We start from the raw sequence: 55,759 nt of genomic DNA, 5'->3' as shown, positions 1-55,759 counted from the left end.
TGCAACTTGCCCGATTATTCCGACACTAACCATGAACACTCATAGAGGAAGGCAGGAAATGGATACAGCCAAAGAGCACCAGGGCCGCATTCTGCTGGTGGACGACGAGTCCGCCATCCTGCGTACATTTCGCTATTGCCTCGAAGACGAGGGTTACACCGTTGCCACCGCCAACAGTGCGGCACAAGCCGATGCGCTGCTGCAGCGACAAGTATTCGACCTGTGTTTTCTGGATTTGCGTCTGGGTGAAGACAATGGCCTGGATGTCCTGGCCCATATGCGCATTCAGGCGCCATGGATGCGGGTCGTGATAGTGACTGCCCACTCGGCTGTGGACACCGCCGTGGATGCCATTCAGGCAGGCGCCGCCGATTATCTGGTGAAACCCTGCAGCCCTGATCAGTTGCGTCTGGCCACCGCCAAACAATTGGAAGTACGCCAGCTTTCCGCCCGCCTCGAAGCCCTGGAAGGTGAAATTCGCAAGCCTAAAGACGGGCTCGACTCTCACAGCCCGGCCATGATGGCGGTGCTGGAAACCGCGCGCCAGGTAGCAGGCACCGATGCCAACATCTTGATTCTCGGTGAATCCGGCACCGGTAAAGGCGAACTGGCCCAAGCCATCCATGGCTGGAGCAAACGGGCCAAGAAATCCTGTGTAACCATCAACTGCCCGTCGCTGACAGCCGAGTTGATGGAGAGCGAACTGTTCGGCCACACCCGCGGCGCCTTCACCGGCGCCAGTGAAAGCACACTGGGCCGGGTCAACCAGGCGGACGGCGGTACATTGTTTCTCGATGAGATCGGCGACTTCCCCCTGACATTGCAGCCAAAACTGCTGCGCTTCATTCAGGACAAGGCCTACGAGCGGGTCGGCGACCCCGTGACCCGGCGCGCCGATGTGCGCATCCTGGCGGCCACCAACCTCAATCTTGAAGACATGGTTCGCGACGGGCGCTTTCGTGAAGACCTGCTCTACCGCCTGAACGTCATCACCCTGCACCTGCCGCCGCTACGCGAGCGCAGTGAAGACATTCTGACCCTGGCCGATCGCTTTCTGGCCCGCTTCGTTAAAGAGTACGCTCGCCCAGCCCGGGGCTTCAGCGAAGAAGCCCGACTGGCGCTGGCCAATTACCGCTGGCCCGGCAACATTCGCGAGCTGCGCAACGTGGTTGAACGTGCGAGCATCATTTGCCCGCAGGAAGTGGTTGAAGTCAGCCATCTGGGCATGGCCGAGCAAACCACGCCCAACACTCCGCGCATTGGTGCGGCACTGAGTCTCGACCAGCTGGAAAAAGCCCACATCGGTGCGGTACTGGCCACGAGTGAAACCCTGGACCAGGCAGCAAAAACCCTGGGCATCGACGCTTCGACACTCTATCGCAAGCGCAAGCAGTACAACTTGTGAGCCGCATACGATGAAACTTGCGATCAAGCTGCGAACCCGGCTGTTTCTAAGCATTTCTGCACTGATTACGGTGGCGCTGCTCGGGCTCCTGCTTGGCGTCGTCAGTGTGATGCAAATGGCCAAGACCCAGGAGGCGCTGATCCGCAATAACTTCATCACCCTCGATCTGGGCCTGAAGCTGCGTCAAAGCCTGGGTGACCAGCTGATTCTGCTGCTGCGTAATCAGCAAGACCCCAAAGCGCTGCAAGCATCAACCCAGGAATACCTGAAATTGCTCGACGAGGGCATCGAGCATGAGCGCAAAAACAATCTGCACAGCGGCTTTACCCAGGCCCGTACGGACTACGAAAGCTTCCTCAAAGCCCTCAACCCGGCTCAACCCAACACCCCTGACCTGAGTACTGACAACGAGCTGAGGAACCGCTTCAACCTGTTGCGCAACGGCCTGATTACCGAGCACCGCAAGGCCCTCGAAAACATCTATAGCGCCCAGGCCTCCGCCCGGGACCGGGCCCTGATCATTGCCTTGCTTCTGGGCCTGGTAGGGCTTGCGGTACTGACCATAGGTTTTATTACCGCCCACGGCATTGCCCGACGTTTTGGCGCGCCGATCGAAGCATTGGCCAAAGCCGCCGACAATATAGGCAAAGGCAACTTCGAGGTGGTGCTGCCACTCTCCTCGGCCACCGAGATGAACCTGCTGACCCGGCGTTTCGGGATCATGGCCGAAGCACTGCGCCAACATCAGGCAACCAATGTCGACGAACTGCTGGCGGGCCAGCAACGGCTTCAGGCGGTGCTCGACAGTATTGACGACGGGTTGCTGATGATTGATCAGCAAGGCCGCCTCGAGCATCTGAATCCGGTCGCGCAACGCCAGTTGGGCTGGGATCAGAGCCGCCTCAGTCAGCCGCTGGGCGAGGCGCTGATGCGCCCGGAGCTCGATCAGCAATTGCTCACGGTCTTGCGTGGCGGCAACCTGGAACGAGCCCCGGAAGACTTGAGCGTCGATATAGAGGGTGAAAAACGCCTGTTGACCTACAGCCTGACCCCGGTCAGCCAGCCCAAAGGACCGATTCTTGGTGCTGTAATGGTGTTGCATGATGTCACCGAGCAGCGGGCCTTTGAACGGGTACGCAGCGAGTTCGTACTGCGTGCCTCACACGAATTGCGCACCCCGGTCACCGGTATGCATATGGCCTTTGGCTTGTTTATGGAGCGGGCGCGTTTTGATCCGCAGTCCCGTGAAACCGACCTGCTCAACACCGTCAATGAAGAAATGCAGCGGCTGATGCAGTTGATCAATGACCTGCTGAATTTTTCCCGCTATCAAAATGGCATGCAAAAGCTGACGCTGGCCCCCTGCGACCTCCCGGGCATGCTCGAAGACGCCCGGACCCGCTTCGCGGCCCGCGCGGCAGCCAAGGGGATCGAGTTGCAGGTCGACCTGCAGCCACCGCTACCGGTGTTGAATGCCGACCAGCCACAGCTCGAACGGGTCATTGATAACCTGCTGGACAATGCCTTGCGCCACACGGCCAGCGGCGGGCAGATTCGCCTGCAGGCGCGGCGGCATGGCGAGCGGGTGATCATCAGTATTGAAGACAATGGCGAAGGCATTGCCTATGGCCAACAAGGGCGGATTTTCGAGCCCTTCGTGCAGGTAGGTCGCAAAAAAGGCGGCGCCGGCCTGGGGCTGGCGCTGTGCAAGGAAATCGTCCAGCTCCACGGCGGGCGGATCGGCGTCTACTCACGCCCTGGCCAGGGCACCCAGTTCTACATGGCCCTGCCGCTGTTATAGCGCTCGCGCGGTCATCGCTTTGCCTGGGTGTTCAGCACTTTCAAAATGGCCGCGCTTTCGGCATCGGGCGTGCCATCAAACAGCGCTGGCCGGAAATGCATCTGGAAGGCCGCCAGGACGTGGCGAGTGGCAACGTCCAGCTCACCGGTCTGGGGGGTCTCGTAGCCCAGCAGGGCCAACTGCTGCTGAAACCAGCCAATACTTGGCAGTGCGTTGGCAAACAGGGCCTGCTCCCGGGCTACGGCCTGGGCCTGCGGCCAGACTCCAAAGCCGGCTTCGGCCAGGCGCTTCCAGGGAAACAACGGCCCCGGATCAAGCTTGCGCAACGGCGCTATGTCACTGTGACCAATGATGTTGTGCGGATCGATTTTGTAGCGCGTCGTGATGTCTTTAAGCAGGGCGATCACCGACTGGATCTGACCTTCAGTGTAGGGATACCAGACCCGCCCGTTGGGCGTATCGCGGAAACCCTTGTTGACGATTTCAATGCCGATGGAACTGGAGTTGAGCCAGGTGCGGCCGTTCCACTGACTTTCACCGGCGTGCCAGGCCCGCTGGTTTTCGTCCACCAGCTTGTAAATGGTTGGCGGGGTATCACCAATCAGATAGTGGCTGCTCACCGGCCCGCTGGTCAGCAATTGCAGTGAACGCTCAAGGGAGGTCGAGGTGTAGTGAAGGACCACAAACTGCACGCGGCTGTCGTGGTTGGCCGAAGGATGGCTGGTATCCATGCGGGGACCGCTGGCACAACCCGCCAGCAGGGCAATAAAGACTAGAAGCGCGGAAAATTTCATGGGCAGACACAACACAGTAAAATGTTAATACACCAGCATACCTTACTGGCTGCGGATGCATCTGAACCTGAGCCCTCAGACCTTCAGAGCAGCTCCTGAAGGTCGGACTCAATGCGATTTCGCCCGTTATGCTTGGCCCGATACAGGGCTTCGTCTGCACGCTTGAGTACAGACTCGCTGCGGTCACCCGCCTTGAACGCCGAGACCCCGATGGAGGCGGTGATGGTTACCGGCTCGCCCCTGAAGTGGAACGGACAGTCGGCAATGGCCAGTCGCAGTTTTTCGAGCAGCGCCAGGCCCATGGCCGGCGTAGCGTCAGGGATCAACAGGACAAACTCTTCACCGCCGAACCGGGCGATAAAATCACCCGGGCGCAGTTGCCTGCGGAGTTGATTGGCAATGATCTTGAGCACTTTGTCGCCTGCCAGATGCCCATAACCATCATTGATCCGCTTGAAATGGTCGAGATCGAGCATGGCGATCAGCAACGGATTGCCCTGTGTTTGCCAGCGTGCGACTGCAAATGCCAGCCGCTCGCCCCAGGCCGCCCGATTGGGCAAACCGGTCAGGGGATCGAGCAGGGCTTTTTGCCGCTGCTCTTCCAGGTGCTCGCGAAAGTCCTGGGCCTGCTGCTCCATTTGCACCACCCGCTCGGCCAATGCTTGCAGGTGTGCTGCGACGTCTTGCTCGCGCGCATCACGCTGCTGCTGGTGTTGATCCAGCGTGCCCAGCAGGCCTTCCAGGCGATTTTCCAGAATGTGTTTGAGACTGCTCAGGTCAACCGCGCCCTGAACGCTGTTTTGCAGCCCGTCGACCTGTTCGCGCAATTGATTGTTCAAGTCAGCCGCGGCAGATCGACCTTCAGTGTGCCCTTCACTGGCCGCCTGAAGGCTGTTCTGGAATGACTCGAGCCGCTCGTTGAGCTGTTTTAGATACGCCTCGAACTCATGCTGGTCACTGTCAGTGACGGCCAGCATCAAGACTGCAAGATCGTCGAGGATCGGTAGTAACTCGTACCAGTTGAGCCCTTTTTCAAGACGAGCTTTCATGGCTTCGGCTTGCGGGCGGTGATGCTCCGGCAACGACAGGTCACTTAGCAGACCCAGCAGGGTTGACTCGATATGCGCCGCCACCGAGCTGTATGAGGGCTCCGGGCTTTCAGGCAGTGCATAGACGGTATCAGGCTCCGGCGGCGCAGCCGCAACCGGGTCTACCGATTCAGGCAGTTCAGCACTGTCGTCAGGTTCAAGGGTGAGCGACTCGACCGGCGCCTCAGGCAGACTGTTCTCTGCATCGACCAGAGCCACCACCGACTCCAGGGCACCGCAGAGAGCTTGTTCTTCCGGCTCATCGGGTGCGGGCACTTCGAGTACAGCAAGGGGCTGTTCAGGCGCCTTTTGAGCGTACTCAGGCAAGGACTGCGCGTACTCCATTGGCGCCGGTTGCGGCTGCTCAGACACCGGCGGCTGGCTCTCAGCCTGTGGCAACACCGGCGCTGCAGGCAACTTGGCAACCATCGGCTGCAGCATGACTGGCGGTGCCGTGGCTTGTGCGGCCGGTACTGCAACGACTTCGGGCTGGATTTTATCTGGGTCTTGAGCACCGAACAGACGCTGTAACAAGCCCGGTTTGGACGATTCCGGTGCCTGGCGTTGCGGCGCCAGGGCAAGTCCCTGCAAGTTACTCAACTCGTCCAGCAACAGCGGTATCTCACGGGCCTGGCCAGCCCGGCTGTCGAGCTGCCTGGCAAATGCCTTGAGCGGCTTGCTGACTTCACGGGGCAACGGCAACGCCTGCAGTTGAGTGACCAGGGTATTAAGCGCAGTACTGATTTGCGCAACCCGGGTTTCGCGGCGTTGTTCGGAGTCGAGTACGGCTTTTTCGAGACGGGGCAGCAAGGTCGCCAATGCCGCGTCCATCTCATCAGTGCGTACCGCTTCGCGCATTTCCTTCATGCATTGATCAACGGTGCGGTCTGTCCCTTCCGCCGCCAGGGTACTGCGCACCAGGCCCCTGCGCAGCAGGTCGAGCCGCGCATTCCAGCGCCGCTCAAGTTTGTCTTGGCGCTCGATGCTTAAAAGGTACTTCTCTTTCCAGCGATTGGCGTCGTCGGAGCTCATGAAGGCGAGCCGCTCAACATCGGCAGTGAATCGCTGCCCACCATTCCCGGCAAACGGATTTCAACTGCCACCGGTAAATGGTCAGAGATAGGCTGGTCCAGCACCTGCACACGCTCAAGGGTCAGGCTGGGGCTGAGCAAAATATGATCAAGACAGCGCTGCGGGCGCCAACTTGGGAAAGTGGCTTGCATTTGTGGCGCCAGCAAACCGAGGTCACGCAGGGGCGAGGTCTGGAGCAGATCGGTGGCATTGGTGTTCATGTCGCCCATCAGCACCTGGTGCTGATAACCGCTAACCAGCTCGCGAATGTAGGCCAGTTGCAGGTTTCGTACTTTAGTCCCCAGCGCCAGGTGCATGACCACTACGGCCAGCGCATCAGGGCCGGTACCAAAGCGCACTAAAATCGCGCCACGACCCGCAGGGCCGGGCAAGGGATGATCTTCAATCGCCGTAGGACGCAAGCGGCTGAGCACGCCATTGCTATGCTGCGCCAGTCGCCCCAGATTGCGATTGAGCTGTTGATACCAGTAAGGGAATTCGCCCTGTTGGGCCAGGTACTTGACCTGATTGATGTAGCCGGATCGGTGGCTACCACCATCGGCTTCCTGCAACGCGACCAGATCAAAGTCGCTCAACAAGTCGCCAATCTTGTCCAGGTTACCGGCCCGCCCTTTGTGTGGCAGTACATGCTGCCAACTGCGGGTCAGGTAATGACGATAACTTTGGGTGCTGTTACCGACCTGGATATTGAAACTTAGCAGCCGCAAACGCCGATCATCCGGCAGCCCGCAGGCAGCCAGATGATCCTCGTTGACCTGCGGTTCATGCAGGCCAACGATGCGTTTGCTTTTCCAGCCGCGCACGGCAAGGCCCCCTGTTACTTGGCGGCCCGCTCTTTGGCGATCAGTTGATCAGCCACGTTGAGTGCCTGTTCCGGGCCACCGGCAGTACCCAGATCGAATCGGTACTTGCCATCCACGACCATGGTCGGAACGCCGGAGATTTGATAGGCCTTGGCTTTATCTTTGGCCTTCTGGACCGCACCGGCAACGGCGAAGGAGTTGTAGGTGCTCAGGAACTTGGCTTTATCCACGCCTTGAGCCGCCAGGAATTCAGCCATTTCTTCCGGAGTTTTCAGCAGGTTCCCGGACTTGTCGTTCAGGGAAGCCTTGTGGATGGTTTCAAAGACCGCTTTATGAACCTTGTCTTCTACCCCCATGGCTTCGAGGGTGAGGAACAGTTGACCGTGAACGTCCCAGATGCCGCCGAACATGGCCGGGATGCGGACAAAGTTAACGTCTGCCGGCAGCTTCTCAACCCATGGATTGATGGTCGGTTCGAACGCGAAGCAATGCGGGCAGCCGTACCAGAACAACTCAACCACTTCGATCTTGCCGGGCACTGCAACCGGAACAGCGTTGGACAATTCGACGTAGGTCTTACCGGCTTCAAGCGGTACATCGGCAGCTTGAGCGGTCATGCCAAACAGACTGGCACTGACGAGAGCGGCGCTGAGAATCAGATTACGCATGCTTTACTCCTGGGCAAATAAGGTCGCTTCAACGTGACCTGTCTTCAGACAGGTCCGTTCTGGCTTGAGTTCGGTAGTGTAGCGGCAGATGCTACGAAAAAGGGCAGCCGAAGCTGCCCTTTCAGGTTCACAGTCAAGGATTAAACGATCGTTAACACGGCCGAAGGCTTGCATCCCGGCCTGATCGACCCTTAGTGCAGACCCTGTATGTAGCTGGCCAGTGCCTTGATGTCCTTGTTGCTCAACTTCGCAGCAATACCGCGCATGATCATCGAGTCACCGTCGTTGGTGCGCTCGCCTTCGCGGAAGTCGGTAAGTTGTTTCTCGATGTAGCTGGCGTGCTGGCCACCCAGGTGCGGGAAGCCGGCGGCAGCATTGCCCTGGCCGTCCGGGGAGTGGCAACCGGTGCACGCAGGCATGCCTTTTTGCAGGTCGCCGCCACGGAACAGGGCTTCGCCACGGGCAACCAGCGCCGGGTCAGCAGCACCCACCGAGTTTTTCTGACTGGAGTAATAGGCCGCGATATCCGCGAGATCCTGATCGTTCAGGTTGGTCAGCAAACCGGTCATTTCGAGAACCTGGCGCTTGCCGTCCTTGATTTCGTGCAGCTGCTTGAGCAGGTAACGATCACCTTGCCCGGCCAGCTTGGGGAAGTTTGGCGCCATGCTATTGCCGTCCGGACCGTGACACGCGCCACATACAGCGGTTTTTGCCTGACCTGCAGCAGCATCGCCGACAACGGCGGTGGCTGCAGCCTGGGCAATACCGGCGACGCCCAAGGTCAACAGCAGACTCACGAGTAATTTGTTCATCAGCTAATCCAACTACGGCTAAGGGTTAAAGAGTTATGGGCCGGGCTTACTCGTTCACCCAAAGGATGGTTGACCGGTAATCCTCGACACTGCAGTCCATGCACAAACCACGCGGCGGCATCGCCTTGAAACCCTGGGTCACGTGTTGCACCAGCGCTTCCATATCATCCTGTCCTTGGCCTTGAGGCTTCCCGATCACCGGATTTCGGTGCTACGGGCAGTTGACCAGCTGGCAGACAATACAAACGCGGTTGTACACGGCTTCCGGATCCTGTGTAGCCTGAGTGCTGTTAAAGTGGCATCAAGATACCGGCAGCTAGCAGCCATTTCGTCATAAAACGACCTTTTCAGGGTTGGGAGCTTGCTGCGTTCTAATGCGCAACCTAGGTTTATCGCTCCCGTGTTCTTCATCCTACGCTGGGACAAAGCGCACACAAAATCTGCGGCATTATATACTGGCGCCACTGAAACGGAAACGACACGCTCGCCGCGTCCATTCCTGACGCCGCTCACATCGGAAATCCCATGCAACTCAAGAACCCCATTCTCGGTCTGTGCCAACAGGCTACCTTCATGCTCAGCGCCGCCAAAGTTGATCAATGCCCCGACGACGAAGGCTTTGAAGTCGCGTTTGCCGGGCGCTCCAACGCCGGCAAGTCCAGCGCACTCAACACTTTGACCCATGCCAGCCTGGCGCGCACCTCGAAAACTCCGGGGCGCACCCAGCTGCTGAACTTCTTCCAGCTGGACGAAGAACGTCGCCTGGTCGACCTGCCGGGTTATGGTTATGCCAAGGTGCCAATCCCGCTGAAGCTGCATTGGCAGCGTCACCTGGAAGCCTATTTCGGCAGCCGTGAAAGCCTCAAAGGCGTGATTTTGATGATGGATATCCGTCATCCAATGACCGATTTCGACCTGTTGATGCTCGACTGGACCGTTTCGAGCGGCATGCCGATGCACATTTTGCTGACCAAAGCCGACAAACTGACGTACGGCGCAGCAAAAAATACCCTGCTCAAAATCCAGGCTGATATTCGCAAGCAGTGGGGCGATGCAGTGACCATCCAGTTGTTCTCCACCCCGAAACGCATGGGCCTGGAAGAGGCGTACACCGTGCTGGCACGCTGGATGGAATTGCCGAACAAAGGCGAAGAAGTGGTCGAGGCCAGCGAGTAAGAAATTCCAGGCAAAAAAAACCCCGGACTTCGTATTGGGGGAAGAAGTTCGGGGTTCAAGTACTGGAACGCTAGGGCGCGCTCCAGATATCTGCCAACACTTAACACAACATCAGGAGCTTTGAAGGGCTTCACCACCCATTCAGTAAATCTGAGTGGCGAAGGGCTGGTTAGTTCCAGAGGGCTAATAACCATTTGCAATAAACCCGGTTTTTCCCTGACTGACAGGCCCGCAATTTCACCTGCAGCCCCTTAGTGCGCCTCATCCCAATTGTTGCCCACACCCACTTCAACCAGCAGCGGCACATCGAGCTTCGCGGCTTCGCTCATGTGGATACGCACTTCATCGCGCACCTGATCCACCAGGTCTTCACGCACTTCAAGCACCAATTCATCGTGTACTTGCAGAATGACCCGGGCATCCAGGCCTGAAGCCGTCAGCCAGTTATCCACAGCCACCATGGCTTTCTTGATGATGTCCGCAGCAGTGCCCTGCATCGGGGCGTTAATTGCAGTCCGCTCTGCGCCTTTGCGCAGCGCCGGGTTTTTTGCATTGATGTCCGGCAAGTACAGGCGACGACCAAAGATGGTCTCGACATAGCCTTGCTCGGCCGCTTGGGTACGGGTGCGCTCCATGTAATCCAGAACACCCGGATAGCGGGCGAAATAGCGGTCGATGTAGGCCTGGGACTGTTTGCGGTCGACACCGATCTGCTTGGCCAGGCCGAACGCGCTCATGCCATAGATCAGGCCGAAGTTGATTGCCTTGGCGCTACGGCGCTGATCGACAGTGACATCACCCAGCTCGACGCCGAATACTTCGGCGGCAGTGGCGCTGTGCACGTCCAGGTTATTGCGGAAGGCGTGCAACAAGCCTTCATCCTTGGCCAGGTGGGCCATGATCCGCAGCTCGATTTGCGAGTAGTCCGCTGCCAGCAGTTTGTAGCCTTTAGGCGCCACAAACGCCTGACGAATCCGACGGCCTTCGGCAGTACGGATAGGAATGTTCTGCAAGTTTGGATCGCTGGAGGACAAACGTCCGGTCGCGGTAACAGCCTGGTGGTAGGACGTATGAATCCGGCCTGTACGAGGATTGATCTGCTCAGGCAGGCGATCGGTATAGGTGCTTTTCAGTTTGCTCATAGAGCGGTACTGCATCAGCACCTTGGGCAACGGGAAGTCCTGCTCGGCCAATTCAGCCAGCACCGCTTCAGCGGTCGAAGGCTGGCCCTTGGCGGTTTTGCTGATAATCGGCAAACCGAGCTTTTCGTACAGAATCACGCCTAATTGCTTGGGGGAGCTGAGGTTGAATTCTTCGCCGGCGATGGCGAACGCCTCACGTTCCAGCGCAACCAGTTTGTCACCCAGCTCAACGCTCTGAATACCCAGCAGGTTGGCGTCCACCAGCGCGCCCTGGCGCTCAATGCGCGCCAGTACAGGCACCAGCGGCATCTCAATGTCTGTCAGCACCTTGTTCAGGCTCGGGATCGCCAGCAGTTTTTCGTGCAGTGCCTGATGCAAACGCAGGGTCACGTCGGCATCTTCAGCGGCGTAAGGTCCGGCCTGCTCCAGCGAGATCTGGTCAAAGGTCAGCTGTTTCACGCCCTTGCCGGCAATGTCCTGGAAGCTGGTGGTGCTATGGCCCAGGTATTTCAGCGCCAGGCTGTCCATATCGTGACGCGTGGCAGTGGAGTCGAGCACATAGGATTCGAGCATGGTGTCAAAAGCGACGCCCTGCACCATGATCCCGCAGGCCTGATCACCACCGATGGCGCAGTTGGCCAGGATGTTCATGTCGAACTTGGCGTGCTGGCCCACTTTGGCTTTGGCCGGGTCTTCGAGCAGCGGTTTGAGGGCTCGTAATACCGAATCGCGATCCAGTTGCTCCGGCACGCCCATATAGGAGTGGGTCAGCGGAATGTAGGCCGCTTCGCCCGGCTTGACTGCAAACGACAGCCCCACCAACTGCGCCTGCTGCGCATCCAGGCCGGTGGTTTCAGTATCGAAAGCAATCAACTTGGCGTCGTTAAGCTTTTTCAGCCATACGTCAAAGCGCGCCTGATCCAGGATAGTTTCGTACTGCTGCTCTTCGGCAGGCGGCGCAGGCTCTTCATGAACAATGACCTGGCCGGCGCGCTTGGCATCGCGCTCCACCTCGGCAATCCAGCTTTTGAATTCCAGCTCGGTGTACAACTCGATCAGTTTTTCGCAATCTGGCTGCTTGAGGTGCAGGTCTTCAAGGCCGATATCCAATGGCACATCAATTTTGATCGTGGCGAGCCGGTACGACAAAAACGCCATTTCCCGGTGTTCTTCGAGCTTGGCCGGGAGGTTTTTGGCGCCCCGGATCGGCAAGGTCGGCACGATATCGAGCTTCTCGTAGAGGTCGACCAGACCGCCGCCCACACCCACCAGCAAGCCGGATGCGGTCTTCGGACCAATGCCCGGAACCCCGGGAATGTTATCGGACGAGTCGCCCATCAGGGCCAGGTAATCGATGATCTGCTCGGGCGAAACGCCAAACTTCTCTTTCACACCCTCGATGTCCATCACGCTGCCGGTCATGGTATTGACCAGGGTGATGTGGCCATCGACCAGTTGCGCCATGTCCTTGTCGCCCGTCGAGATCACTACCGGGCGGTCTGCCGCCGCGCTGCTACGGGCCAGCGTGCCGATGACATCGTCGGCCTCGACACCTTCGACGCACAGCAAAGGGAAACCCAGCGCGATAACGCTGGCGTGCAGGGGCTCGATCTGGACCCGCATGTCATCGGGCATGCTTGGGCGATTAGCCTTGTATTCGGCGAACATTTCATCGCGAAATGTTCCGCCCTTGGCATCGAAAACCACCGCAAACGGACTGTCCGGGTACTGTTTGCGCAGGCTTTTAAGCATGTTCAGCACGCCCTTCACGGCACCTGTCGGCAGCCCCTTGGACGTAGTCAGCGGCGGCAGCGCATGGAAGGCGCGGTACAGATATGAAGAACCGTCCACCAGGACGAGGGGAGCTTGGCTCATGAGCAGGATCAACCTTTTCGGCGAGTCCGGCGCTAGAATGTCCGGACCAATGACGACAAAGGGACAAGGTTATCATGCGCACACTAAATCGCCTGTTGCTGACCGGCTTGTTTGCATTCACTCCGCTGCTAACCTTCGCAGCCGATGAAGCAGTCACAGCTGACCCAGACGTAACCATTCGCACGGAAGGCGATAAAACGATCCAGGAATACCGTCAAAACGGTTTTCTCTATGCCATCAAGGTCACCCCAAAAGGAGCACCGCCGTACTTTTTAGTGCGCGCTGATGGTACTGATGCCAATTTCATCCGTTCCGACCAGCCGGATATGCTGATTCCATCGTGGAAAATCTTCGAATGGAAATAGCGTCTTAACTTTAATCGGCGCCGACTCAAAGCGGCGCCCGTACTGGCAGTTTTAAACCATGTCTGTATTCACGCCCCTGACTCGCACCGAGTTGGAAACTTTTCTTGCGCCTTACGGGCTTGGCCGCCTGCTCGATTTCCAGGGGATTGCCGCTGGCAGCGAAAACACCAATTACTTCATCAGTCTGGAGCAGGGCGAATATGTCCTGACCCTGGTTGAGCGTGGCCCGATCAAAGAGATGCCGTTCTTCATCGAACTGCTCGATGTGCTGCACAGCGCAGAACTGCCGGTGCCTTTCGCCCTGCGTACCGTCGACGGCCAGGCCCTGCGTGAACTCAAGGGCAAACCGGCGCTGCTGCAACCGCGCCTGGCAGGCAAACATATTCGTGAAGCCAATGCCCAGCATTGCGCGCAGGTCGGCGAGCTGCTTGGTCACTTGCATGTGGCCACCCGCGACAAGGTGCTGGAGCGCAAGACTGACCGCGGGCTGGACTGGATGCTGGCAGAAGGGCCTGCACTAATGGCCGATCTGTCACCTGAGGCGGCACAATTGCTGCAAAACGCGTTGATTGAAATCAGCGCGCATAAAGAGCAGATCCTCGCGTTGCCCCGGGCCAACCTGCATGGCGACCTGTTCCGCGATAACGCCATGTTTGAAGGCACGCATCTGACCGGCCTGATCGACTTTTACAACGCGTGCTCAGGCCCGATGCTGTATGACGTTGCGATCGCCCTGAATGACTGGTGCGCTGACGAAGACGGCAAGATTGACGCCCCGCGCGCCCGCGCGCTACTCGGTGCCTATGCCGCACTGCGCCCGTTTACTGCAAGCGAAGCCCAATTGTGGCCGACGATGCTGCGGGTCGCGTGCGTGCGCTTTTGGCTGTCACGCCTGATCGCGGCCCATACCTTTGCCGGGCAAGACGTGCTGATTCACGATCCGGGCGAATTCGAACGCCGTCTGGCCGTGCACCAGACAGTGACAGTTCATCTGCCTTTTGCCCTGTAAGGCCGGAGCGAGCCTGCTGGCGAGCTGTGTGTAATTGAAATGCTCGCGAGCAGTCGCGCTCCTGCAGGCTCTATTGGTGCGGGGTTACAAGCTTTCTAGGCAGCCCGCCAGGTCATTGCCCAGCTTCTCCAGCAGTTGCTCATAGCCCTGCGCCGTCGCCGGGGTATAGCCGCCCAGGGCATCCAGCTCAGCCAACTTGACCGGCAAGCCGGCGGTCAGGGTGTCTGCCAGACGCGGACGCAAAGGCGGGTCACTGAATACGCAGGTCTTGCCCGCTTCCTGCAGACGCTTACGCATGGCGGCGACGTGCTGGGCCCCTGGCTGTACTTCTGCAGCCACGCTGAAAACACCCGCATGCTTTAGGCCGTAAGCGCTTTCGAAATAGTCGTAGCCCTCATGGAATACAAAGAACGGCTTGTCGGAAATCCCCGCCAGACGTGTTTTCAGGCGCGCATCCAGGGCGTCCAGACGCTGATTGAAAGCCGCCAGATTCGCTTGATACCGGGCAGCGTTGGCCGGGTCTTTCTGACTCAGGTCAGCCGCCATTTTGGCCGCGATCACACGGGCGTTGGCCGGGGCCAGCCACAGGTGCGCATCCAGCGTTCCCGGACGGTGATCGTGGTCGTGTTCGGCCGCATCTTCGGCATGGGAGTGGCTATCTTCGGAGAAATGACGAAGCTTAAGCTCAGGCAGCGTGTAGACCGCCACCGATGGCAAAGTGCGGGTTTTGATCACCCGCGGCATGAAACCTTCCATGTCCGGGCCAATCCAGTACAAAAGATCAGCCGACTGCACGCGCCGTACGTCGGAAGGACGCAGGGCATAGTTATGCGGCGAAGCATTGGGCGGCAAAAGCACCTCGGGATGGCCCACGCCGTCCTGCACAGCAGCCGCAATCAGCTGCAAGGGTTTGATGCTGGTCAACACGCTGACCTCGGCCCGGGCCGGGCCAATTACGGCCAAACTGGCGGTTAGAGCAAGAAAAATAGAAAAAAGACGGGGCACGATGAGCACTCATGGTGGTTGAAACAGGTAACATAATAACGTCTCTCTCAAAAATCGTCGCCGCCCATGCCTATTACACCGCTTGCCAGTCGTCCCCATGACCACTCCCATTGTGTCCACAGCGCCCTTAGCGAAGCGGATGTGCTGTGCGCGCAAAAGGGTTTGCGCCTGACTGCACTGCGCCGCCGGGTGCTGGAACTGGTGTGGCAAAGTCACAAGCCGCTGGGCGCCTACGACATTCTGGCAGTACTCAGCGAGCAGGACGGCCGCCGGGCAGCGCCACCGACCGTCTATCGGGCGCTGGATTTTCTGCTGGAGAACGGCCTGGTGCATCGCATCGCCTCACTGAACGCCTTTATTGGTTGCAGCCACCCCGAGCACGCGCATCAGGGTCAGTTTTTGATCTGCCGCAACTGCCATGCCGCCATCGAACTCGAGCAAAAAACCATCAGCGACGCAATCATCAACAGTGCGCTGGATGTCGGCTTTACTGTCGAAGGCCAGACCGTCGAAGTGGTCGGTTTGTGTTCGGGTTGCCGGGAGGCCTGATGAGCGCTGCACTGATACGTTTGGACCGGGTCACCGTGACCTTCGCCGGGCAAGACGTGCTCGACAATATCGAGCTGAGTGTCGAGCCGGGCCAGATCGTCACCCTCATCGGCCCCAACGGCGCCGGCAAAACCACACTGGTCAAAGCCGTGCTCGGCCTGCTCAAGCCCACCAGTGGCAGCGTCTGGCGCAAACCCAGGTTGCGGGTCGGCTACATGCCGCAAAAACTGCACGTCGATCCGACATTGCCGCTCTCGGTTTTACGCTTTTTGCGTCTGGTGCCGGGCGTGGACAGGGCGCAAGCCCTTGCCGCGCTGAAAGAAGTCGGCGCCGAAAAGGTCATCGACAGCCCCGTGCAAAGTGTGTCCGGTGGCGAAATGCAGCGCGTACTGCTGGCCCGCGCCCTGCTGCGCAAACCGGAGTTGCTGGTGCTTGACGAGCCGGTACAGGGCGTCGATGTCGCTGGCCAGGCCGAGCTGTACAGCCTGATTACCCGCCTGCGCGACCGCCATGGCTGTGGCGTGCTGATGGTGTCCCACGATTTGCATCTGGTCATGAGCACCACCGACCAGGTGGTCTGCCTCAATCGCCATGTCTGCTGTTCGGGCCACCCGGAACAAGTCAGCAATGACCCGGCTTTCGTCGAACTGTTCGGCAAAAACGCACAGAGCCTGGCGATTTATCATCACCATCATGACCACGCCCATGACTTGCATGGTTCGGTGGTCAGCGAAGACGCCACAACGGCACCCGCCCACGTTCATGGAGAAGGCTGCAAGCATGGCTGATTTTCTGTTTTACGCCCTGCTGGCAGGTCTGGCCCTGGCGATCGTCGCCGGCCCCCTGGGCTCATTTGTGGTGTGGCGACGAATGGCCTATTTCGGCGACACGCTATCCCATGCGGCTTTGCTGGGGGTGGCGATGGGGTTCCTGCTGGATGTCAGCCCTACCATTGCCGTGACTGTCGGCTGTCTGCTGCTGGCAGTCCTGTTGGTCACCTTGCAACAGCGCCAGCCGTTGGCATCTGACACATTGCTCGGAATACTTGCACCCAGCACCTTGTCCCTCGGGCTGGTCGTACTAAGCTTCATGCATGAAGTACGAATCGACCTGATGGCTTATCTGTTTGGTGATCTGCTGGCCATCAGCCCCAACGATTTGATGTGGATCATGGGCGGTAGCGCTGTGGTTCTGGCATTGCTGGTGGCGCTGTGGCGGCCGCTGCTGGCGATCACCGTGCATGAAGAGCTGGCCACTGTTGAAGGCTTGCCGGTAGCGGCGTTGCGCATGACGCTGATGCTGTTGATCGCAATTGTTATTGCCGTAGCAATGAAGATTGTCGGCGTGTTATTGATCACGTCCTTGCTGATCATCCCGGCAGCAGCTGCCCAGCGCCACGCCCGCTCTCCGGAGCAGATGGCCCTGGGTGCCAGTTTGCTGGGAATGCTGGCGGTGTGTGGTGGCCTGGCACTTTCATGGTTCAAAGACACGCCGGCGGGACCATCAATTGTGGTGTGTGCCGCGGCACTGTTTCTGCTGAGTTTTGTTCTGCCCCGTCGAGGGGTGTAGACTTGCTCGTTTTTTGCGCACTTAGAGAGCCGCAGGAATGAAGCTGTTCAACTCCCGTTACTTGCTCCTGGCCGCATTTTCCTTGCTGCTGGGCGCCTGCCAAAGCACACCCTCCGGCGACACACCTGTCCCGGATGCGCGCGCTACGGCCATCGCACAGCTGGAGCAAAACCTGGCCAGCAGCGAACTCGCGACCGCTGAAGATCAACTGGCTACCTTGCAGAAGCAAACGCCGGATGATCCACAATTGGTGCAATACCAGCGTCAACTAGCAGAAGCCTACTTGCAACGCAGTCAGATCGTGCTGCAAAAAGGTGATGTCAACGCTGCTGCCACGGCACTGAGCCGCGCCCGCGCCTTGATGCCCACGGCTCCAGCGCTGACCGGCGGTGTCAACAGTGCCATTGCCCATGCGCGCAAGGCCGAACTGGATAAAGCCGAAGCCGCACTCAAGGCTGCCGAGGCCAGACCACCGGCCAGGGTTATCGACCCTGCCGCAGAGAGCACCACAGTTACGCTTAACATCGAGGATATTGCGAAACTTCGCCATCAACTGAATTTGATCGCGCAAGATATCGTCAATTACCAGTGTGCTGTCAGCCTGCAGGTTCCGCGCACAGCGGACTTCCCATGGCTGTCCACGCTGATCAGCAAGCGGGTGAAAAAACTCGATCCGGCGTTCGATCTGAAAGTTGAACGTCAGATCATTCGCCATGTGCCTGCGCAAATAGTGCTGATCCCAAGTAAACCCTAGGTCCAGGCAAACCTGCAGCAAGCAGCTGGTTCGCAACAGGGTCATCTCTGACCCCATCGCGAACCAGCCAGCTGCTGCAGAGCCCTTCGTTTACGCCGGAACGGCTTTGGCCTTCGGCTCCCGGGCCCACACACGGTGCTGCCCGATCGCGGCAAAGAACGCCTTCAGATCCTTGCCATCCTTGATTGCCAGCAACCCCTCATCGGCCTGCAAATGCAGAACGTCCAGCAGCTGTCTGGCTTCGCCATGCAAGGCAATCGCCTTCAGGTGCTTATAGGCTTCGAGCAGGTAGTGCAACGCCACGCCATCGGTACTCAAGGTTTTGATCGAAGCCGCGCCACCCGGCACGTACACCGCATCAAAGGCAACCGACGGCATGCCTTCCATGGATGCATCAACCGGCAGCAATTTGCCGTCTGCGGTTTTCACCGGCGCAGACGTAGGACCTAACAATTTGGCATGGGCGCCTTCACTCGCCAGCGCCTTTTTCAGAGCATCAATCGCTGCGCCATCAACCCCGTTGGCGGCAAGAATTGCCACTTTACGGGTTTTGATATTGCCCGGTAGCAGATTGGCCTGACTCAAGGCCGGGGAGCGGCTGACGCTGGTTTTGCGCTCCGCTTGCGTACCCGCCTTCGGTGCAGGCAAGCCCAGGTTCTCAGCCACCCGCCTGGCCAGCTCAAGGTCGATATTGGCCAGAATTTCATTCACCTGGCGCTCCCGGATGGGCACACGCTCGACCTTGCCCAATTCAAAACTGTAGGCCGCAATAATGTGTTCTTGCTCATGCTTGCTCATGCTGCGGAAAAACAGCCGGGCCTGGGAGAAGTGATCGCTGAACGACTCGCTGCGCTGACGAATCTTGTTGGCGTCGATGCGCTCGGGATAAGACTCAAACCCCCCGTCATGGGCTGCAGGCGGGGTTTCTTTGGGCCAGCCAGCGTCGATGGAGTTCGGTTCATAGGACGCCCGGCCTTTGTTGATGGTGCTACGGTGCTGCGCGTCACGCTGATTATTGTGAAACGGCGCGACGGGGCGATTGATCGGAATCTCGTGAAAGTTCGGCCCGCCCAGACGGCTGATTTGCGTATCGGTGTAGGAAAACAGCCGGCCCTGTAGCAACGGGTCATTGGAAAAGTCGATACCAGGCACGATATGGCCCGGGCAAAAAGCCACTTGCTCGGTTTCCGCAAAAAAGTTGTCGGGGTTACGGTTGAGTACCATCTTGCCCAAAGGCGTAATCGGCACCAGTTCTTCGGGGATCAGCTTGGTCGGATCAAGAATATCGAATTCGAATTTATGCTCGTCTTCCTCCGAAATGATCTGCACGCCGAATTCCCACTCAGGGTAATCGCCGGTTTCAATCGACTCCCACAGATCACGACGGTGGTAATCGGTGTCTTTACCTGCCAGTTTTTGCGCTTCGTCCCACACCAGCGAGCAAGTACCCACACTCGGACGCCAGTGGAATTTGACGAAGCTGGATTTGCCTTCAGCGTTGATCAGACGGAACGTATGCACGCCGAACCCCTGCATGCTGCGCAGGCTTTTAGGAATGGCACGGTCAGACATCGCCCAAATAACCATGTGCGCAGATTCCGGCACCAGTGAGACGAAGTCCCAGAACGTGTCATGAGCTGAACCGCCCGTAGGCATTTCGTTATGGGGCTCAGGTTTTACCGCGTGTACGAAATCCGGAAACTTGATCGCGTCCTGAATAAAAAACACCGGCATATTGTTGCCGACCAGATCGAAGTTGCCTTCATCGGTGAAAAATTTCACGGCAAAACCGCGCACATCACGCACGGTATCCCCGGAGCCGCGCGGGCCCTGGACGGTGGAGAAACGCACAAATACCGGAGTTTTCTTACCCGGGTCCTGCAGGAAACCCGCCTTGGTCAGTGCGCTGTGGGATTTATAAGTCTGGAAGTAGCCGTGGGCGCCGGTACCTCGAGCATGAACAATGCGCTCTGGAATTCGCTCATGGTCAAAATGGGTGATCTTCTCGCGCATAATGAAGTCTTCGAGCAGCGAGGGGCCTCTGGCGCCGGCTTTCAGGGTGTTTTGATTGTCTGCAACCTTCACCCCCTGATTGGTCCGCAGAGCCTGATCGGTTGCGTCATCACGAAAAGTTTCGAGGCTATCGAGTTTGACGTTGGTGTTGCCACGATCCAAGGTGTCGGTGCCGGCCATCTGGCTCTTGTTGGAAGACGGTTTTTTGCTACTCATCAGACTAAACTCCTTGTTGGCGAAAGCCCTGTTGGCCGGGCTTCCTGGACTAATCTCCCGAGGCGGGTCCTAGTACTGACTTTTAGCGTTTACCGTCGTTCCTTAATTCAGACCATCAGTCGTCTTATTGCCAAATCAAAGGTCCCAGCGCAAATAAATGCTAAGAACCTCTATACGGACAGGCTAAAATGCGCGCCCGGCTAACCGCTGATCTTCTATTTTCGCGCCCCACAAGGTTCGCTACGTGATTGAGTTCCATAACGTTCATAAAACCTACCGGGTTTCCGGTAAGGACATTCCCGCGTTGCACTCCACCAGTCTGCGTGTTGAGAGCGGCCAGGTTTTCGGCCTGATTGGCCACTCCGGCGCGGGCAAAAGTACCCTGCTGCGCCTGATCAACCGCCTCGAAACCCCGAGTGGCGGGCAGATCATCGTCGACAACGAAGACGTGACGGCGATGGATGCCAACGGCCTGCGACGGTTTCGCCAGCAAGTCGGCATGATCTTCCAGCACTTCAACCTGCTGGCCTCCAAGACTGTGGCCGATAACGTGGCCATGCCCCTGACGCTGGCCGGTGAATTGTCCCGCAAGGACATCGATCTGCGGGTCGCCGAGTTGCTCGCGCGGGTAGGTCTGTCCGACCACGCCAAGAAATATCCGGCGCAACTGTCAGGCGGCCAAAAACAACGCGTAGGCATTGCCCGTGCACTGGCCACCAAACCCAAAGTGCTGCTGTGTGACGAAGCCACCAGTGCCCTGGACCCGCAAACCACGGCCTCGGTCTTGCAGTTGCTGGCTGAGATCAACCGCGAACTGAAGCTGACCATCGTCCTGATCACCCACGAGATGGATGTGATCCGTCGCGTGTGCGACCACGTAGCGGTTATGGATGCAGGCGTAATCGTCGAGCAAGGCCCGGTCGCCCAAGTGTTCCTGCACCCCAAGCACCCGACCACCAAGCGTTTTGTCCAGGAAGACGAGCAGATCGACGAAAGCGAGCAGCGCGACGACTTCGCCCATGTTCCTGGCCGTATCGTGCGCCTGACCTTCCAGGGCGAATCCACCTACGCACCTTTGCTGGGCACTGTCGCCCGTGAAACGGGGGTGGATTACAGCATCCTGGCCGGTCGTATCGATCGCATCAAAGACACCCCCTACGGGCAACTGACCCTCGCCATTACCGGTGGCGACATGGAAGCGGCTTTCGCCCGCTTCACTGCGGCTGACGTTCATATGGAGGTGCTGCGCTGATGGAATCCCTGTTGAGTTTCTTTTCCAACATTGACTGGTTCGAAATCTGGCTGGCAACCGGCGACACCATGATGATGCTCGGCGGCTCGCTGCTGTTCACCATCCTGCTTGGCCTGCCGCTGGGCGTACTGCTGTTTTTGTGCAGCCCGCGCCAACTGTTCGAGCAAAAGGCGGTATACGCCATATTGTCACTGGCGGTGAACATTCTGCGTTCGCTGCCATTCATCATTTTGTTGATTGTGATGATCCCGCTCACCGTTCTGATTACCGGAACCTCCCTGGGCGTAGCGGGCGCGATCCCGCCTCTGGTGGTCGGCGCTACGCCGTTCTTCGCCCGTCTGGTCGAGACCGCGCTGCGTGAAGTGGATCGCGGCATCATCGAAGCTACTCAGGCCATGGGCGCCAGCACGCGTCAGATCATTACCAGCGCCTTGTTGCCTGAAGCGCGCCCCGGCATCTTTGCAGCGATTACCGTGACCGCCATTACGCTGGTGTCCTACACCGCCATGGCAGGTGTGGTCGGCGCCGGCGGCCTGGGTGATTTGGCGATCCGTTTCGGCTATCAGCGCTTCCAGACCGACGTGATGATTGTCACGGTGGTGCTGTTGCTGATTCTGGTGCAAATTCTGCAAACCGTTGGTGATCGGCTAGTGGTGCACTTTTCGCGCAAGTAAGCGCGACCTCTCGTTAATAAACGTAACCGCCAGCCCAGGGCTGGCAGGCACCTGAAGTCGGGTGTTCACAAGGAGTTGCTGAATGAAGAAGTTATTTGCTGCCGTGGCCGCTGTAGCCGCATTTTCCGCCCATGCGGGCGATCTGTCGGTCGCAGCCACACCGGTACCCCACGCCGAGATTCTGGAGTTCGTGAAACCTGCACTGGCCAAAGAGGGCGTGAACCTCAAGGTCAAGGTTTTCACCGACTACATCCAGCCAAACGTGCAGGTGGCCGAAAAACGTCTGGATGCCAACTTCTTCCAGCACCAGCCGTACCTGGACGAGTTCAACAAGGCCAAGGGGACTAACCTGGTCAGCGTTGCAGCCGTACACCTGGAGCCACTGGGTGCTTACTCCAGCAAGTACAAGAAGCTGGATGATCTGCCGAACGGGGCCACCGTGGTCATTCCGAACGACGCCACCAACGGCGGCCGTGCCCTGTTGTTGCTGGACAAGGCGGGCCTGATCAAGCTCAAGGACTCGAGCAACATCCTGTCGACGCCAAAAGACATCGAACAGAACGCCAAGAACCTGAAATTCCGCGAGCTGGAAGCAGCGACCATCCCCCGTGTTCTGACTCAAGTCGATCTGGCGTTGATCAACACCAACTACGCGCTGGAAGCCAAGCTGAACCCGGAAAAAGACGCCCTGGTCATTGAAGGCAGCGATTCGCCTTACGTGAACATTCTGGTCGCTCGCCCGGACGACAAAGACTCGGCAGATATGCAGAAGTTGGTTGCTGCCTTGCACAGCCCTGAAGTGAAAGCGTTCATCAACGAGAAGTACAAAGGCGCCATCATCCCGGCGTTCTGATCCTCTGATCTTTCTGTAGGAGCGAGCTCCTACAGATTCCCCCTCGCGTCCTTTATTTGCGCTCTACCAACCCCGGCAATTGGGCAACCATTTTGGCGGTGTTGAACGGTGCGCGAATGAAACCCCGCTGGGTGCCGTCCGGCCCGATCAGCGCCAGGTTGCCACTGTGGTCGACGGTGTAGTTGGGCTTGCTGGTATCCGCCGGGATGAACGGGATGCTCACGGCATTCGCCAGTGTTTGCAGATCTTCTATGGAAGCAGGGGTCAGCCCCACGAACTGCGGGTCGAAATAGCCCAGGTATTGCTTGAGCTGCTGCGGCGTATCGCGGTTCGGGTCGACACTGACCAGCACGATCTGCAGTTTGTCCTGTACGTCCTTGGGCAGTTCACTTTTGATCTGACGCAGCTGGGCGAGGGTGGTCGGGCAGATGTCAGGGCAGAAGGTGTAGCCGAAAAACAGCATGCTCCACTTGTCTTTCAGTTCATTCATGAGCACCGGCTGACCGTTCTGGTCGGTCATCTTCACATCCGGCAAATGACGGCTCTGCGGCAGCAGAATGATCCCGGCATCGATCAGGGACGTGTTGTCGCCCTGGCTTTTGCTCGACATCATTTTGTTAAACGTCAGGCCCATGACCAATGCCACCAGCGCGACGAGGATATAAACGGTTTTTTGAGTTCTAGTCATAGGTTCAACACTAAGTAATGATCGACAAGCAGCGCGATGAATAGCAGCAGCAAGTAGTAAATAGAGTACTTGAAGGTGTTGATCGCAGCGTGCGGCGCAGTGCCACGGTACAGCACCCAAGCCCAATGCAGAAAGCGTGCGCCCAACACTAGTGCACATACCAGATAGAGCAGGCCGCTCATGTGAATCACAAACGGCAGCAAGCTGACCGCCAGCAGCACGAGGGTGTACAGCAGAATATGTACCTTGGTGTAGTGCTCGCCGTGGGTCACGGGCAACATGGGGATATCCGCTTTGGCGTACTCCGCCTTGCGGTGGATCGCCAGCGCCCAAAAGTGCGGTGGGGTCCAGGCAAAGATGATCAACACCAGCAGCAACGGCTCGGCGGTGACATGCCCCGTGACTGCCACCCAGCCCAGCAGCGGCGGCGCCGCACCGGCCAGCCCGCCGATCACGATATTTTGCGGCGTGGCCCGCTTCAGAAAGCCTGTGTAAATAAGCGCGTAGCCCAATAGAGAAGCCAGCGTTAGCCAGGCCGCCAGGGCATTGGTGTACACCAATAGCAGCACCAGCCCCGACAGCGACAGCAATAGCGCGAACGACAATCCCGCCAGCGGTGAAACCCGCCCTTCGGCCAGCGGTCGCTTATGGGTGCGGGCCATCATGGCATCAATACGCCGATCCACCACATGATTGACCGCCGCCGCGCCACCGGCGCACAGGCCAATCCCCAGGTTTCCGAACACCAGTACCGTCCACGGCACGCCCGCGCGGGTAGCCAGAAACATGCCCACCAGCGAAGTAACCAGCATCATCAGGACCACCCTCGGCTTGGTCAGCTCCAGATAGTCACGCCAGAGCCCCTGGCGCTGATGTTCGCCAGTCACGGTCGCCATGGCAATTCTCCTTTGAGGGTGACGAGACCGGGCGTATGGCGCCGGGGGCTGAAAATCCAGCGGGAGAAGCGCGGGGCCTTGACCCTGACCAATGCCGTGCGGGCGTGGTAATTGACCAGCACCAGCGTCAGCAACAACGCCGCGCCCCCCGCGTTGTGAGCCACCGCGACCACCAGTGGCAGACCAAACAGCACATTGCTCATTCCCAGGCTGATCTGCACTCCCAGCGCCAGCAGCAGCAAGCCCGCCAACCGGGTCATGCCGACTTTGCGCAGTTGCCAGGCCAGGCCCAATAACACCAGGGTCAGCAGCACAGCGCCGAGCCTGTGGGTAAGGTGAATGGCAGTGCGCGCCTCGCTGTCCAGTTGCCCGCCCAAATAGTTGGGGCCGATATGCTGGGTCAGATGAAAGCCATTGGCGAAGTCGGCCTGGGGCCACCATTCACCATGACAGGTCGGCAGATCGACGCAGGCCACGGCTGCGTAGTTGGAACTGACCCAGCCCCCCAGCGCGATTTGCATGATCGCCAGCACCAGCCCGGCCGTTGCCCAGCGCTGCAGGCGGCGGGGGATAGCCAGGGCGGGCAGCACCCCGGACAGACGCAAGGTCAGTAAAAACAACAAACTCAGGGTCGCAAACCCGCCGAGCAAATGCCCCGTCACCACCTGGGGCCACAACTTGAGCGTTACCGTCCACATGCCAAAGGCCGCTTGTGCGATCACCACCAACAAAATAAACAACGGCAGTTTTAACGGCTGATCCTGCAACCGACGCTGGCTCCAGGCCCGTGCCGCCAGCAGCAGAATCAACAGCCCGAGGGTGCCGGCAAAATAGCGGTGCACCATCTCGCTCCAGCCTTTGTCGGCCTGCACCGGGGCATCGGGAAAGTGCAGCTCGGCGTGGGCCAGTTGCGCCTCACTTTGCGGCACGCTGATAAAACCGTAGCAACCGGGCCAGTCCGGGCAGCCTAGGCCTGCATGGGTGAGGCGGGTGTAGGCGCCGAGCAATACCACCACCAGCGCCAGCAAGGTGGCCAACAATGCGAGACGAAATCCAGCTTTAGCCATGACCTGGCCCCTATCCGATGTTGGACAGCTTCAGCAGATGGCGGAGGTCGTTGAGCACGTCCTTGCCGTTGACCTGCGGGTCGTAGCGCAGCACCAGATTGCCGTGGGGGTCGATTATCCACAGTTGCGCCGCGCCATTGCCTTCAGCGCCCTGTGTATAAGTCGGCAGGTCCAGTGTGTAGCGCTGTAATTGCGGATACTCGCGTTGCAATTTGGCGGCGTATTGCGCGTCCACCGGCTGCGCCACCGCCAAGCCGTGGCTCGCCCGCGACGCATCGCGGCCCAGTCCGACCTGAAGCTGGCGTGCCAGATACACCAACTGCTGGCAATCGGCAGCACAGCCTTGGGGGGCCGTTACCAGCAGTTGCCAGCGCTGCTCATCGGTCACGACGCCAAGGGCCGCGCGGTTCTGCCCGTTCCCCAGCAGTTCTCCGTGGTAGCTGCGGCTTTCAGGCACCCAGAACTTGAGTTTGTACATGCCCGTGGCCAGCACCATGGGGCCGATGGTCAGCAGCAGAATAAGGATCAGCTGCAATCGCCCGCGGCGCCGGGTGGCAGGGGATGGGGCGCGAGCTGTATCAGGCGGATTGATGGCCGTTGCCATGACGTTTCTCCCGAGCGTTGTGCCAACCGAGGTACAGATAAAGACCGAACAGGGCCAGCGCCATGGCGAACCACTGCACGGCATAGGCGGTGTGTTTTTCCGGGCCCATGCCCGTGGAAATAAGTGGCCAGTCAGCCTGATACGCGGCCGGGCCGGGGGCGATACGGATTTCATCGGCAAAACCTTCGCGGCCCAGCTCGGCCCAAAGTTTGGCGGGCTCCACCGTCGTCACCAGCCGCGGCCAGGGCGCGTCAAGCGGGTCGGCGTGTAATTGAAAGGGGGCGCCTGGCGACTCATAAACCCAGGCCTGCACATCCAGGGTCTGTTGCGCAGTGCTGAATACCGGCGGTGTGTGACGGCTCGGCCACGGCAGCCAGCCACGATTGAGCAGCAGCCACTGGCCGCTGGCTTGATCCTGAAAGGGTTGCAGCAGTTCGACACCGACCTGGCCATCCCGCATACGGTTGTCCAGCAGCAGGCTGTGTTGCCCGTCTAAATGCCCCCGCAATTGCACACGGCGAAAGGCCGGTTGCTCCACATTCAGCAGCTGGCCTGCGGTCAGCGGCGCGGCGGCCTGACGTTCTGCGTAGCTATCGAGCAGCGCGCGTTTCTGCTCCCCGCGGCTCAGTTGCCAAAAACCCAGGAACACCAGCAGCGGCAGTAACGCCAGCACCACCAGTGTCGGCGCGATGCCGGGTCGAAAGCGCGTCATGGGCGCTGACTCACAACACGTATACGAACAGGAACAACCCGAGCCACACCACATCCACAAAGTGCCAGTACCAGGTCGCAGCCTGGAAACCAAACTGGTGCTCGGTATTGAAATGCCCGCGTATCACCCGAATCAGCATCACCAGCAAAATCAGGGCGCCGATGGTCACGTGGGCACCGTGGAAACCGGTGAGCATAAAGAACGTCGCGCCATACACCCCGGAGCCCAGAGTCAGGCCCAGCTCTTTGTACGCGTGGATGTACTCCTCGGCCTGAAACCCCAAAAATCCGACCCCGAGCAAAACCGTCAGGCCCAACCAGAACTTCAGCGCCCCGCGATGGCCCTTGTTCAAGGCATGGTGAGCGATGGTCAGGGTGATGCTGGAACTGACCAGCAACACCGTGTTGAGCAGCGGCAAGCCCCACGGGCTGATGGTGCCTTTAGGCGGTGGATATAGCGCAGGGTCGGGGGTGTGCAGCAACGGCCAGGCAAACTGAAAGTCAGGCCACAGCATGTGCGCCACCGCCTTGCTGCCCTCGCCACCCAACCACGGACCGGAAAAGTGCCGCACGTAAAACAGCGCACCAAAAAACGCGATAAAGAACATCACTTCAGAAAAAATAAACCAGGTCATGCCCCAGCGAAACGAACGATCCAGTTGCGCGCTGTATAGCCCGGCCCGGCTCTCCCTGATCACTGCGCCGAACCAGCCAAACAGCATGTACGCAACGATCAGGCCGCCAATAAAGAAAATCAGCGGGCCATGGGACTCGGGTCGCGCCGCCTTGAGGTCGTTGAACCAGGTGCCCAGGCCATACACCGTGACCAACAGCCCCACCGTGGCAATGATCGGCCACTTGCTTTGAGGCGGGACATAGTAGTGATCGTGAGTTGCCATGGAGCGTTCTCCTTATCGGGCAAGCCGGGTTTCGTCCTTGCCGGCGTTAGCGGCGACAGGCGGGTGGCGAGCAGTGATATCGAACAGCGTGTAGGCCAGCGTCAGGTGTTTCACATCCTTGGGCATGTCGCGGTCGACGATAAAACGCATCGGCATCTCCAGGCTTTGGCCCGGTTGCAACACCTGTTGGGTAAAGCAAAAACACTCGGTCTTGTGGAAGTACTGGGCGGCTTCGGCCGGTGAAATACTCGGCACGGCTTGCGCCGTCATCGGGTGGTCAGTGGGGTTGGAGACTACAAACACCATCTCGTTAACCGCCCCGGGGTTGACCACCAACTGATCGCCCTTGGGATAGAACTCCCACACCATGTCGATGGCATTGGTCGACAAGAACTGCACGCGCACCTGCCGGGTCGGGTCGACCACTTGCTCACCTTCGTACTGTCCGGCGGTCTTGCCGTTGATGCCGAAGGCTTTGCACATCACGTCGTAAATCGGCACCAGGGCGAAACCAAAGGCGAACATCACCACCACCATCAACAACAGGCGCAGGACCAGGCGTTTGACCGCAGTTGAGTTAGCCATAAGCGGCTTCCTGTGGGGGCGAGCTTGCTCGCAATGACAGCAGCGAATTTATCAAGGCAAACCGGGCTGTCTGCATCGCGAGCCGGCTCGCTCCTGCAGGGACTCGGCATGCACCGGTCACTTGATTTCCGGCGGCGTGGTGAAGGTGTGATATGGCGCGGGCGAGGGCACGCTCCATTCCAGACCTTCGGCGCCGTCCCAGGGTTTGGCGGGGGCCTTGGGGCCACCACGAATGCATTTGATGACAATGAACAGGAATAGAAGCTGCGTAGTGCCGAACATGAACCCGCCAATCGAGGACACCATGTTGAAGTCGGCGAACTGCAGGTTGTAGTCCGGAACCCGGCGCGGCATGCCGGCCAGACCGACAAAGTGCATCGGGAAGAACGTCAGGTTCATGCCCACAAACGACAGCCAGAAATGCAACTTCCCGAGGGTTTCGTCGTACATGTGGCCAGTCCATTTCGGCAGCCAGTAATAGGTCGAAGCGAAGATCCCGAAAATCGCCCCCGGCACCAGTACGTAATGGAAATGTGCGACCACGAAATAGGTGTCGTGGTACTGGAAGTCTGCCGGCGCGATGGCCAGCATCAACCCGGAGAACCCGCCGATGGTGAACAGAATCACGAAGGCCACGGCGAACAGCATTGGCGTCTCGAAGGTCAGCGAGCCTTGCCACATGGTGCTGACCCAGTTGAAGACCTTGACCCCGGTCGGCACCGCAATCAGCAGCGTGGCATACATAAAGAACAGTTCACCGACCAGGGGAATCCCCACCACAAACATATGGTGGGCCCAGACGATGAATGACAGGAAGGCGATGCTGGCCGTGGCGTAGACCATTGAGGTGTAGCCGAATAACGGCTTGCGCGAGAAGGTCGGAATGATCGCGCTGATGGCACCGAAGGCCGGCAGGATCATGATGTAGACCTCGGGGTGGCCGAAGAACCAGAACACATGCTGGAACAACACCGGGTCACCGCCGCCCGCGGCACTGAAGAAGCTGGTGCCGAAGTGGATGTCCATCAACATCATGGTGACCACCCCTGCCAGCACGGGCATCACCGCTATCAGCAGGAAGGCCGTGATCAGCCAGGTCCAGACGAACAGCGGCATTTTCATCAGCGTCATGCCGGGAGCACGCAAATTGAGGATGGTGGCGATCACGTTGATCGCGCCCATGATCGAACTGATGCCCATTAAATGGATGGCAAAAATAAAATAAGTCACGCTTTCAGGGGCATAGGTCGTGGACAGTGGCGCGTAGAAGGTCCAGCCAAAATTAGGCCCGCCACCGGCCATGAACAGGGTCGAGATCAGCAGTGCGAAAGCGGCAGGCAGCAGCCAGAAACTGAAGTTGTTCATCCTCGGCAAGGCCATGTCGGGGGCGCCGATCATCAGCGGAATCATCCAGTTGGCCAACCCGACAAACGCCGGCATCACTGCGCCGAATACCATGATCAGCCCGTGCATGGTGGTCATCTGGTTGAAAAAGGCCGGCGCCACAATCTGTAATCCCGGCTGGAACAGTTCGGCGCGAATCACCATGGCGAAGGATCCACCGAGCAAAAACATGCAGAAGCTGAACCACAGATACAAGGTGCCAATGTCTTTATGGTTGGTGGTCAACACCCAGCGCATAAGGCCTTTGGCCGGGCCGTGGGCGTGGTCTTGCGCAGGCCCGTGGTCATCAATAACCGCACTCATGTCCTGACTCCTGCAAACGGATGGACCAAAAAACCGGCGGCCCACGGCCCCCTGCCATTACCCACACACAGCCCCCGGCGGCTCATTTTCCTTGCGCCTGTTTAAGCTCCAGCACGTCTTTGGGGGTGACCATGTCGCCCTTGTTGTTGCCCCAGGCGTTACGTTCGTAGGTCACCACCGCGGCAATATCAACTTCCGAGAGCTGCTTGCCGAAGGCTGCCATGGCCGTCCCCGGTTTGCCGAAGAACACCCGGTGCAGGTGATCGGCAGCCGGTCCGGTAGCGATCGGCGAGCCTTTGAGTGCCGGGAACATCGGCGGCAAGCCCTGACCTTCTGCCTGGTGACAGGCCACGCAAGTGGTGTGGTAAACCTTGTCGCCACGGGCCACCAGTTCGTCGAGGGTCCAGTCCTTGCTGGTCAGTTCCTTGAGCTGAGCAGCCTGGGCCTTGCGGTCTGCGAGCCAGGCGTCATAGTCCGCACGGGTTTTGACGTCCACCACGATCGGCATAAAGCCGTGGTCCTTGCCGCACAATTCGGCACACTGGCCACGGTAAATGCCGGGCTTCTCGATACGGGTCCAGGCTTCGTTGATAAACCCCGGAATAGCGTCGCGCTTGACCGCGAAGGCAGGCACCCACCAGGAGTGGATAACGTCCGCCGAGGTCACCAGAAAGCGCACTTTGGCACCGATCGGCAGCACCAGCGGCTCGTCCACCTCAAGCAGGTAATGTTCGCCCTTGGGGGCCTGGTTATGAATCTGCTCGGCGGGGGTGGCCAGGTTGCTGAAGAACTCGACATCCTGACCCAGGTATTTGTAATGCCACTTCCACTGGTAGCCCGTGATCTGGATGTCGACATCCGACTCACTGGAGTCATAGATATTGATCAGGGTTTTGGTTGCGGGGATGGCCATCAAAATGAGGATAACCAGAGGCACGACCGTCCAGAGGATTTCGACCGTGGTGCTTTCGTGGAATTTTGCTGCTTGCTGCCCGGTGGAGCGCCGATGAACGATCATCGACCAGAACATGGCACCAAACACGATGATGCCGATCACGACACAGATCCAGAAGATGGTCATGTGCAGGTCGAATACCGCGTTGCTGACTTCGGTCGCGCCCGGCGTCATGTTCACGGTCCAGGCAGCTTGCGCCTGACCGAAAACCGACCACAACAGCAGGCCCATCCATAGATTTGGATGTCGCTTCATTGCGGGTTCCCCTTTGTTTTTCTTGTTATTGCGCCGGTATCAACCTGCGTTACAAGGGGGCGGTTTTCAAACCCTGTGAACCTGGACCGCCGAGCCTCGTCTGCTCAGGCAGTCGGGCGACATCAAATAACGGTTACAAAAGCGAGTATAGACACCGACACCAGCCCCGCAATGTAAGGGGTCAAAACAGTGAAATAAGGCCACATCGACAAATGGCACTCACTGCCCGGTCACAAAATGAATAACAATACTTCCCCTGAAAAAAATCCCTTTGCGTTTAAAGGGCTACTTTTATAGCTCTTTTTTGTCTTGCAACCCCCCTGGAGTTCCCATGAACACCGCCGCCATCCGCGCGCAGATCTCGCGTGCCCAAGAACATGAGGCCGAAACGAAGCAGCTGGCCCAGCATCTGGCCAAGCAACTGCCGCACCTTCATGCCGCAATCGAGCTGCCTGATACGGATAAAAACGTCGTGATGACCCGCTTTGTCAGCGCCTACATCGAGCAAGTGCCCGACTTGCTGGATGCTGCCAACGCAGTCGCCCATGAGGCGGGTATCGAGTCGCAAATCAAGCCGGTACTGAAAATCGCCGAGCAATATTTTGCCCAGCCGCTCCCGCTGCTCGATGGCCATCCGGGGCTTGAAGGTTTACTGGACGAAGCCTATCTGGCGCACCGCCTGGTCGAAGAGGTCAACGATCTCTACATCAAGCACCTGGGTCAGCCGTTGATTCCTCTGGACATGACAGTGGCCAACCTCATCGCCCACCAGTTAATCGGCGAGGCCTTTGCCAACCAGCTGGACGAAGCCGTGCACCATGCGCTCGACGAGATGCTTAACGACGAAAGCTTTGCCGTGGAATCGGTCGATGCTTACCGCGAACGGCTGACCAGCCCCGAGACGGGCGCTGCCTGGAGCCGCTGGCCTTGTCTGTCCAAGCAACTGGGCGTCGGCCTGAACCTGTAGCAGCCGGCGTGCTCGCGAGCGCCTTCAGAGCAGTGTCCTAGAAAGCGCAGAGCACGCGAGCAAGGGTAAGCGCCTAAAACCTGGCTTTGGGCGTAGCGCTTGGAATCGGGCTGGTGCCATCCAGCGGCAGGAAGGCGCCTTTATCGGCGTCGTAGGCTTTGATCTCGCTGGTTTCGATGTCGTATACCCAGCCGTGAATAAACAGATGCCCGTTGGCCATGCGCGACGCCACCGACGGGTGTGTGCGCAGGTGCTGCAGCTGGGCAATCACGTTTTCTTCAGTCAGCACGTGCATGCTTTCAGCTTCATTGGCGCAGTTGCAGTTGTCCTGCACCATGGTTTTGGCCACTTCAACGTGGTGCAACCAGGCTCTGACCGTGGGCATCTTTTTCAAGCTTGCCGGGTTGAGTACGGCGCGCATCGCCCCGCAATCCGAATGTCCGCAAATAATGATGTGCTGCACGCCCAGTGCCAGCACCGCGTACTCAATGGCAGTTGAAACACCGCCATTCATCTGGCCATAGGGTGGCACCACGTTGCCGACGTTACGCGTTACAAACAAATCGCCCGGTGCACTCTGGGTGATCAGCTCAGGCACGATGCGCGAATCGGCACAGGCAATAAACATCGCACGCGGGTTCTGTGCCGTGGCAAGTTTTTTGAAGAAGGCTTCTTGTTCAGGAAAGATTTCGTGATGGAAGTGCAAAAAACCATCAACGATATGGTGCAGTGCAGAATCAGCACTTTCGGTCGCTGCCGAGGGCTGTGGTTTCGGCTTGTCAGTCATGATGGATCCCCTGGGCAAAATGGCACCGGATATTACCTGAACTCATTTATACGCTCTACACGCCCTTGCAGGAGCGGGTTTGCTCGCGCCGGTATTTCCCGGCCGGCCCGCAAATCCTCAGGCCTCAAGCTGCGCTAGAGCCCGCGCGGCGTCTTCCAGCTGCAGCTCGTTAAATACCTGTACCCCGGCCCCCGCCAGCAATGCCGCCGTGACGCCCTGGCCTGCAACCTTGATCCCGCCAAAGCTGCCGTCATAGGTCTGCACATTGCCGCAAGACGGACTATTAGCCTTGAGGATAGCAATACCAATACCGTGCCGAACCACCAACGCCAGCGCCTGTTGTGCCCCGTCCATAAAGGCCGCGGTCACATCTTCACCCTCGCTGGTCATCACCGGCGCCAGGCCGTTGAGCACATCGCTCCCCTGGCCGCCGGGTATTTCTGCCGGAGCACGCGGCGTCGGCAAGCCGCCCGCAACTTCCGGGCACAAGGCAATGATCCGGCCTTCTTCCTGCCATCGGGCCAATTGCCCGTACGGACCACTGGCGCCGCCGTCATAGCGCACGCGATGGCCCAACAGGCAACGACTGACCAGCAACTTCTGGCTCATACAAATACCTCGGTGGCGCGCCGGCGAAACCAACCGGTCAACGACAGGCGGTCGCGGGTCGCGGGCATGACTTCGTGGGGAATCTCGCCCGAGAGAAATACCACCAGACAACCGCCAACCGGAAGTACGTCATAGTCGAGGTCGCCATCCAGATACATGCGCAAATGCCCGCCATGCTCAGGCAACCATGCCTGATTGAGGTAAACCACGGCCGAGACCATGCGCCGGTCATCATCGCGGAAACGGTCCAGATGCTTGAGGTAGAAAGCTCCGGGCGGGTAGAGGGCGAAATGACTTTCAAAGTCCTCCAGGCCCAAAAAAAGCCTGCGATTCATGGCGATTCGCAGGCTTTCCATTAACCCCAGATAATTGTCGCAGGCTAAAACCTCTCCCGGCTCCAGCCATTGAATATGGTCGCCGCGTATACCCTCGCGGACTTCCTGGGTAATGCCCCTTCCGACTGCGGCCGGGGTCAGTTCACCTTCGGCCGAACGTTTTTGGCACTCGGCCGCCAGTTCGAGGGTCAAAGCCTCGGGCAGAAAGATGTTTTGCTGTGACCATCCCTGTGCGTACAGGTCGTCGACGATGCGTAGCAACAGCGGATGATCAGTAGGTATTTGCATGCCGCGCATAATATCGACACGCCTGAAAATCCGACAGCTCCGTCGAGCTGGCGGAGCAGAAATAATCAACCGGAGTATTTAAAGCCTCTTGGAACGAGCGAATTCTCGACAAGTCCTACGCCGCACCCGGACAATAGCGCCCTGCAGACAGGAGTCCCTCATGCGCCGCTTGTTTTTACTATTGATGATGTTTTGCACGTTACCCGCATGGGCAGATAACCTCGATGATCTGTTTACGACTGCCGGGTGGCCAGAACAGCGCGCGCATTTTGTTGATGCCCTTACTGCCGCCCAGGAGCGCTATCGCAATAACTTGCCGCCGGCGGTTTATCAGGCCCTGGTCAATAACAGCAGCCTGCGCTTTGCCCCCGAAGCAATGGACCGGCGCGCCAAAGAGCAGATGCGTAACCACCTGCCAGACCCTGTTCCCGCACTGACCTTTTTCCAGTCGCCGCTGGGCCGCCAGATTGTGGCTGCTGAACTGCTGGCCACCCGCCGCGATCAGTTGGCCAAACACGCCCAAGGCTTGCCGCGCATCGAGGCCAGCGCCACCCGTCAACTGCTGATCAACCACTTGTCGCGGGCGCTGCCAGCCCGTGAAGCCGGCGCGGAAGTCACTCTGGCGATTGCCGGGATTGCAGCAGACAGTTTGAGTTCGATGATCCCGGGGTTGCTCGGAGGCGGTCAGGCCCAAGGCATGTTGAATGGCCAGCGCCAGCGCTTGATGGAACAACTTGCCGGTGAACTGGATAACACGCTGCTCTACGTGTATCGCGACCTGTCTGATCCGGAACTGGAAGAGTTCGTCACCTTTGCAGAGTCGCCTGCCGGGAAAGCCTATTATCAGGCGGCACTGGCAGCTATTCGCGCCGGGCTGGCCGTGGGCCAAAGCACGTCAAGCCTGTCGCAATAACCAACGTCCCGTAGGAGCAAGCTCGCGCCTACAGATGTTGATCCAGAAACGCGAAATAACGCTCGCGGATCTCGGCAGTTTCATTCGCCAGATGGTGCCGTGCCTCTGGCAGCAACAGCACCTGAGGCTGATCGAATTTCGTTTTCAGCACCTCAAGGTTATGCCGCCAATCAACGGTTTTGTCCGCTTCGCCCTGAATCACCAAGGGCCGCCGGGAGCAGGCTGGCGCACTTTCAATACGCGGAATCCAGCGCGCCAGCGCACCGACCCAGGCCGTCGGCAGACGCACCGGCTGCAACGGATCGGCCTGCAGGAACGGCAAGAAGTCGGGATCGTTGGAGTTCTCGCTGAAACGCCGGGCAATGCCTTTGACGAAGGCTCTGAGCAGGTAATAGCTGAACTTCGACCAATTCCAGTCCTTGGGCCTGATCAACGGTGACAGCAGAATCACCTGCCCTTGTGCCGGGCTTTGATCACCCTGACGCAGCACATGATCAAGCACAATCGCGCCACCGGTACTTTGCCCGCACAGGTGCCAGGGTTGCGGCAAGGCCAGTGACTGGGCCTCGATAAACAAACCTTGCAGCACCGCCTGGTACTGCGCGAAATCATCAATGCTGGCCCGCTCGCCACTGGAAAGCCCATGCCCCGGCAAGTCGCAGGCCATGACCACGAATCCGTGATCCAGGCCCCACTCAATCACGTGCCGATACAGCCCCATATGATCGTAAAAACCATGGATGACGAATAGCGTCGCCACCGGGGTGGACGCTGGCCACCAGACCTGACTGACCAGCTCGTAGCCGCCGGCACTGAAGCGCCCCAATTGCCGGCGCACCGGCACCTTGCGCTGCGCAAAATCCAGCCCGTAGAACTGCTGATACGCCAGCCCCTCGCGCGATAATGGCTGGCCATCGTGCAAAGGCTGCAAGCTGGCGCGCAAGGAATCGGGGGCAAACGGGGCAGGCATAAGAATTTCCAGACGGGGCGCACGTGCGCAAAACAGGCTTTATAGACCGACGATATTCATCTGTCCGTTCAAGCATGGCAAGCTACGCGGCCTTCGAGGACCTTTTTGCATGCCTTTGCCCACCTTAAAAACCCTGCTTGCCTGCCTGCTGGTGCTGATATGTGCAGCGGGGTTGTGGACGGCCTACGACTGGTTCCAGGGCCGCTATATCCGCGCCTTCAGCGACCAGACCGCACTGTTCGCCGGAGATGTCCTGAGCCTGCCCGCCGAGCTGTCAGGCCCGGGGCCCATCCGCGTGGTGCATTTCTGGGACCCGGCCTGCCCGTGCAATGTCGGTAACCAACAACACCTCAGCGAATTGCTCGCGCATTACGTGCCGCTGGGCGTCGCGTTCTACTCCGTGCAAAAGCCCGGCACCCATGGCCAGTTACCCGCCACCCTGGGCGCGATAAAGCCCTTGGCCAGCCTGCCCGGCGCCGAGCATCTGAGCGCCAGCCCGGCCGTGGCTATCTGGGACCGCAGCGGCCATCTGGCCTACTTTGGCCCCTACAGCGAAGGTGCCACCTGCAACGCCAGCAACAGCTTTATCGAACCCGTCCTGCAGGCCCTGAACGAAGGCCGCCCGGTAAATGCCACCCACACCATGGCCGTGGGCTGCTATTGCCCGTGGCAGAATGACCGCGCTTCCCCCTAAGGCGCTTCGGTGCGAACCAATTACAAGGAGTTGCACCATGAAACGCAGCCTGACCCTGGCCGCCCTCGTTATTGCCGCCATCGCGGGCGGTGGCGTCTGGTATGTGCAAAGCAAGCTGCCCACCCGCCAGGGCCAGGTAGCGCTGGACGGGCTGCAGGGGCCGGTCGCGGTACGGTATGACGAGCGCGGGGTGCCGCATATCCGCGCAGCTAACCAGACGGATATGTACCGCGCCCTTGGCTATGTACAGGCGCAGGACCGCCTGTTTCAAATGGAGATAATGCGTCGCCTGGCGCGGGGGGAACTGGCCGAGGTACTCGGCCCCAAGCTGATCGATACCGACAAACTGTTCCGCAGCCTGCGCATTCGCGAACGTGCCGCCAGCTATGTCGCCGAACTGGACTATCAGTCACCTTCGTGGCTGGCCCTGCAAGCCTATCTGGACGGGATCAACCAGTACCAGGCAAGCCACGCCAGACCGGTGGAATTTGACCTGCTGGGCATCACTCCGCGGCCATTCACCGCCGAAGACACGATCAGCGTCGCCGGCTATATGGCTTACAGCTTTGCAGTCGCCTTTCGTACGGAGCCATTGCTGACTTACGTACGTGACCAGTTAGGCAGCAACTACCTGAAAGTCTTCGACCTGGACTGGCAGCCCCGGGGCGTGCTGAGCCCGGCACTGTCGAGCAACGACTGGAAAAACCTCGGTTCCCTCGCCCGGCTGAGCGATCAGGCCTTGAATCAGGCCGGCCTGCCACAGTTCGAAGGCAGCAATGCCTGGGTCGTGTCGGGCAAACGTACCCAAAGTGGCAAACCGCTACTGGCAGGCGATCCGCATATCCGCTTCTCGGCGCCGGCGGTATGGTACGAAGCGCAGCTCTCGGCGCCCGATTTTGAGCTCTATGGCTACCATCAGGCCCTGGTGCCGTTCGCCTTTCTGGGCAACAACCGCGATTTTGGCTGGAGCCTGACCATGTTCCAGAACGATGATCTGGACCTGATCGCAGAGAAGACCAATCCCGACCACCCGAATCAGGTGTGGTACCACGGCCAGTGGGTCGACATGAGCAGCAGCGAGCAACAGATTGCGGTCAAAGGCCAGGCACCGGTGACCCTCACCCTGCGCCGGTCCCCCCACGGTCCGATCATCAACGATGTACTCGGTTCTGCCGCCGGCAGCACGCCGATTGCAATGTGGTGGGGCTTTCTGGAAACCCGGGACCCGATTCTCGAAGGCTTTTACCAGCTCAACCGCGCCGACACCTTGGGCAAGGCCCGCACGGCCGCCACCTATATTCACGCACCGGGCCTGAACCTGGTGTGGGCAAATGCCAAGGGCGACATCGGCTGGTGGGCGGCGGCGCAATTGCCCAAACGCCCGGCAGGGGTCAATCCCGCGTTCATTCTGGACGGCAGTACCAGCCAGGCAGACAAAGTCGGTTTTTATCCGTTCAGCGCCAACCCCCAGGAAGAGAATCCCGCGCGGGGCTATATCGTATCGGCCAACTTTCAGCCGGTATCGCCTGCCGGCATAGAGATCCCCGGTTACTACAACCTGGCGGACCGCGGCCAGCAACTCAATCGCCAGCTCAGCGAACCCGGCGTGAAATGGAACCTGAAGAACAGCCAGGCGCTGCAACTGGGCACCCGCACCGACTACGGGCAGCGTGTGCTCAAACCGCTGTTGCCAGTGCTGCGTGAAGTAGTCAGCGATCCGGCCGAACGCCAGCTGGTAGAACAACTGGCGCAATGGCAGGGCGATTATCCGCTGGACTCAACGGCCGCCACGCTGTTCAACCAGCTTCTGTTCAGCCTGGCTGACGCAGCGATGAGTGATGAGTTGGGGGATGTTTATTTCGACACCTTGCTCAGCACCCGGGTGATCGACGCCGCCTTGCCACGCCTCGCCGCAAACCCGGATTCGCCGTGGTGGGACAACCGTAATACGGCGCACAAAGAGACCCGGGCCGAGACAGTCAAGGTCGCCTGGCAAACCAGCATTGCGCAGTTGAAAGCCACCATGGGCGACGACCCGGCGCAATGGCGTTGGGGCAAGGCGCACACCTTGACCCATGACCACCCGCTGGGGCGGCAGAAACCGCTGGACTGGCTGTTTAACGTCGGTCCATTCGAGGCCCCCGGCAGCCACGAAGTACCCAACAATCTCAGCGCCAAACTCGGCCCGGCCCCCTGGGCAGTGACCTACGGCCCCTCAACCAGACGTCTGATCGACTTTGCCGAGCCGTACCAAAGCCTGACCATCAACCCGCTAGGGCAAAGCGGCGTACCCTTCGACAAACACTACCGCGACCAGGCCCGACCCTACATTGAAGGCGACTACAGCATCCCGCATATCGACGAGACAGAAATCCAGCTCAACACCCGCAGCGTCTTGCGACTGGTGCCCAAGCAACTGTAGGAGCGAGCTTGCTCGCGAGCTTTTCAATTCGACAGCCAGCTCGCTCCTGCAGGGTCCGTTCAGTCAACCCAATGCGTAATGCAGCACGATGCCCACAAAAATTGCCAAGCCGGCCCAGTGGTTGTGCAGGAAGGCTTTGAAGCAACGTTGCCGGTCGCGGTCGCGGGTATACCAGAACTCCCACACGAAGCACCCGGCCGCGACCAGCAGGCCGAGGTGGAACCAGACGCCAAGCTCGAAGTGCGCGCCCGCCAGCAGCAGACAACCCAGCGCCAGGCCTTGCAGGGTAAGGATGATCACGCGATCAGCATCGCCAAACAGAATGGCCGTGGATTTGACCCCGATTTTCAGGTCGTCTTCACGATCAGTCATGGCGTAATAGGTGTCGTAGCCCACGGTCCACAGCAGGTTGGCGATATAAAGCAACCATGCCGCGGCAGGCAGGCTGCCAGTTTCAGCGGTGAATGCCATGGGCATGCCCCATGAGAACGCCGCACCCAGCACCACTTGCGGGTAGTAGGTGTAGCGCTTCATGAACGGGTAGCTCGCCGCCAGCGCCAGACCGCCGAATGACAGCCAGATGGTCGGGGCATTGGTGCACAGCACCAGCAGGAAACTTATCCCCATCAGCAGCGCAAAAAACACCAACGCCTCTTTACCGCTGATTTTTCCGCTGACCAACGGCCGCTGCTCTGTACGTTTGACGTGGCCATCAACTTTGCGATCGGCAAAGTCGTTGATTACACAACCGCCGGCACGGGTCAGGATTACGCCGAACACAAAGATCAGCAGGTTGCTCAGCGAAGGCACACCCTTGGCGGCAATCCACAGCGCCCACAGCGTGGGCCAAAGCAGCAGGTAGATGCCGATGGGCTTGTCCATGCGGGTCAGCTGGATGAAGTCCCAGGCGCGAGGGTTCAGGCGATTGAGTGACTTGAGCAGGCGCACGTACATTCAGTTGTTCTCCGGCCGGGCACTCAGGGCGGCCCACAGTTTGGGTAAAAACACCTCGGCCACCAGCACGCTCAACGCTCCGCGTACAAAGCGCGAGCGGCGGCCCCATAGCTGATCTGCCTGATCGGCGGCAGGCAACCAGCCCCGGGGGTAGTGACACACCTGCAAGGCGCCGCGAGCAAAAGCCTGATCACAAAACAGCAGTTCACCCAGAGATCGGGTGCCCAGCTCGTCCATGTTCAGTGCGCCATCTTCCAGCGCACTTTTCGCCGCCACGCTGCGGGCAAACACCCACGGCTGTTGATGCCCGTGCAAATACACTTCGCGCACCCAGCCCTGGCTGCCTTCGGGCAGGCTGAGGGCTGCACATTCATCCTGGCGCAAGGCCTGCCAGCCCTCAAAGAGCGGCTGCACACTAAAGGCACCCTCCGAGAGCACAGTCAGACGTCGGGTCAAAGAGCCTTGATCGAACAACCAGTCGAGGGTTTGCTCATCAGGCAATGCAGGAAGCTGGTCTTTTTCAAGCCAGACAGGGGAGATCAGCGGGTAAGTTATGTGCGGCACAGTGGGTCATAATTGGCAGCCATTGAGGCCGGCGAGCTTATCACGCGGATCTTTGATTGAGCGGCCGAGGATTATTTGGCAGCGATCGTGCTTGCATCTACCGGTCGTCATCAGTACAAAACGCCCTGAATTGACGAGAGACCTGGCGAATCTGAAAAAGCCTGTGGCCTCGTATTAGCCTGAACTTGAGGAAGAACCCGATGAAAAAGTGGCAATGCATCGTATGTGGACTGATTTATAACGAAGCCGACGGCTGGCCGGATGACGGCATTGCTCCCGGTACGCTGTGGCAAGACGTACCTGAAGACTGGCTGTGCCCGGACTGCGGGGTTGGCAAAATGGATTTCGAGATGATCGAAATCAACTGATCTACCCCCCTCAAAACCTGACTCACCCCATGGAGATTGGAATGAACGCACCTGTCGTGATCGTTGGTACCGGGCTGGCGGGCTATAACCTGGCCCGGGAGTTTCGCAAGCTGGACAGCGAAACCCCGCTGCTGTTGATCACGGCCGATGACGGCCGCTCCTACTCCAAGCCCATGCTGTCCACCGGCTTTGGCAAGAACAAAGAAGCTGACGGCCTGAGCATGGCGATGCCTGGAGCCATGGCACAACAGCTCAATGCCCAGGTGCGTACCCATACCCGCATCAGCGGAATCGACCCGGGCCACAAGCAGCTGTGGATCGGTGAAGAAGCCGTTGCCTATCGCGACCTGATTCTGGCGTGGGGCGCGCAAACGGTGCAGGTGCCGGTGGAAGGGGATGCCCAGGATTCAATCTTCCCGATCAATGACCTCGAAGATTACGCCCGCTTCCGCGCAGCCGCCGCGGGCAAGCGTCGGGTTCTGATTCTGGGCGCAGGCCTGATCGGCTGCGAGTTTGCCAATGACTTGATCGCAGGCGGCTATGAAGTTGATCTGGTCGCACCCTGCGAGCAAGTCATGCCAACCCTGTTGCACCCCGCGGCGGCGGCAGCAGTCCAGGCGGGCCTTGAAAGCCTGGGCGCGCGCCTGCACCTGGGCCCGGTTCTGACCCGCCTGCAGCGCACCGATGACGGACTCCAGGCACATTTGTCAGATGCCAGCGTGATCGACTGCGATGTGGTGGTATCGGCCATTGGCTTGCGTCCGCGCATCGATATGGCGGCTGCCGCCGGGATCCGGGTCAACCGCGGGATCGAGGTGAGCCGTCTGCTCAAAACCTCCCATGACAACATCTATGCCCTGGGCGACTGCGCCGAGGTCGATGGGCTGAGCCTGTTGTATGTGATGCCGCTGATGAGCTGCGCCCGGGCACTGGCACAAACCCTCGCAGGCAATCCCACTGCTGTCAGCTACGGTGCGATGCCGATTACGGTCAAAACCCCGGTTTGCCCGCTGGTGGTGTCACCCGTGCCACGTGGCCATGAAGGGGTCTGGACCGTGGAAGGCCAGGGCGCAGATATCAAAGCCTTGTGCCGCGATGCTGAAGGCAAATTGCTAGGTTATGCACTGACGGGTGAGGCTGTTCGCGAAAAACTGGCGCTGAACAAAGAGCTGCCGGCACTTTTGGCGTAAATACGGTTAACTCTGTCGCATATGACATTGCCTTGCTTTAACAAAGCCGGTGCAGAGGCTGGCGCCGGCCTTGGCCGCGTGCCATTCTCACACCGGTCTGCCGCAGAGTAGAGCCTGCGGCGCCTTGGCGCTGCTCCATAGAGAGCAGCACGGACATAACAACAAAAAACCGTCAAAGAGGCTTCATCATGCGTAAACCAGATCTCGCCAACGCTATCGCCGAAAAGGCTGACCTCACCAAAGAGCAAGCCAACCGCGTACTCAACGCAGTGCTTGAAGAAATCACCCAGGCCCTGCATCGCAAAGACAGCGTGACGCTGGTCGGTTTCGGCACCTTTATTCAGCGCCATCGTGGCGCTCGCACCGGACAGAACCCGCAAACCGGTGAGCCGGTAAAAATCAAGGCCAGCAACACCGTCGCTTTCAAGCCGGGCAAGTTCCTGAAAGACAGCGTCAATCCATAAAGCACTGAGTGGCCGCTGCTCGTAACGGCCTTGAAGAATGGGCAAGCTGGCTCGGCTAGCGGCCCATTCTTGATATCTTCCCACTCAATCGTGCGGCCATAAGTGGCAAAACCCCCACCATCTACGCCAATCCATGCAGATATATGGCGTTCCTCGTTCAAATCGTTACACTGCGCCGGCTATTTAATTTTTCCCCGAGGCCGCGTACATGAAATTTCGTTTTCTGCTCTGGATGCTGGGCTTTTTGATGGGCAAAGCCAGCCGTAAAAACCCTGCTTTTCAGCAGCAACTGGTCGATAAGGACCTGGTTTTCCAGCTGCAAACCCTCGATGGCACAGTGGCCCGTCACTTCAAAGTCAAAGATCAGCGCATCACCAGCCATTCGGGCACGTACCCCGACCCTGCATTTTCCATCAGTTTTAAAGATGCAGCCTACGGCTTCGCCACGCTGCAGGCGAAGAACAAGCAGCTGGCATTCATGACCGGGATTCAGGACAAATCGATTCAGATCAAAGGCAACCCGGCGCTGGTCATCTGGTTCCAGGGCCTGACCAAGTACCTCAAACCGCGCAAAAAGCCCAAGGCCTGATACTTCAACCGTAGGAGCGAGCTTACCTCGCGAGCTGTTTACGCTTGGAAGAGCTCGCTCCTACAGGTAACGGCGGGCTAAGCCCGGCCAAATTGCGCTGCCATTTCGCGAAACAGCACCTCCGCCTCCAACACTTTGCTGACAACGTCTTCAGCCTTTTCGCGGGGGACGCCCAGCCGTTCGAACACGGCGTCGGGAAGTGGCGCACAGGATCCGGTGCCGATTGCCCGGCTACGCAACAACCCCAGTGCCACGCAGACCAGGTTCGGGAAGTGTGCATCAGCGCCGCTAAAGTGCGGATCGTGTTGAAAACGCAACGCCGTCGCCAATTCTGGCGGCATGCCCCAGTACCGCATCACCCAGGCGCCCATTTGCTCGCGGCTGATGCCCAGCAAATGCTGTTCGATGACGCCATGGCTGACGTGCGGGTTGACTTCAAGGTGACGGCAAATCAATGAGAAGTGCGGCGGAAACACATGGGCCAGGAGCAAATAGCCGAAGTTGTGCAACAGCCCGGCCAGGTAGGTGAGGCCGACTTCCGGACGCTGGGCCCGGGGCATGGCCCGGGTCAGCCCTTCGATGACCGCTGCCGTGTAGATCGACTGCTGCCAGTAGGGGACGCTTGATTGCGGATGATCCTTGGGCACACCCAGGCTTTTTCCCAGCGCCAGACTCAGCGCAAGGTTGATCACCAGATCGACCCCCAGCACCCGCATGATGGCGTCTTCAACCGAACGGATTTTACTTTGTGAGGCGTAGTACGACGACGATGCCCAGCTCATGACCTGCGCCGCCAGCGCCGGGTCGGTTTCGACAACACTGGTAATTTCATCGATGGTCACGTTCGGGTCGACCCGCAACCGCATGATTTTGCGCACGCTCTCGGCCAGGGGCGGCAACTCGATGGTGTCTTCCAGCCGTTGCTGGATTCGTCGCGCGGTGAATGCCTGGACCGCCCGGCAGATCGCCGCGCCATCATCGTCGGCATGATCAGGGTTAAGCGTGATGGCACTCACGGACTCGCCAAAACGACCGCCGCTGGCATTGCTCAGCAGAAGCTTGAAGTCTTCCCGGGTCATCTCCAGCCACAAACCGGGCTCCCCCCCGCCGACCAGCAACAGAGGCTGCTGCAGCAATTGCTCTTCATACAGACATGGCGAGCCGATGAGTGCCGGCACGCCCGGCAACAGGCTCAGGTTGTGTCTGCCGAGCATCTGCTCAAGCCGCTCAGGTGCGATAGCCGTCATGCGCCGGCCGGTTAAATCAGCCAGACGATTGAGGTCGAGCAAGTGGCTCTGCGCGAACAGCACCATCAGCACGCCCACCGAGTCCTCGAGCAACACAGCCTGGACCTTGCAGCCCGGGTTGAGCCCGGGGTGGTCGCGGACTTCTCGACAGGTAATGCCCAGATCAGCAAGCAGCCGCCGGATGACCGGCGGTGTGCTTGAAAAGGCTGGAGCGCCGGCGACTTCAGTGAAGATCTGCATTCGATTCCTGCAACTCAAATTTGATAAGCGTCACTTGATCGGCCGCAAATCTGATTACTGAACGAAATTTCATACCTGGCCATATTGCTGGCCATGCCTGAGCCAGCGGTCCAGCAGTGGACTGACATGGCTCGGCCAGCGTTCAATCAGGGTCAGGGCGGCGTCGCGCACGGCGGGTAACAGGTCGGCATCACGCATCAGGTCAGCCACTTTGAATTGCAGCAGGCCGGTTTGCCGGGTGCCGAGCATTTCGCCGGGACCGCGCAGCTCGAGGTCTTTTTCGGCGATCACAAAACCATCGTTGGTCTCACGCATGATGCCCAGACGCTGGCGCCCGATTTGCGACAGCGGCGGGTGGTACAGCAGCACGCAATGACTGGCGGCGCTGCCCCGGCCTACCCGGCCACGCAACTGGTGAAGCTGGGACAGGCCCAGACGCTCGGGGTTTTCGATGATCATCAAACTGGCATTGGGCACGTCAACGCCTACTTCGATTACCGTGGTGGCGACCAGCAACTGCAATTCGCCAGCCTTGAACTGCGCCATGACTGCGGCCTTTTCTGCAGCCTTCATGCGCCCGTGAATCAGGCCCACGCGCAACTCGCCCAAGGCACTGGAGAGGTCTTCAAAGGTGGTCTCGGCGGCCTGACAGGTCATCTCTTCAGACTCTTCAATCAGGGTGCATACCCAGTAGGCCTGGCGGCCTTCGGCACAGGCTGCACGTACCCGCTCGATCACTTCGATGCGCCGCGTATCGACCACCAGCACGGTATTGACCGGGGTTCGCCCGGGTGGCAGCTCATCGAGAATCGAAGTGTCGAGGTCGGCGTATGCGCTCATGGCCAGCGTCCGCGGAATCGGCGTGGCCGTCATGATCAACTGGTGCGGACACATCACACCGCCCACCCCTTTGTTGCGCAGGGCCAGACGTTGCTGGACGCCAAACCGGTGTTGCTCATCGATGATCACCAGAGCCAAGTTCTTGAACTGCACCTGATCCTGAAACAAGGCATGGGTGCCAACGACCATGGGCGCGCCATTGGCAATTTGCTCCATCGCACTGGCCCGGGCCTTGCCTTTGAGCTTGCCGGCCAGCCATGCAACTTCAAGACCCAGCGGCTCCAGCCAGCGCTTGAAGTTGATGTAGTGCTGCTCGGCGAGGATTTCCGTCGGCGCCATCAGTGCCACCTGGTAGCCGGCTTCCAGCGCCTGCAAGGCGGCCATCGCAGCGACCACTGTCTTGCCTGCCCCCACATCACCCTGAATCAGGCGCAGCATGGGTTCAGGCTGACTGAGGTCGTAAGCCACTTCGTTGCCGACTCGCACCTGGGCACCGGTGGGCGGGAACCCCAGGTTGGCCAGAAACTGCGCAGGCAGTTTTTCGGCTTTGGGCAAAGCAGGCGCCTGCTGGGAGCGCAGGCTCTCGCGCAATCGCTGCTGCGAGAGTTGATGGGTCAGCAGTTCCTCAAACGCCAGGCGGTGTTGCGCCCAGTGATGGCCCAACGCGAGCTCTTCGACATCGGCGTCGGCCGGCGGCTGATGCAGATAGCGAATGGCTTGATCCAGCGGGGCCAGCTGGTGCTCCTTGGCCAACTCCGCCGGCAGCCAGTCAGGCAAGCTGCGCGGGCCGAGCAGGGCGAGGCTTTGCTGGCTGAGCTGGCGCAGACGCTGCTGGGTCAGACCTTCGGTTGTAGGATAAATCGGTGTCAGCGTGGTATCGACCGGAGGCGGCTCATCGCCGGTGATGGCACGGTATTCCGGATGGTAGATCTCCAGCCCCGATGCGCCGGGGCGGGCCTCGCCATAGCAGCGCACTTCGGTGCCACGCTTGAGACTTTCTTTTTGTGCATTGCTGAAATGGTAGAACCGCAGGCTCAGGCCCCCGGTGCCATCATTGATCCGTACCAGCAAGCTGCGACGCTTGCCCATGACCACATCAGCGCCGATCACCCGGCCTTCGACCACCGCATCCTGACCGGGGCGCAGGGCGCCGATGGGCACCACGCGAGTCCGGTCCTGATAGCGCAACGGTAAATGGAAGAGCACATCCTGCAGGTTTTCCAGGCCCACCTTGGCCAATTTTTCTGCCATGGCCTCGCCTACGCCCTTGAGCGCGGTGACCGCCACTTTCGACAACTCGGTCATCGGCAGGCTTACTTCGCGGCAGGCGGCTTGGCCACCGAACACAGGCGGATCGAGTCGGCGAGGATTTCAATCGCCTTGGGCCGCGGAAAGCTGGCACGCCAGGCGATGGCGACTGTACGAAAAGGTACCGGCGGAGTCAGCGGACGCACAGCCAATATGCCCGGGGCATAGTGGTGACTGTCGACAGCCGACAATGGCAGGATCGAAATGCCCAACCCTGAAGCAACCATGTGCCGAATGGTTTCCAGCGAGCTGGACTCGACCGTGGTGTGCTGCGAGCCGTCCTTGCCTTTGGCCAGGGTCGGACAGGCTTCAAGCACCTGGTCGCGGAAGCAGTGTCCTTCGCCCAGCAAGAGCAGGCTCTTGTCGTTGAGCAGACTGGCATCGATGGTCTCTTTCTGCGTCCATGGATGCTCGCTCGGCATCAACACGTAGAACGGCTCGTCGTAGAGCGGCAAAGTCAGCACATCGGCTTCATTGAAGGGCAGAGCGATGATAATCGCGTCCAGTTCGCCGTTGCGCAGCTTGTCCCGCAGTACATGGGTGAAGTTTTCTTCGATGTACAACGGCATTTGCGGGGCGACCCGGTGCAGCTGCGGAATCAGGTGCGGAAACAGGTACGGGCCTACGGTGTAAATGGCGCCTACCTTGAGCGGAGCGGTCAGCTGGTTCTTGCCGGCCTGGGCCAGTTCACGAATGCCCTGGGCCTGCTCCAGTACCTTTTGCGCCTGGGCAACGATACCTTCGCCCACCGGGGTAAGGCGCACGGCACTTTTGCTGCGCTCGAAAATCAGCACACCGAGTTCGTCTTCCAGTTTTTTCACACCCACCGACAAGGTCGGCTGGCTGACGTGGCAACGTTCAGCCGCGTGGCCGAAGTGTTGTTCTTGGGCGAGCGTAACGATGTAGCGTAATTCTGTAAGCGTCATAGCGGGCGTCCCTGTGGCTGCGAGCCAAGCATAGCGGCTGCAATCGATAGACGCACGTTATCAGACATTAGCCCCGGAGCTACAGTCGCTAATCAATGCAAGGGAGGTTTAATACTGTGCAAACGGGTTTAGCAGCGATGCAGCCGCCCCTGTGTTGCGGGCGACTGCACTGTTGCCAGCGCTGGCAAGCCAGCGCCTACAGGACTTTTATCCGGGCCGAGGCTTTATCGCCGACGTTTATCGATGGAATAAACGAAGGGTGCCACGATCTCGATGGTGCCATTGGTCAGCATTTCGGCCGGCGGCTTGGGCAACGGCTGTGCCCGGCGAATCATTTCCAGGGTGGCCCGGTCCAGATCCGCATTGCCTGAACGACCTACCAACTCATAGGACAGCACCTTGCCTTCACCGTCTACCACGAAGCGCAGCCGGTTCAGACCTTCCTTGCCTCGCGACTGAGCGGAAGCCGGGTACTTCTTGTACTTGCCCAGGTGAGCCAGCAATGTGCCTTCCCAACTGGCTTTAGCCGCCAGTTGTTGTGCCGACGGGCTAGGAGCCGGGGCGGCAGACTTCTCGCTCGGCGCCTTGGTCGGTGTGGCGTCGCTAGGTTTCTCTTCTGAAGGCTTCTCTTTAACCGGCTCGGTTTTTTCCACAGGCTTGGGCGGTTGTGGCTTCTGCTTGGGCTTGACCGGTTTCGGGACAGCTATTTTCGGCTTGGGCGCTTCGGCCAGCTTGGGTATCGGCAGCTCTTCCACAGGGGCCGGCGGCTGTGGCGGTGTCACCACTTTCGGCGGCGCAGGCGGTGGCGGTGCTGGCAGCGGTGCCAGATCAACCATCATCGCTTGCGGTGGAAGTTCGACGGCCCGCGGGCTGGACCATTGCATGGCAAGAATGACTGCCACTGCATGGATAGCCAACACCGCGACCAGGCTGATTGCGTAACGCGTCATCTTTTGGCGCGCTATGGTCATTTCTTGGCTGCCGTCTCTAGTCCGACCAGACCCACCTTCAAGTAACCGGCTGCGCGCAATGCATCCATCACGCCCATCAAGTCACCGTAGTCCACGCCTTTATCGGCCTGGAAGAAGATCGTCGTGTCTTTCTTGTTGTGAGTCCTGGCATCCAGGGTCGCACCCAGGGCTTCAACACTGACCGGCTCTTCACCCAGGTACAGGCGCTGGTCAGCCTTGACGCTGAGGAACACCGGCTTCTCGGGACGAGGCGCCGGTTTGGCGGTGGAAGCTGGCAGGTCAACCTTGATATCCACAGTGGCCAGCGGTGCTGCCACCATGAAGATGATCAGCAGTACCAGCATCACGTCAATAAAAGGCGTGACGTTGATTTCATGGTTCTCGGCGAGATCGTCATCGCCTTCTTTTAAATGCAGGCCCATGGCCGATTACCCCACTTTCACCATGTGCGGTTGCGAGCTGCGCTCGGGCGGCAGGTGATCGAGGTCACGGCTAACCAACAGCAACACTTCTGCCGATGCGTCTGCCACTTGAGCCTTGTAGCCAGTGATAGAGCGGGCGAAGACGTTGTAAATCACTACCGCAGGGATCGCAGCAACCAGGCCCAGTGCAGTGGCCAGCAGGGCCTCGGCAATACCCGGTGCCACAACGGCCAGGTTGGTGGTCTGGGTTTTGGCGATACCGATGAAGCTGTTCATGATCCCCCAAACGGTACCGAACAGACCGACGAACGGTGCGGTGGAACCGATGGTGGCGAGGATGCCGGTGCCGCTGCTCATGTTGCGGCCACAGGCGGCAACCAGACGCTCAAGGCGGAAGCTGACGCGCTCCTTGATGCCTTCTTTTTCGCGGCTATTGGCCGACAGGCGCATTTCTTCCAGTGCGTCCTGCACCAGCAGGTGCGCCAGCGTGCCTTCTTTGGTTGCAGATTCGCTGGCTTCCTTGAGGGTGCGGGCTTTTTTCAGGTTGGCGATTTCAACCCGCAGACGACGCTTGGCGCCCAGGACTTCAAAGCCTTTGGCAATCCAGATGGTCCAGGTGATGATCGAGGCGATAGCCAGGCCGATCATGACGATCTTGACGATGATGTCCGCGTTTTTGTACATGCCCCAAGGAGACAGGTCATGGGCCATGCCCAGCGTGTTGTCTTCTTCAAGAACTTGCGGAGCGTCATCGGCCGGGGCAACAGCGCCTTCAGCCAGCACAGGGTCGGTTGCACCCGGCGCAGCAACTGGGGCCGCAGCCTCAATAGCCGGTTGCGCAGCCGGAGCAGCCGGAGCCGCTGGCTCGTCGGCAAAGACTGCGCCCGGGGCCAGCAAAAGGCTGAACATCAGCGCAGCAAGCCCGCGCCAGAGGCGTGCCGGACTCAAAAACTGGGTTGGCGAAGCGGTGGAATGATTGCGTGTCATGCTAGCCGGACCTGAGAAAAGTAAGAAGGTTATGCCCTGCAACGCGTCTTGAGACCCGGGGCAAATGATGAGTTATTATTGCAAGTAATTCTTGTTAACAAAAGCAATAGCATCTGTTTTTTTCAAAAGTCACGACCTTGGTCGTGCCTGAACATGTACTTTTGTAACTTTAAATTAGGAGTTTTGAGATGCCCAAAGCCTCGGTTCTGATCGCCGGATGCGGTGATGTCGGAAGTCGTCTGGCGGCTCAACTGCCGGCCAATAACTGGCAGGTCTATGGGCTGCGACGCTCCATTGAGCGGTTACCTGCAGGCGTCACAGGCGTGGCGGGGGACCTGTTCAGCGACCAGTGCCCCGGGCAATGGCCTGAAGGCAACATTGACTATCTGGTGTACAGCGCCGCCGCCACCGACCACGACGAGGCCGGCTATCAGGCCGCTTATATAGAAGGTTTGAAGCACACGCTGGGCTGGCTCAAGCAAAAAGGCCAGCAGCCAAAGCGCTTGCTGTTTGTCTCCAGCAGCGGGGTGTATAGCCAGACGGAAGGCGAATGGGTCGATGAAACCTCGCCTGCCGAAGCCACAAGCTACTCGGGGCGAATCATGCGTGAAGCCGAGCAGATCGCATTGAACAGCGGTATTGCTGCCAGCGTGGTGCGCCTCACCGGGATTTACGGACCCGGTCGCGAATGGATGTTGGGGCAAGTCCGCAAGGGCTATCGCGTGGCAGTCGATCCGCCGCTGTATGGCAACCGCATCCATGCCGATGACGCAGGCGGCCTTCTGGCATTCCTGCTCCAGGCCGACCTGCAGGGCAAAACCCTGGAGGATTGCTATATCGGCGTGGATAACGCGCCGGTACCTTTGGCTGAAGTCGTGGGCTGGCTGCGTGAACGTCTGGGTATTACCGAATGGGCTGCCGAAGCCAGCGTGCGCCGGGCCGGCAGCAAACGCTGCAGCAACGCACGGGCCAAGGCCCTGGGCTGGGAACCGCGCTATCCGAGTTATCGCGAAGGCTACAGCGCGATGCTAGCGGATTGACTCTCTCTGCGGGAGCGAGCTTGCCGGCGATACCATCGCCAGCAAGCTCTTGCAGCAGGCCAGGCTTAAAGCTGCTTTTCCAGTACCCATTCACGCTTGCCCGGGTATAGCTGGGGCATTTCGTCAGGCTTGGCAGAATCCAGCGCCTGGAAGATCTCCAGCTGGCGACCATTGCGCACAAAAATGTGCGCCGCACCTGTCTCGTCCTGTTCCAGCCAGAGACTGTCGTACTCGCCGCTCATTGATGCGCAGTCGCCCGCCAGGCACAGGGCGTAAGCATTGGCTTCAGGTAAACCGGTAATCCGGCCATCGGCAAAAAAGGTCACTTGATTGCCTTGCCCTTTACCGCTGACCACACGCCACTGACCGCCCAGATAGGCAGTCTTGAGCGCGTGCTCGAAATTGGTGCCCAAAGGCGCGTCGCTTGTCAGGTTGATGGGGGAACGAACAAAGGATTGTTGCGGATCGGACTCACCCGCAGCCTGTACCAGCTCGTCGCCATTGAGGCTCAAGTCGGTGGCCGCGCTGCCATAAATATTGACCTGCCAAACCCCTTTGTTTCCAGGCATCAGCTTGCCTTCAACCCACTCAAAACCATTGGTGTAGTTGGCTTTGGCCTGTCTGGAATCAATTTGCCATTCAAGATTTGGCCCGTTGGCCAGCAGGGCTTCACGCAAATTGCCGCCTTTGGCAGCTTCATTGATCGCGGCCTGGTTGATCCAGACGCCACTGATATCGCGATGGGCGGGGCCGCTGGCACAGCCACCCAGGAAAATGGTGAGCAGCGAGAAAGCGAGCGCTTTGCGCATGGCGGAATCCTTTTAAAGCGGGGCAAGCGGGGGGTTGGCGCAGCATGAAGGCGCTGCGCCGAGGGGTGTTACTCAATGACCAGAATAGCGTCCATCTCAACCTGCGAACCCTTTGGCAGGGCCGCAACGCCGATAGCGGCACGAGCCGGGTATGGCTGTTCGAAGTATTTACCCATGATTTCGTTGACCTTGGCGAAGTGGCTGAGGTCAGTCAGGAAAATATTCAGTTTGACGATGTCCTTGAACGAACCGCCTGCTGCTTCAGCCACGGATTTCAGGTTTTCGAATACCTGAATGGTCTGGGCTTCAAAACCTTCAACCAGTTCCATGGTTTTTGGGTCCAGCGGGATCTGACCGGACATGTAGACAGTATTGCCAGCTTTGATCGCCTGAGAGTAAGTACCGATAGCAGCAGGTGCCTTATCGCTGGTGATTACAGTCTTGGTCATGGGTGACTCCTTGTAATTAGATGGCTACGCACGCATACGAGTGATGCGGATAACCCCGTTAAGGGCGCGCAGTTTTTTGATCACGCGGGCCAGATGCACACGGTCGTGCACGCTGACCACCAGTTGGACAACGCTGATACGACCATCGCGTTCGTCCATGCTGATTTTTTCGATGTTGCCGTCGGCTGCGTTGACGCTGCTGGCAAGCAGCGCAATCAGGCCACGCTGGTGCTCCAGTTCGACACGCAACTCGACGTTGAATTCACCGGTGACATCCTTGGCCCACGAAAGCTGGACACATTTTTCGGGGTTGTGCCGAATTTCACTGATATTGCGGCAGTTATCCAGGTGCACAACCATGCCTTTGCCCGCGGACAGGTGACCCACGATCGGGTCTCCCGGGATCGGCGTACAACATTTGGCATAACTGAGTACCAGACCTTCGGTACCGCGAATCGCCAGTGGACCTTCCGGGCTCGGCAGCTGTTCGCCTTCCCCCATCAGACGCCGGGCAACGACGTAAGCCATGCGATTGCCCAGGCCGATGTCTTCCAGCAGGTCTTCGACCTGCTCCAGACGATACTCCTGAAGCATGGCCTGAATGCGCTCGGCCGGGATCTTGTCCAGCGCGCTGTTGAAGCCGTTGAGCACCTTGTTCAGCAAGCGTTCGCCAAGGTTCACGGACTCGGAACGGCGCTGCAATTTCAGGGCGTGACGGATATGCGTACGCGCCTTGCCGGTAACCACAAAGTTGAGCCACGCCGGGTTGGGGCGGGCACCGGGGGCGCTGACGATCTCGACCGTGGAACCACTTTGCAGCGGCTCGGACAGCGGTGCGAGACGCCGGTTGATACGGCATGCAATACAGCTGTTGCCGACGTCGGTGTGCACCGCGTAGGCAAAATCGACTGCGGTGGAGCCTTTGGGCAGCTCCATGATCCGGCCTTTAGGCGTGAACACGTAGACCTCGTCCGGAAACAGGTCGATCTTCACGCTTTCGATAAATTCGAGGGAGTTGCCGGCGCGCTGCTGCATCTCCAGCACGCCCTTGACCCATTGCCGCGCCCGGGCATGGGTCCCCGTGTGCTGCTCGTCGCCACTGGACTTGTACAACCAGTGGGCGGCAATACCGTTGTTGGCCATTTCTTCCATTTCACGGGTACGGATCTGAATTTCGATCGGTACGCCATGCATGCCAAACAGCGTGGTATGCAGCGACTGATAGCCGTTGGCTTTGGGAATCGCGATGTAGTCTTTAAACCGTCCCGGCAGTGGTTTGTACAAATTATGTACAGCACCCAAAACCCGGTAGCAGGTGTCGACCTTGTCGACGATGATCCGGAACGCGTAAACGTCCATGATCTCGTTGAAGGCCCGGCGCTTGCCGCGCATTTTTTTATAAATGCCGTAAATATGCTTTTGACGGCCGCTGACTTCGCCCTGAATGCCGTCTACGGCTAAACAGTGGCTGAGCGACTCTTCAATTTTGTTGACGATTTCCTTGCGATTGCCCCGGGCGCGCTTGACCGCCTGATAGATGCGCGCGGAGCGCATCGGGTACATCGCCTTGAAACCGAGATCTTCGAATTCGATACGAATGCTGTGCATGCCCAGCCGATTGGCAATGGGCGCGTAGATTTCCAGGGTTTCCTTGGCAATCCGCCGGCGTTTTTCGCCGGACAGCACTTCGAGGGTACGCATGTTGTGCAGACGGTCAGCCAGCTTGACCAGAATCACGCGAATATCCCGCGCCATGGCCATGGCCATTTTCTGGAAGTTTTCAGCCTGGGCTTCGGCCTTGGTCTCGAAGTTCATCTGGGTCAGCTTGCTGACGCCATCGACCAGTTCGGCCACGGTTTCGCCGAACTGCGCGACAAGCGCTTCCTTGGCAATACCGGTGTCTTCGATCACGTCATGCAGCATGGCAGCCATCAGGCTTTGATGGTCCATATGCATGTCGGCAAGAATGTTCGCCACTGCCAGCGGATGCGTGACATAAGGCTCGCCGCTACGTCGGCGTTGGCCGTCGTGGGCTTGTTCGGCGTAGAAGTACGCTCGTCGGACCAGATTGACCTGGTCCGCACTGAGGTAAGTCGACAAGCGATCGGCGAGGGCGTCTATGCTCGGCAAGAGGAAACCTCCTGCCAAAACTTTTTACCCTTCGCCGTGCTACGTCGACCGGGCATAGGCTTAGTTCGCCTCGTTGGACTCGTCCTCGAACGCTGCGAACAGCGGTTCGTCTTCGACGATTTCAGCGTTGGCGATAAACTCGTAGCTCATCAGGCCTGCAGCGATTTCACGCAAGGCAACAACGGTAGGCTTGTCATTTTCCCACTCAACCAAAGGCTCTTTACCGCCGGTGGCCAGTTGACGGGCACGCTTGGTAGAGAGCATGACCAGCTCAAAGCGGTTATCCACGTGTTCTAGACAGTCTTCAACGGTTACGCGGGCCATGGTCTTCCTCGTAGCAAATGCAATATGCGCGCTGCCCGGATGGGCGAGCGGACTCAACAGTTTAAAAAATCACCAGCCATTAGGGAAGCGCTGATTTTTCAAGCGCCCCCCGAAACCCGCTGTAAGCGCCAATGTAAAGCCCTTACAGGGGTTTTGGGAAGAGCCCTTTAACCCAGCAATTCAGCCAGTAATTTGCCAAAACGCTGCTGCTGACGTTTTTGCTGGAGGCGATTGGCGTGAAAAATTGCCTTCAGGTCCTCCAGTGCCAGCGCAAAATCATCATTGATGATCAGGTAGTCATAGTCGACGTAGTGGCTCATTTCACTCACGGCTTCACGCATGCGCCCGTCAATGATTTCGTCGCTGTCCTGCCCGCGATTGTCCAGACGCTCACGCAAGGCTTGCTGGCTCGGCGGCAGGATGAAGATCGAACGCGCCTGCGGCATCAGCTGGCGAACCTGCTCGGCGCCTTGCCAGTCGATTTCCAGAATCAGGTCGTGACCTTCATCCAGGGTCTGCTGCAAATGGCTCTGCGAAGTACCGTAAAGGTTGCCGAACACCTCGGCGCGCTCCAGGAAATCACCGTGTTCGATCATTTTCACGAACTCTTCGCGTTCGACGAAATGATAGTTCACGCCGTTGACCTCACCCGGGCGCATGGCGCGGGTGG

The 55,759-nt window shown here is 59.0% G+C and carries 55 protein-coding genes and 1 pseudogene (1 of these 56 only partly in view); 21 read left to right on the top strand and 35 right to left on the bottom strand.

The window, feature by feature from the left end; translation table 11 throughout:
* Positions 1-58 precede the first annotated feature (58 nt).
* Positions 59-1,405: a sigma-54-dependent response regulator transcription factor AlgB gene (algB, locus tag FEZ21_RS04370; protein WP_003437663.1), complete on the top strand. Its 1,347-nt coding sequence runs from the start codon at positions 59-61 to the stop codon at positions 1,403-1,405.
* A gap of 10 nt (positions 1,406-1,415) precedes the next feature.
* Positions 1,416-3,206: an ATP-binding protein gene (locus FEZ21_RS04365; RefSeq protein ID WP_160626512.1), complete on the top strand. Its 1,791-nt coding sequence runs from the start codon at positions 1,416-1,418 to the stop codon at positions 3,204-3,206.
* 11 nt (positions 3,207-3,217) lie between these two features.
* Here FEZ21_RS04365 and FEZ21_RS04360 read toward each other — a convergent pair whose 3' ends face one another.
* From FEZ21_RS04360 to FEZ21_RS04335, 6 genes and pseudogenes are all read right to left on the bottom strand, one after another.
* Positions 3,218-4,000 (bottom strand): N-acetylmuramoyl-L-alanine amidase, encoded by a 783-nt coding sequence (locus FEZ21_RS04360; RefSeq protein WP_003437665.1) that lies wholly within the window; start codon positions 3,998-4,000, stop codon positions 3,218-3,220.
* A gap of 83 nt (positions 4,001-4,083) precedes the next feature.
* Entirely contained in the window at positions 4,084-6,120 is a 2,037-nt protein-coding gene (locus tag FEZ21_RS04355) for a diguanylate cyclase (RefSeq protein WP_160626510.1), read from the bottom strand.
* Complete coding sequence (locus FEZ21_RS04350; protein WP_160626508.1) at positions 6,117-6,983, bottom strand: endonuclease/exonuclease/phosphatase family protein; 867 nt, start codon at positions 6,981-6,983, stop codon at positions 6,117-6,119. The genes FEZ21_RS04355 and FEZ21_RS04350 overlap by 4 nt, the downstream gene beginning before the upstream one ends.
* 14 nt (positions 6,984-6,997) lie before the next feature.
* Entirely contained in the window at positions 6,998-7,651 is a 654-nt protein-coding gene (locus tag FEZ21_RS04345; RefSeq protein ID WP_160626506.1) for a thiol:disulfide interchange protein DsbA/DsbL, read from the bottom strand.
* Between the two features lie 191 nt (positions 7,652-7,842).
* Positions 7,843-8,463: a cytochrome c gene (locus tag FEZ21_RS04340; protein ID WP_003437669.1), complete on the bottom strand. Its 621-nt coding sequence runs from the start codon at positions 8,461-8,463 to the stop codon at positions 7,843-7,845.
* 46 nt (positions 8,464-8,509) lie between these two features.
* A pseudogene (locus FEZ21_RS04335) lies at positions 8,510-8,798 on the bottom strand (cytochrome c5 family protein).
* A gap of 190 nt (positions 8,799-8,988) precedes the next feature.
* On the opposite strand from FEZ21_RS04335, the gene yihA reads away from it, so the two are divergent.
* The gene (gene yihA / locus FEZ21_RS04330; RefSeq protein ID WP_003437678.1) at positions 8,989-9,639 is read left to right on the top strand and encodes a ribosome biogenesis GTP-binding protein YihA/YsxC; all 651 of its coding nucleotides are present in this window, start codon (positions 8,989-8,991) and stop codon (positions 9,637-9,639) included.
* Positions 9,640-9,890: 251 nt separating this feature from the next.
* Here yihA and polA read toward each other — a convergent pair whose 3' ends face one another.
* The gene (gene polA / locus FEZ21_RS04325) at positions 9,891-12,656 is read right to left on the bottom strand and encodes a DNA polymerase I (RefSeq protein WP_127196659.1); all 2,766 of its coding nucleotides are present in this window, start codon (positions 12,654-12,656) and stop codon (positions 9,891-9,893) included.
* A 74-nt stretch (positions 12,657-12,730) separates the two neighbouring features.
* Here polA and FEZ21_RS04320 point away from each other — a divergent pair, with 74 nt between their 5' ends.
* Both FEZ21_RS04320 and FEZ21_RS04315 read left to right on the top strand, forming a co-directional pair.
* Positions 12,731-13,021 (top strand): DUF2782 domain-containing protein, encoded by a 291-nt coding sequence (locus FEZ21_RS04320; RefSeq protein WP_003437683.1) that lies wholly within the window; start codon positions 12,731-12,733, stop codon positions 13,019-13,021.
* A 58-nt stretch (positions 13,022-13,079) separates the two neighbouring features.
* Positions 13,080-14,030: a homoserine kinase gene (locus tag FEZ21_RS04315; protein ID WP_003437685.1), complete on the top strand. Its 951-nt coding sequence runs from the start codon at positions 13,080-13,082 to the stop codon at positions 14,028-14,030.
* 84 nt (positions 14,031-14,114) lie between these two features.
* Here the strand turns inward: FEZ21_RS04315 and FEZ21_RS04310 are convergent, their stop codons facing one another.
* Entirely contained in the window at positions 14,115-15,035 is a 921-nt protein-coding gene (locus FEZ21_RS04310) for a zinc ABC transporter substrate-binding protein (protein WP_160626503.1), read from the bottom strand.
* Positions 15,036-15,101: 66 nt separating this feature from the next.
* On the opposite strand from FEZ21_RS04310, the gene FEZ21_RS04305 reads away from it, so the two are divergent.
* From FEZ21_RS04305 to FEZ21_RS04290, 4 genes are read left to right on the top strand one after another with little or no spacing between them, the layout of a single operon-like run.
* Positions 15,102-15,584 (top strand): Fur family transcriptional regulator, encoded by a 483-nt coding sequence (locus tag FEZ21_RS04305; protein WP_029612723.1) that lies wholly within the window; start codon positions 15,102-15,104, stop codon positions 15,582-15,584.
* Positions 15,584-16,372: a zinc ABC transporter ATP-binding protein ZnuC gene (gene znuC / locus FEZ21_RS04300; RefSeq protein WP_003437692.1), complete on the top strand. Its 789-nt coding sequence runs from the start codon at positions 15,584-15,586 to the stop codon at positions 16,370-16,372. The genes FEZ21_RS04305 and znuC overlap by 1 nt, the downstream gene beginning before the upstream one ends.
* Positions 16,365-17,153: a zinc ABC transporter permease subunit ZnuB gene (gene znuB, locus FEZ21_RS04295; protein WP_003437694.1), complete on the top strand. Its 789-nt coding sequence runs from the start codon at positions 16,365-16,367 to the stop codon at positions 17,151-17,153. Before znuC ends, znuB begins: the two co-directional genes overlap by 8 nt.
* A 37-nt stretch (positions 17,154-17,190) precedes the next feature.
* The gene (locus tag FEZ21_RS04290; RefSeq protein ID WP_003437696.1) at positions 17,191-17,907 is read left to right on the top strand and encodes a PA5502 family lipoprotein; all 717 of its coding nucleotides are present in this window, start codon (positions 17,191-17,193) and stop codon (positions 17,905-17,907) included.
* A gap of 90 nt (positions 17,908-17,997) precedes the next feature.
* On the opposite strand, the gene katE is transcribed toward FEZ21_RS04290, so the two are convergent.
* Positions 17,998-20,190, bottom strand: coding sequence for a catalase HPII (gene katE, locus FEZ21_RS04285; RefSeq protein WP_373683720.1), 2,193 nt, complete (start codon positions 20,188-20,190; stop codon positions 17,998-18,000).
* 190 nt (positions 20,191-20,380) lie between these two features.
* Between katE and FEZ21_RS04280 the strand changes: the two genes are divergently transcribed.
* From FEZ21_RS04280 to FEZ21_RS04270, 3 genes are all read left to right on the top strand, one after another.
* Positions 20,381-21,388 (top strand): methionine ABC transporter ATP-binding protein, encoded by a 1,008-nt coding sequence (locus tag FEZ21_RS04280; protein WP_003437703.1) that lies wholly within the window; start codon positions 20,381-20,383, stop codon positions 21,386-21,388.
* Positions 21,388-22,062, top strand: coding sequence for a methionine ABC transporter permease (locus FEZ21_RS04275; RefSeq protein WP_003437705.1), 675 nt, complete (start codon positions 21,388-21,390; stop codon positions 22,060-22,062). The genes FEZ21_RS04280 and FEZ21_RS04275 overlap by 1 nt, the downstream gene beginning before the upstream one ends.
* Before the next feature lie 82 nt (positions 22,063-22,144).
* Complete coding sequence (locus FEZ21_RS04270; protein WP_010656765.1) at positions 22,145-22,915, top strand: MetQ/NlpA family ABC transporter substrate-binding protein; 771 nt, start codon at positions 22,145-22,147, stop codon at positions 22,913-22,915.
* Positions 22,916-22,967: 52 nt separating this feature from the next.
* Here the strand turns inward: FEZ21_RS04270 and FEZ21_RS04265 are convergent, their stop codons facing one another.
* The 9 genes from FEZ21_RS04265 to coxB all read right to left on the bottom strand — a co-directional run bounded on the left by FEZ21_RS04265 (position 22,968) and on the right by coxB (position 31,282).
* Entirely contained in the window at positions 22,968-23,603 is a 636-nt protein-coding gene (locus tag FEZ21_RS04265; protein ID WP_003437708.1) for an SCO family protein, read from the bottom strand.
* Positions 23,600-24,499: a heme o synthase gene (cyoE, locus tag FEZ21_RS04260; RefSeq protein ID WP_003437711.1), complete on the bottom strand. Its 900-nt coding sequence runs from the start codon at positions 24,497-24,499 to the stop codon at positions 23,600-23,602. The genes FEZ21_RS04265 and cyoE overlap by 4 nt, the downstream gene beginning before the upstream one ends.
* Entirely contained in the window at positions 24,487-25,566 is a 1,080-nt protein-coding gene (locus tag FEZ21_RS04255; protein WP_003437713.1) for a heme A synthase, read from the bottom strand. The genes cyoE and FEZ21_RS04255 overlap by 13 nt, the downstream gene beginning before the upstream one ends.
* A gap of 10 nt (positions 25,567-25,576) precedes the next feature.
* Positions 25,577-26,170 carry a hypothetical protein gene (locus FEZ21_RS04250; RefSeq protein WP_003437715.1) on the bottom strand — a complete coding sequence of 198 codons (594 nt, stop codon included), beginning with the start codon at positions 26,168-26,170 and terminating at the stop codon, positions 25,577-25,579.
* Positions 26,145-26,882, bottom strand: a complete 738-nt coding sequence (locus FEZ21_RS04245) for an SURF1 family protein (RefSeq protein ID WP_003437716.1) — start codon at positions 26,880-26,882, stop codon at positions 26,145-26,147. Before FEZ21_RS04245 ends, FEZ21_RS04250 begins: the two co-directional genes overlap by 26 nt.
* Positions 26,883-26,892: 10 nt before the next feature.
* The gene (locus FEZ21_RS04240) at positions 26,893-27,780 is read right to left on the bottom strand and encodes a cytochrome c oxidase subunit 3 (RefSeq protein WP_003437717.1); all 888 of its coding nucleotides are present in this window, start codon (positions 27,778-27,780) and stop codon (positions 26,893-26,895) included.
* A gap of 12 nt (positions 27,781-27,792) precedes the next feature.
* Positions 27,793-28,365, bottom strand: a complete 573-nt coding sequence (locus FEZ21_RS04235; RefSeq protein WP_003437718.1) for a cytochrome c oxidase assembly protein — start codon at positions 28,363-28,365, stop codon at positions 27,793-27,795.
* Positions 28,366-28,482: 117 nt separating this feature from the next.
* Positions 28,483-30,072 (bottom strand): cytochrome c oxidase subunit I, encoded by a 1,590-nt coding sequence (gene ctaD, locus FEZ21_RS04230; protein ID WP_003437719.1) that lies wholly within the window; start codon positions 30,070-30,072, stop codon positions 28,483-28,485.
* Positions 30,073-30,154: 82 nt separating this feature from the next.
* On the bottom strand, positions 30,155-31,282 hold the full coding sequence (gene coxB / locus FEZ21_RS04225) for a cytochrome c oxidase subunit II (RefSeq protein WP_127196653.1): 1,128 nt from the start codon (positions 31,280-31,282) through the stop codon (positions 30,155-30,157).
* A 331-nt stretch (positions 31,283-31,613) separates the two neighbouring features.
* On the opposite strand from coxB, the gene FEZ21_RS04220 reads away from it, so the two are divergent.
* Entirely contained in the window at positions 31,614-32,249 is a 636-nt protein-coding gene (locus FEZ21_RS04220; RefSeq protein WP_003437723.1) for a hypothetical protein, read from the top strand.
* Positions 32,250-32,322: 73 nt separating this feature from the next.
* Here FEZ21_RS04220 and FEZ21_RS04215 read toward each other — a convergent pair whose 3' ends face one another.
* From FEZ21_RS04215 to FEZ21_RS04205, 3 genes are all read right to left on the bottom strand, one after another.
* On the bottom strand, positions 32,323-33,036 hold the full coding sequence (locus FEZ21_RS04215; RefSeq protein ID WP_003437726.1) for a carbonic anhydrase: 714 nt from the start codon (positions 33,034-33,036) through the stop codon (positions 32,323-32,325).
* Between the two features lie 117 nt (positions 33,037-33,153).
* Positions 33,154-33,645 carry a DUF523 domain-containing protein gene (locus FEZ21_RS04210; RefSeq protein ID WP_003437728.1) on the bottom strand — a complete coding sequence of 164 codons (492 nt, stop codon included), beginning with the start codon at positions 33,643-33,645 and terminating at the stop codon, positions 33,154-33,156.
* Entirely contained in the window at positions 33,642-34,277 is a 636-nt protein-coding gene (locus tag FEZ21_RS04205) for a 2OG-Fe(II) oxygenase (protein ID WP_003437729.1), read from the bottom strand. Before FEZ21_RS04205 ends, FEZ21_RS04210 begins: the two co-directional genes overlap by 4 nt.
* Before the next feature lie 151 nt (positions 34,278-34,428).
* Here FEZ21_RS04205 and FEZ21_RS04200 point away from each other — a divergent pair, with 151 nt between their 5' ends.
* The gene (locus FEZ21_RS04200) at positions 34,429-35,181 is read left to right on the top strand and encodes a DUF2059 domain-containing protein (RefSeq protein ID WP_003437731.1); all 753 of its coding nucleotides are present in this window, start codon (positions 34,429-34,431) and stop codon (positions 35,179-35,181) included.
* 28 nt (positions 35,182-35,209) lie between these two features.
* Here FEZ21_RS04200 and FEZ21_RS04195 read toward each other — a convergent pair whose 3' ends face one another.
* Positions 35,210-36,151 (bottom strand): alpha/beta hydrolase, encoded by a 942-nt coding sequence (locus tag FEZ21_RS04195; protein ID WP_160626499.1) that lies wholly within the window; start codon positions 36,149-36,151, stop codon positions 35,210-35,212.
* 109 nt (positions 36,152-36,260) lie between these two features.
* On the opposite strand from FEZ21_RS04195, the gene FEZ21_RS04190 reads away from it, so the two are divergent.
* Together FEZ21_RS04190 and FEZ21_RS04185 are read left to right on the top strand one after the other, a co-directional pair.
* Positions 36,261-36,845, top strand: a complete 585-nt coding sequence (locus tag FEZ21_RS04190; protein WP_160626497.1) for a DUF6436 domain-containing protein — start codon at positions 36,261-36,263, stop codon at positions 36,843-36,845.
* Positions 36,846-36,882: 37 nt separating this feature from the next.
* On the top strand, positions 36,883-39,267 hold the full coding sequence (locus tag FEZ21_RS04185; protein WP_160626496.1) for a penicillin acylase family protein: 2,385 nt from the start codon (positions 36,883-36,885) through the stop codon (positions 39,265-39,267).
* 63 nt (positions 39,268-39,330) lie between these two features.
* On the opposite strand, the gene ubiA is transcribed toward FEZ21_RS04185, so the two are convergent.
* Together ubiA and FEZ21_RS04175 are read right to left on the bottom strand one after the other, a co-directional pair.
* Positions 39,331-40,221, bottom strand: coding sequence for a 4-hydroxybenzoate octaprenyltransferase (gene ubiA / locus FEZ21_RS04180; RefSeq protein ID WP_003437737.1), 891 nt, complete (start codon positions 40,219-40,221; stop codon positions 39,331-39,333).
* Entirely contained in the window at positions 40,222-40,785 is a 564-nt protein-coding gene (locus FEZ21_RS04175; protein WP_003437740.1) for a chorismate lyase, read from the bottom strand.
* Between the two features lie 200 nt (positions 40,786-40,985).
* Between FEZ21_RS04175 and FEZ21_RS04170 the strand changes: the two genes are divergently transcribed.
* The 4 genes from FEZ21_RS04170 to FEZ21_RS04155 all read left to right on the top strand — a co-directional run bounded on the left by FEZ21_RS04170 (position 40,986) and on the right by FEZ21_RS04155 (position 43,396).
* On the top strand, positions 40,986-41,153 hold the full coding sequence (locus FEZ21_RS04170; protein ID WP_003437744.1) for a rubredoxin: 168 nt from the start codon (positions 40,986-40,988) through the stop codon (positions 41,151-41,153).
* Between the two features lie 41 nt (positions 41,154-41,194).
* Positions 41,195-42,343 (top strand): NAD(P)/FAD-dependent oxidoreductase, encoded by a 1,149-nt coding sequence (locus FEZ21_RS04165; protein WP_003437746.1) that lies wholly within the window; start codon positions 41,195-41,197, stop codon positions 42,341-42,343.
* Between the two features lie 188 nt (positions 42,344-42,531).
* The gene (locus tag FEZ21_RS04160; RefSeq protein ID WP_003437750.1) at positions 42,532-42,807 is read left to right on the top strand and encodes an HU family DNA-binding protein; all 276 of its coding nucleotides are present in this window, start codon (positions 42,532-42,534) and stop codon (positions 42,805-42,807) included.
* 208 nt (positions 42,808-43,015) lie between these two features.
* Positions 43,016-43,396, top strand: a complete 381-nt coding sequence (locus FEZ21_RS04155; protein WP_003437753.1) for a hypothetical protein — start codon at positions 43,016-43,018, stop codon at positions 43,394-43,396.
* A gap of 77 nt (positions 43,397-43,473) precedes the next feature.
* Here FEZ21_RS04155 and FEZ21_RS04150 read toward each other — a convergent pair whose 3' ends face one another.
* The 6 genes from FEZ21_RS04150 to exbB all read right to left on the bottom strand — a co-directional run bounded on the left by FEZ21_RS04150 (position 43,474) and on the right by exbB (position 50,337).
* Complete coding sequence (locus FEZ21_RS04150; RefSeq protein WP_003437756.1) at positions 43,474-44,883, bottom strand: aminoacyl-tRNA deacylase and HDOD domain-containing protein; 1,410 nt, start codon at positions 44,881-44,883, stop codon at positions 43,474-43,476.
* A 69-nt stretch (positions 44,884-44,952) separates the two neighbouring features.
* Entirely contained in the window at positions 44,953-47,028 is a 2,076-nt protein-coding gene (recG, locus tag FEZ21_RS04145; RefSeq protein WP_003437759.1) for an ATP-dependent DNA helicase RecG, read from the bottom strand.
* 8 nt (positions 47,029-47,036) lie between these two features.
* Positions 47,037-47,957, bottom strand: coding sequence for a hydrogen peroxide-inducible genes activator (locus tag FEZ21_RS04140; RefSeq protein ID WP_003437762.1), 921 nt, complete (start codon positions 47,955-47,957; stop codon positions 47,037-47,039).
* Positions 47,958-48,181: 224 nt separating this feature from the next.
* Entirely contained in the window at positions 48,182-48,928 is a 747-nt protein-coding gene (locus FEZ21_RS04135) for an energy transducer TonB (RefSeq protein ID WP_160626494.1), read from the bottom strand.
* On the bottom strand, positions 48,925-49,350 hold the full coding sequence (gene exbD / locus FEZ21_RS04130) for a TonB system transport protein ExbD (protein WP_003437768.1): 426 nt from the start codon (positions 49,348-49,350) through the stop codon (positions 48,925-48,927). Before exbD ends, FEZ21_RS04135 begins: the two co-directional genes overlap by 4 nt.
* 6 nt (positions 49,351-49,356) lie before the next feature.
* The gene (gene exbB / locus FEZ21_RS04125; protein WP_003437770.1) at positions 49,357-50,337 is read right to left on the bottom strand and encodes a tonB-system energizer ExbB; all 981 of its coding nucleotides are present in this window, start codon (positions 50,335-50,337) and stop codon (positions 49,357-49,359) included.
* A gap of 188 nt (positions 50,338-50,525) precedes the next feature.
* Between exbB and FEZ21_RS04120 the strand changes: the two genes are divergently transcribed.
* The gene (locus FEZ21_RS04120) at positions 50,526-51,377 is read left to right on the top strand and encodes an SDR family oxidoreductase (RefSeq protein ID WP_003437773.1); all 852 of its coding nucleotides are present in this window, start codon (positions 50,526-50,528) and stop codon (positions 51,375-51,377) included.
* Positions 51,378-51,442: 65 nt separating this feature from the next.
* On the opposite strand, the gene FEZ21_RS04115 is transcribed toward FEZ21_RS04120, so the two are convergent.
* From FEZ21_RS04115 to gmk, 5 genes are all read right to left on the bottom strand, one after another.
* Positions 51,443-52,186, bottom strand: coding sequence for a hypothetical protein (locus tag FEZ21_RS04115; RefSeq protein WP_160626492.1), 744 nt, complete (start codon positions 52,184-52,186; stop codon positions 51,443-51,445).
* A 68-nt stretch (positions 52,187-52,254) separates the two neighbouring features.
* On the bottom strand, positions 52,255-52,635 hold the full coding sequence (locus FEZ21_RS04110; protein WP_003437778.1) for a RidA family protein: 381 nt from the start codon (positions 52,633-52,635) through the stop codon (positions 52,255-52,257).
* A gap of 24 nt (positions 52,636-52,659) precedes the next feature.
* A complete protein-coding gene (gene spoT, locus FEZ21_RS04105; RefSeq protein WP_003437781.1) occupies positions 52,660-54,765 on the bottom strand; it encodes a bifunctional GTP diphosphokinase/guanosine-3',5'-bis pyrophosphate 3'-pyrophosphohydrolase in 2,106 nt (701 codons plus the stop codon).
* Positions 54,766-54,825: 60 nt separating this feature from the next.
* Positions 54,826-55,089, bottom strand: a complete 264-nt coding sequence (rpoZ, locus tag FEZ21_RS04100; RefSeq protein ID WP_003437783.1) for a DNA-directed RNA polymerase subunit omega — start codon at positions 55,087-55,089, stop codon at positions 54,826-54,828.
* Between the two features lie 167 nt (positions 55,090-55,256).
* Positions 55,257-55,759, bottom strand: partial view of a guanylate kinase gene (gene gmk, locus FEZ21_RS04095; protein WP_003437785.1) — the 3' portion only. It continues 118 nt past the right edge of the window; the window shows 503 of its 621 coding nt (coding positions 119-621); the start codon falls outside the window, past its right edge — the gene reads right to left on this strand; the stop codon is at positions 55,257-55,259.

Source organism: Pseudomonas sp. 9.1(2019), from assembly GCF_009910445.1.
Taxonomy (GTDB): Bacteria; Pseudomonadota; Gammaproteobacteria; order Pseudomonadales; family Pseudomonadaceae; genus Aquipseudomonas; species Aquipseudomonas paraversuta.
The sequence above is the reverse complement of the archived record's forward strand: the minus strand, read 5'-3'. Positions and strand labels throughout refer to the sequence as shown.

Excerpts from the sequence above, each read along its gene's own strand:
- FEZ21_RS04320 (WP_003437683.1), top strand. The coding sequence starts at position 12,731 with ATGCGCACACTAAATCGCCTGTTGCTGACCGGCTTGTTTGCATTCACT.
- FEZ21_RS04270 (WP_010656765.1), top strand. The coding sequence starts at position 22,145 with ATGAAGAAGTTATTTGCTGCCGTGGCCGCTGTAGCCGCATTTTCCGCC.
- FEZ21_RS04305 (WP_029612723.1), top strand. The coding sequence starts at position 15,102 with ATGCCTATTACACCGCTTGCCAGTCGTCCCCATGACCACTCCCATTGT.
- FEZ21_RS04195 (WP_160626499.1), bottom strand. The coding sequence starts at position 36,151 with ATGCCTGCCCCGTTTGCCCCCGATTCCTTGCGCGCCAGCTTGCAGCCT.
- FEZ21_RS04220 (WP_003437723.1), top strand. The coding sequence starts at position 31,614 with ATGAACACCGCCGCCATCCGCGCGCAGATCTCGCGTGCCCAAGAACAT.
- ubiA (WP_003437737.1), bottom strand. The coding sequence starts at position 40,221 with ATGTACGTGCGCCTGCTCAAGTCACTCAATCGCCTGAACCCTCGCGCC.
- yihA (WP_003437678.1), top strand. The coding sequence starts at position 8,989 with ATGCAACTCAAGAACCCCATTCTCGGTCTGTGCCAACAGGCTACCTTC.
- cyoE (WP_003437711.1), bottom strand. The coding sequence starts at position 24,499 with ATGGCGACCGTGACTGGCGAACATCAGCGCCAGGGGCTCTGGCGTGAC.
- FEZ21_RS04355 (WP_160626510.1), bottom strand. The coding sequence starts at position 6,120 with ATGAGCTCCGACGACGCCAATCGCTGGAAAGAGAAGTACCTTTTAAGC.
- FEZ21_RS04190 (WP_160626497.1), top strand. The coding sequence starts at position 36,261 with ATGCCTTTGCCCACCTTAAAAACCCTGCTTGCCTGCCTGCTGGTGCTG.
- coxB (WP_127196653.1), bottom strand. The coding sequence starts at position 31,282 with ATGAAGCGACATCCAAATCTATGGATGGGCCTGCTGTTGTGGTCGGTT.
- FEZ21_RS04110 (WP_003437778.1), bottom strand. The coding sequence starts at position 52,635 with ATGACCAAGACTGTAATCACCAGCGATAAGGCACCTGCTGCTATCGGT.
- FEZ21_RS04240 (WP_003437717.1), bottom strand. The coding sequence starts at position 27,780 with ATGGCAACTCACGATCACTACTATGTCCCGCCTCAAAGCAAGTGGCCG.
- recG (WP_003437759.1), bottom strand. The coding sequence starts at position 47,028 with ATGACCGAGTTGTCGAAAGTGGCGGTCACCGCGCTCAAGGGCGTAGGC.
- polA (WP_127196659.1), bottom strand. The coding sequence starts at position 12,656 with ATGAGCCAAGCTCCCCTCGTCCTGGTGGACGGTTCTTCATATCTGTAC.
- FEZ21_RS04290 (WP_003437696.1), top strand. The coding sequence starts at position 17,191 with ATGAAGCTGTTCAACTCCCGTTACTTGCTCCTGGCCGCATTTTCCTTG.
- FEZ21_RS04250 (WP_003437715.1), bottom strand. The coding sequence starts at position 26,170 with ATGGCAACGGCCATCAATCCGCCTGATACAGCTCGCGCCCCATCCCCT.
- FEZ21_RS04365 (WP_160626512.1), top strand. The coding sequence starts at position 1,416 with ATGAAACTTGCGATCAAGCTGCGAACCCGGCTGTTTCTAAGCATTTCT.
- FEZ21_RS04255 (WP_003437713.1), bottom strand. The coding sequence starts at position 25,566 with ATGGCTAAAGCTGGATTTCGTCTCGCATTGTTGGCCACCTTGCTGGCG.
- FEZ21_RS04140 (WP_003437762.1), bottom strand. The coding sequence starts at position 47,957 with ATGACGCTTACAGAATTACGCTACATCGTTACGCTCGCCCAAGAACAA.
- FEZ21_RS04275 (WP_003437705.1), top strand. The coding sequence starts at position 21,388 with ATGGAATCCCTGTTGAGTTTCTTTTCCAACATTGACTGGTTCGAAATC.
- FEZ21_RS04210 (WP_003437728.1), bottom strand. The coding sequence starts at position 33,645 with ATGAGCCAGAAGTTGCTGGTCAGTCGTTGCCTGTTGGGCCATCGCGTG.
- FEZ21_RS04115 (WP_160626492.1), bottom strand. The coding sequence starts at position 52,186 with ATGCGCAAAGCGCTCGCTTTCTCGCTGCTCACCATTTTCCTGGGTGGC.
- FEZ21_RS04120 (WP_003437773.1), top strand. The coding sequence starts at position 50,526 with ATGCCCAAAGCCTCGGTTCTGATCGCCGGATGCGGTGATGTCGGAAGT.
- FEZ21_RS04150 (WP_003437756.1), bottom strand. The coding sequence starts at position 44,883 with ATGCAGATCTTCACTGAAGTCGCCGGCGCTCCAGCCTTTTCAAGCACA.
- FEZ21_RS04265 (WP_003437708.1), bottom strand. The coding sequence starts at position 23,603 with ATGACTAGAACTCAAAAAACCGTTTATATCCTCGTCGCGCTGGTGGCA.
- algB (WP_003437663.1), top strand. The coding sequence starts at position 59 with ATGGATACAGCCAAAGAGCACCAGGGCCGCATTCTGCTGGTGGACGAC.
- exbD (WP_003437768.1), bottom strand. The coding sequence starts at position 49,350 with ATGGGCCTGCATTTAAAAGAAGGCGATGACGATCTCGCCGAGAACCAT.
- FEZ21_RS04160 (WP_003437750.1), top strand. The coding sequence starts at position 42,532 with ATGCGTAAACCAGATCTCGCCAACGCTATCGCCGAAAAGGCTGACCTC.
- rpoZ (WP_003437783.1), bottom strand. The coding sequence starts at position 55,089 with ATGGCCCGCGTAACCGTTGAAGACTGTCTAGAACACGTGGATAACCGC.
- FEZ21_RS04340 (WP_003437669.1), bottom strand. The coding sequence starts at position 8,463 with ATGAACAAATTACTCGTGAGTCTGCTGTTGACCTTGGGCGTCGCCGGT.
- FEZ21_RS04235 (WP_003437718.1), bottom strand. The coding sequence starts at position 28,365 with ATGGCTAACTCAACTGCGGTCAAACGCCTGGTCCTGCGCCTGTTGTTG.
- FEZ21_RS04135 (WP_160626494.1), bottom strand. The coding sequence starts at position 48,928 with ATGACCATAGCGCGCCAAAAGATGACGCGTTACGCAATCAGCCTGGTC.
- FEZ21_RS04245 (WP_003437716.1), bottom strand. The coding sequence starts at position 26,882 with ATGACGCGCTTTCGACCCGGCATCGCGCCGACACTGGTGGTGCTGGCG.
- FEZ21_RS04155 (WP_003437753.1), top strand. The coding sequence starts at position 43,016 with ATGAAATTTCGTTTTCTGCTCTGGATGCTGGGCTTTTTGATGGGCAAA.
- FEZ21_RS04360 (WP_003437665.1), bottom strand. The coding sequence starts at position 4,000 with ATGAAATTTTCCGCGCTTCTAGTCTTTATTGCCCTGCTGGCGGGTTGT.
- exbB (WP_003437770.1), bottom strand. The coding sequence starts at position 50,337 with ATGACACGCAATCATTCCACCGCTTCGCCAACCCAGTTTTTGAGTCCG.
- FEZ21_RS04185 (WP_160626496.1), top strand. The coding sequence starts at position 36,883 with ATGAAACGCAGCCTGACCCTGGCCGCCCTCGTTATTGCCGCCATCGCG.
- FEZ21_RS04200 (WP_003437731.1), top strand. The coding sequence starts at position 34,429 with ATGCGCCGCTTGTTTTTACTATTGATGATGTTTTGCACGTTACCCGCA.
- FEZ21_RS04315 (WP_003437685.1), top strand. The coding sequence starts at position 13,080 with ATGTCTGTATTCACGCCCCTGACTCGCACCGAGTTGGAAACTTTTCTT.
- FEZ21_RS04215 (WP_003437726.1), bottom strand. The coding sequence starts at position 33,036 with ATGACTGACAAGCCGAAACCACAGCCCTCGGCAGCGACCGAAAGTGCT.
- FEZ21_RS04165 (WP_003437746.1), top strand. The coding sequence starts at position 41,195 with ATGAACGCACCTGTCGTGATCGTTGGTACCGGGCTGGCGGGCTATAAC.
- ctaD (WP_003437719.1), bottom strand. The coding sequence starts at position 30,072 with ATGAGTGCGGTTATTGATGACCACGGGCCTGCGCAAGACCACGCCCAC.
- FEZ21_RS04170 (WP_003437744.1), top strand. The coding sequence starts at position 40,986 with ATGAAAAAGTGGCAATGCATCGTATGTGGACTGATTTATAACGAAGCC.
- FEZ21_RS04345 (WP_160626506.1), bottom strand. The coding sequence starts at position 7,651 with ATGCGTAATCTGATTCTCAGCGCCGCTCTCGTCAGTGCCAGTCTGTTT.
- FEZ21_RS04205 (WP_003437729.1), bottom strand. The coding sequence starts at position 34,277 with ATGCGCGGCATGCAAATACCTACTGATCATCCGCTGTTGCTACGCATC.
- znuB (WP_003437694.1), top strand. The coding sequence starts at position 16,365 with ATGGCTGATTTTCTGTTTTACGCCCTGCTGGCAGGTCTGGCCCTGGCG.
- znuC (WP_003437692.1), top strand. The coding sequence starts at position 15,584 with ATGAGCGCTGCACTGATACGTTTGGACCGGGTCACCGTGACCTTCGCC.